This window comes from Microbulbifer maximicatervae (SeqCode) (assembly GCF_052467615.1).
Genome location: NZ_CP174319.1, coordinates 5,125,918 through 5,182,500, shown reverse-complemented (window position 1 = coordinate 5,182,500; position 56,583 = coordinate 5,125,918). Strand labels below are relative to the sequence as shown.

The window sequence follows — 56,583 nt, the reverse complement described above, 5'->3', positions numbered from 1 at the left end:
CACTATTTTCCCCACAATCGAAATTGATAAATTGGGAAACCTGGCTTTTCAGCTTGTCTACCCAACCCGCAACAATATCGGGGGTATTCAAACTGCGCTCCTGAGCCTTAAAAGAGGGGTCACCAATCAGCCCCGTGGCACCGCCAACCAGTGCAATTGGTTTATGCCCTGCCGCCTGAAACCTCTTCAAGGTCAGCAACGGTACTAGACTGCCTATATGAAGGGAGTCTGCGGTGGGATCAAAACCGCAATACAGGGTTCGACTCTCCGACAAATGCTGCGTCAGTTCGCCGTCACCAGTCGCTTGATTGATTAATCCGCGACGGTCCAAGTCTTCAAGCAGTGTCATGTCGACCCCAGCCATGCTTTCCCCTCATATTCAGGCTTGAAATTAGCGCCACCAAACGGCGGCAAAATGCGCTGCAACATTACCGAAGTTTGCGGCAAATACAAGCGTGCGGCAGCCTAGTATCCGCACTAAAAACAAAATTCATGAGGAACCAAACCGTGCAAAGACGTGTCAATTATCTCGTGAACCAAGGCGGCTTTTTTGCTATAAAGTCCCTTCAATGCCTGTTTTTTAGACACTCAGTTTTTCAAGCGCAAATAACAACGACTGCCAGTACCATCCGCTAACCTCATGCAAAACCATCGTAAATCGAGTACAGGCCTCCGTATTGGCGGCTTACCTAAGCATTTTCCCCGCGTTCATGCGCTGACCGCTGGTATCGCAGCCTTTGTCCTTATGTTGGCCGTTCTGATTCCTTCACCGGAGATTTCCTCTAAGCGCACATCCCTACCCGTCAAACTTTCAGAGATCACAAGCGGCGACAGCACTGAAGCCAAACCTGCACTCACTTATACGCCGGCGGAGACCCCACTACTTAACGTCAGTGTTGAGGCGGTCAAGTCGTTAAGCCTTGAAGTACGTAACGGGGATACTCTGTCAGATCTATTTCAACGTGCAAAAATCAGTGCCAAAGAGATGTACCAGCTTCTGGGTAGCGGCAAAGAGGCAAAACAGCTTGCACGTCTAACTCCAGGTGAAGAGCTGACCTTTCAAACAAATAATGATGGCCAGCTGCAGTCCCTGAAATTACAGCGGGACCGACTCAATCAAATTGAGTTTACTCGCACAAATGCAGATAAGTTTGAACACGCACTGATAACTCGCGAGCCCGACAGCCACCCGGCTTACCGACAGGCCCAGATCGATAGCTCCCTATTCCTGGCCGGTAGCGATGCTGGGTTGAGTGACAGCCTGATAATGGAGATGGCGGATGTATTCAGCTCCGATATCGACTTTGCCCTAGATATTCGCAAGGGCGACAATTTTAGTGTGATGTTCGAAGAGTTGTTCCTGGATGGGGAGAAAATTGGCAACGGTCCTATCCTTGCGGTCAGTTTTACCAACCAGGGAAGAACTTTTAGCGCTGTACGCTATGTGGATAACAGTGGTGATGCCAATTACTACACGCCTGAAGGCAAAAGTATGCGCAAGGCATTTATCCGCACACCGCTGGACATAGTCCGCATCAGCTCTCACTTCAACCCAAGCCGCCTGCACCCAGTATTTAAGTCACGCCGACCTCATAATGGCACCGACTATGCCGCTCCAAGAGGCACCCCCGTTTACTCTACTGGCGATGGTCGGGTTATCGCGTCCGGCTATAGCAAACCCAACGGCAACTACGTATTTATCCAGCACGGCGAACGGTATGTAACCCGCTATCTCCACCTGACCAAGCGCAAAGTCAAAAAGGGCCAGCGCGTTAAGCAGCGCCAGGTTATTGGCACTGTGGGGTCTACCGGTTATGCCACTGGCCCGCACTTGCACTACGAATTCCTGGTGGATGGCAGACATCGCAACCCCGCCACCATTGTGCGCAAATTGCCCAAGGCAAAGTCGGTACCGACTTCTGAGATGATCCGTTTTAAAAACCAGACCCAGCCACTTCTGGCGAAACTAGAAAACTTCCAGGGGCCGGCTCTGGCTCAACTGGATGAAGAAAGCCCCTAACAAGCGCCAACGAATATGCCCGATCTGTTTATCGGCCTGATGTCCGGCACCAGCGTTGACTCCATTGACGCGGTGCTGGTCGATTTTGGCGATGAAGAAAAAATTAACACCCGTATCCTGGCTGCGCTAGCCCACCCGATTCACAGCGGCCTGCGCGAAGCTATCCTCAGCCTCTGCGCCCCCGGCCCTTCAGAGCTGGATCGCGCCGGACAGTTAGACCGGCAACTGGGACAGGTTTTTGCCGAGGCCACCAATACCCTGCTAGCCCGAGCCGGTGTTGAGGGTCAGTCTGTTACCGCCATTGGCAGTCACGGCCAAACCGTACGCCACCGCCCCCCAGGCACAGTGACGTCTCCCTTTACTTTGCAACTCGGTGACCCCAACACCATCTCAGCACTGACGGGCATCTGCACCGTTGCGGATTTCCGTCGCCGGGATATCGCTCTCGGTGGTCAAGGAGCGCCTTTAATGCCGGCGTTTCACCAGGCTGCCTTCAAAACTGATGGAAGCCGTGCTGTGGTCAATATCGGAGGGATGGCCAATATCACTGAGCTGACGGCAGATGGCCAGGTTTACGGCTATGACACAGGTCCGGGTAATGCATTGCTCGACTACTGGGTGAACCTACACAAAAACCAGCCCTACGATAGAAATGGAGACTGGGCCGCGAGCGGTCGCGCCAATGCTGAACTTCTCAACCGTCTGCTTTCAGATCCCTATTTCTCCGCCGAACCACCCAAGAGCACTGGCCGTGAAACTTTTAACCCCAGCTGGCTCGAACAGGCCTGCGCCGGTTTGGAAGTGGCACCGGTAGATGTGCAGGCGACCCTGTCTGAAGTGACCGCAGCCAGTATCGCAGATGCCGTGCATAATTTTGCCGAAGGCGGCGAGCTGCTCACTTGCGGGGGCGGGGCAAAAAATAAGGACTTGGTTGCGCGATTACAGCGCCGCTTGCCCACCTGGTCTATTACTGACACGGGCAGTTACGGTATTGACGCAGACTGGCTCGAAGCCGTTGGATTTGCCTGGTTAGCCCGCCAGACATTGAGAGGACTACCCGGTAATTGCCCGGGAGTGACTGGCGCGCAGAAAGAGGCGGTGCTAGGGGCTATTTACCCGCCCTGATCAATAGGGCGGGTTAGGATTTCTCAAATAGAGAAAGAGGAGCCGCAGCCACAGGTAGCGGACGCATTGGGATTTTGTACTACGAAGCGCGACCCCGAAAGGCCTTCTTCGTAATCAACATTGGCGCCAACCAGGTAGGGGTAGCTCATCGCATCCACCAAGACCTGAATGCCATCCTTTTCTATGATGGCATCATCTTCGGCAACCAATTCATCAAAGGTAAAACCGTATTGGAAACCGGAACAGCCGCCTCCGGTCACGAACACCCTGAGTTTCAGCTCCGGGTTGCCCTCCTCTTCCAACAGGCTTTTTACCTTGGCCACAGCCTTGTCTGTGACCACGAGTGGCGCGGGAGAAAAGGATACAGCTTCTGACATAAGTCTCTCTCAACTCATCGGGACATTCACCGCTCGTATAAAAGTTATAACGAGTGCAGCCCCGGGGGCGTCATCTTGCTTAAACCCAGCAATTCAGTCAAGTATTAACCGGCAGGTGGGCCGGTACAACAAAGTACCAGCGCCAGCCAATACTACCCGGACTTAAGAGGCTTCAATGACAGTTTCATCTTCGGAATAGCCGAGCATATGGGGCTCACCCGCGCTACTCAAGTCGGCACTGGATACCAGGGCACCGTTTACCTGGGCACCTTTCAGCATCTCGATCAGCTTATAGTGTACATTGCCTTCTACCATTGCCTTGGAAGCGAGCTCCAGGTGGCGCGCAGCAAACACATCCCCTTTCACATTGCCATTGATCACTACCTGAGGCACACGAATTTCACCCTCAATGATGCCGCCATCCACAATTTGCAGGCGCGCATCACTATCACTGTGAGCTGTAACATTGCCACGCACCTTACCTTCGATGACCAGGTTGCCACGGAAGTGGATATCACCGCTGATCTCAGTCTGACGAGCGATCAAAGTCGTGTGGTTACTACCGGTATTGGCCATAGTTATCTGTTTCTCTTTTTTTCTTAACATAATCCCCAAAACCTCGTGCCTTTGGCACCTATGCTAACTTTCCTGTACTAACCAACCGTAGCGCTGCTCAATATTAAAGCCCTTGCGCCCAGAAGATTTAAGTGACAACTCCACACCTTCGGGCACAAATCCCTCCGGCAAGCGCAGCTCTCCCTCGATATTCTGAAAATATTTAAAACGCAGCTGAATCGACTCACTATCCACCTGCTCCGACAGTTCCTTCAGAGGGTAACTCTTCGGTTCCCCATCCTGACGGCCCACTACGGTAAATGTGGCCGTGCCTTTTACAACATCCCGACGCGCTGCGGACTGTTTGATCTGTAACTTGTACTGGTAACTTTTTGGATCGCCGGTCTGCGAGAGGATAAAGCGTCCAATGGACACCCCCTCACCCCCATCTTCAGGGGCCATGACGCCGCGATAGAAAGAAATTTCCTGCTTTAGCTCTGCGATCTGGCTCTCTTTCTGCACCAGTTCCGCACGTACCGACTCACTCGCCTGCTCACCGATAGTCAGCGACTGCTCTGCAGTGGCAACCCTCATTCGCAGGGATTCATTCTCACTCTGGAGCGCGGTAACACGATCGAGTACTTGAGTATGCTCCAGTGTCTTGCGATCGAGGCTCTGACGCAGCTGATACTGTCCGGCAAAATAGGACCCTGCCGAGGTCACTAATACCAAAAAAACGACCCCCACTACGGCAATGACACCAGAGAAGGGTTTATGAGGCACCACTTTCATGCGGTACTGCTTGCTGCCTTTAACTTTGAGCACCATGAAATCTGCTAAGTCTTATCCGGGATTTATCGATTGTCGGGAAACACCCGATTCTAAGGCAGCAGTGCCGGGCTATCCAGGCCCAACGTCTCAGTTAAGCCAAACATAATATTCATATTCTGGATTGCCTGGGCGGACGCGCCTTTGGCCAGGTTATCAATGGCCGACAATACCAGTACCGTATCCCGCTCCTGGGGTTGCAATACCGAGATGCGGCACATATTGGTCCCTCTTACCGTACGAGTCTGAGGGTGGCTGCCCGCCGGCATCACATCTACAAAAGGCTCATTTTTATAGCGGTTTTCAAAGATCTGCTGAAGCTCATCGGCATCAACCTTCCCCGCTGACCGGGCAAATAAAGTAGCGTGGATACCGCGAATCATGGGAAGTAAATGCGGTACAAAAGTCACCTGCGCGGGAGAGGATTCAGTGGCCTGCACTCGACGAAGCCCCTGTTCAATCTCGGGTAAATGACGGTGCCCGGCGGCAGAATATGCGCGGAAGTTGTCGCTATTCTCAGCCATAATCAAGTCGGTCTTACCCTGTCGCCCCGCACCACTGATACCACTGGCCGCACTGGCGATCAGCTCACCAGGTTCTACCAGGCCCTTTTCCAAAAGCGGTATCCATCCCAATTGAATCGCGGTGGGATAACAGCCCGGGCAGGCTATCAACTGCGCATTGGCAATCTGTTCCCGATTAACTTCTGGCAAACCATAAACAGCGCTTTGAGCTAATTCCGGAGCGGCGTGGGCCTGACCGTACCACTGCTCCCAGGTAGGTATATCTTTCAAGCGGAAATCGGCGGACAAATCGATCACTCGAACTCCGCGCTCAATAAGTGCCGGTACCTGGGCCTGGGCAACGCCATGAGGTGTAGCGAAGAATACAACGTCACAATCCGCCAGCTGTTCGAGATCGGGGCTACAGAAAGACAGCTGCGAGTGCCCTCTCAGGCTAGGGAAAAGCTCGGCAACCGGGGTACCATTCAACGAACGGGAGGTGATTGCGGTAACTTCCGCTTGTGGATGTGTTGAGAGAAGCCGAAGTAATTCCACCCCTGTATAGCCGGTGCCCCCGACAATCGCTACTTTTATCACCTTGCTAAAATCTCCGGTATATCCGCCAACTGAGACGATAATCGTAAAACCAGACAGGCACTCTACCACAAGCCCCAGCATTTTAAGGATGTGCGGTGTCACAGCCCCCAAGGAACTCGCTAAAAAAGTCGTTTTCGCGTTATTTAGTTAGGCCTGGCAGCCTCGAAAATATACGCTTACAGCTTTCCTCCAAAGACGCGCTGGCGCCTTTGCTGGGGATGGCCCTGATCACCGGCATCCTGGCCGGAGGGGTAACTGTACTTTTTCGGCTGGCAATGGAGTGGCCGACCACGCTGTTTTTATCAATCCCACAAAATTACGAATCCCTTCCTCCTTTCTGGCGCTTCGCATTGCCAGTCATCGGCTCTCTGGTAGTGGGATGTATCTATTTATTTCTAAATCCCAGACGCCGCCAGGTGGGAGTGGTCCATGTCCTGGACCGGCTCTACAATCACCAGGGGCAAATGCCAATGCAAAATGCCCTGCTACAGTTTTTTGCCGGCGCAATAATTTTAATAAGCGGCCACTCGGTGGGGCGGGAAGGCCCAGCTGTACACCTGGGAGCAGCCAGTGGCAGCTGGTTAGCTAGGGCGCTGAAGCTCCCCAATAATTCCGGTCGCAACCTACTGGGGTGTGGTGTAGCCGCAGCAATTGCGGCCTCCTTTAATACCCCGCTGGCGGGCGTGGTATTCGCGATGGAAGTCGTGATGCTGGAATATACTGTGGCAGGTTTTTTACCGATAATTCTCGCGGCTGTTGCCGGTAGCGCCATTACCCAGCTGACTTTCGGTAGCCAGCCTGACTTTAATGTACCCGCGATTCAACTCAATTCCCTTGCCGAGCTGCCGCTACTTTTCGTTTGCGCACTGGTTATTGGGGTTCTCGCCGGATTATTTATCCGCTCCCAGCGTATTTTGATTCCCCAGCAGCGTTATTCCCCACTTCTTCGATTTCTCTTGGTTGGCCTTGTTACTGGCACCTTGGGTATCTGGGTACCGGAAATCCTGGGCGGTGGATATGACACTTTGCAGATGGCAATGCTGGGGGAGTTGGGGGTAGCGACACTCATTGCTATTGTCGCCGCGAAATTAGTCGCAACCGCTTTGGGGGCAGGGCTCGGAATTCCCGGTGGGGTAATAGGCCCCAGCCTGATTATCGGTGCCTGTATCGGTGGTATTGCCGGTGGCCTGGCTAACTTGTGGCTGGGTGAGCACACCGCGAGCCCCGGCTTTTATGCCATGGTGGGTATGGCGGCAATGATGGCTGCCATGCTCAATGCGCCTCTAGCTGCGCTACTCGCTATCTTGGAACTTACCTATAACCCACATATTTTATTCCCTGGAATGATGATGATCGTGGTGGCCACATTAGTAAGCCGCCAACTCTTTTCCACTATCGGTCTCTATCACGAAACGCTGCGAGCCCTGAATAAAGCGGGAATGCCGAGTTGGCGACAGCAAATGCTGAGCAGTGTCGGAGTTGCCAGCGAAATGAATCAGAGCTTTGTTGTGACTCCTAGGGAAATTACCCGCGCTGCGGCAACAGAATTAATTAATCAACATCCCGAGTGGATTCTTATCGACTTACCCAAGGAGCCGGCACCGCAACTACTGCGCGCAGCAGACTTGGCAACTTTTCTTCGCGGTGGTGCGAAAGAGGCGGCCGAGAGTGAAAAACAAGTTTCCTCCGCATCAGATAAATTACTAGACCCGGGAGAAATGATCGATTTATTGAGACTACCCGGCGAACGCAAACAGCTGGCGTCCCTAAGCTGGCGAGCGACAATGCTGGAGGCCTCGCAAAAGCTGGAGAGAAGTGGCGCGGATGGCCTATATGTCTGCCGTCATAAAAGCGGTTCGCTGGACAATCGCACGGCGGGCATTATTCTGCCGCTACAAATTAACAACTTTTACCGGAAGTAATTTTTCTTCCCGTTTCTTTTAAGGGGACTTTCAATGCTGTGGATCAAGGCTTTTCACATTATTGCGATGGTGTGCTGGTTTGCCGCACTTTTTTATCTGCCACGACTGTTTGTCTACCATGTCGATGCCACTGATGCCGTTAGTCGCGACCGCTTCTGTATTATGGAACGCCGCCTTTATCGCGGTATTGCCATTCCTTCCATGCTGGCCACCGTTGCCTTGGGCATTTGGCTCTACAGTTTGAACCCGGCCTACTACACCTCCGCCGGCTGGATGCACGCAAAACTGACTTTTGTTGTTCTCCTCCTGGGCTATCACCATATCTGTGGCGCCTATGTTCGCAAGTTTGCCCGGGGAACCGTTACCCGCAGCCGCCGCTACTTCCTAATATTTAATGAGTTCCCAGCAGTTGCACTTGTCGCCATCGTCATTTTGGTTGTCGTAAAGCCATTTTAATTTGGCGCGTATTCATTCCTTGTCAAAGGCGCTCAGCAACTAGAATTAGGCGCACAGCTAATGGCCGTCATGTAGAGCACTTATGGATACACCTCAGCCCGTTATTCTGACCGTTACTCACCACGACCCCAGCGGCAGCGCCGGAATTGCCGCAGATACTGAGACAGCGGTCAGTCTCGGCTGCCATGCGGCCTCGGCAGTTACCGCCATCAGCGTGTGTAACACCGGTGAATTGCTGGGTGTCGCCCCAGTCGACGACAGCCTGCTAATTGAACAAACCCGGGCCGTTCTGGAAGACATGCCGATCGCCGCGATCAAGGTCGGCTACCTGGGCTCTGTGGAGAATGTGCGCGCGCTTCACAGCGTACTCCACGACTACCCGGATATTCCCGTCGTTATCGACCCCGATGCCACACTGGCCGACAAAGATAGCGTACTCGCCCCGCCTCTGTGGGAGGCTATGGTGTCGCTGTTGTTGCCCAAGGCGACCATGGTGTGTCCCAACCGCAGGGAAGCGCGCGCCATGGCTGTGGAGGCCGATGTCCTCGATGCCATGGCCCAGGAAATCCTCGAATCCGGCTGTCGCTACCTGTTGCTGACTGGCGTGCCCCACGAGCAACAATTGCAGAACCGGCTCTACGATGAGCGCGGCCTGATGCGGGAGTTCAAGTGGGAGCGCTTGCAGCCAGCGGCCTATGGCGTCTGCGGCACCCTCGCTACTGCCATTGCCTGCCATATCGCCCACGGGCTGACCATTATCGAAGCCGTTACCCGCAGTCAGCAATACGCTTGGAGTGCGATCAAAGACAGCCGGCGCCTGGGCATGGGAAGGCCGATTCCCAACCGGCTGTTCTGGTGCGAACGCTAAACCTGGAGCTGCTGACACAAATTTCGCCCCTGCCCCGATCAGTCTCACCGTCCCCATGACGGTGAGATCTTCTGTCTACACAGTCTGTGACCGGTCGTCGCCAATCTACACATTGTCCTCAGGCGCCACCCCCGCGATAATGCTCCCCAGGCCCTTTATGCAGAACCTGAATATAAGTTTATGAGTAAATCCGAGCAGCTCTTCGCAGAAGCACAGCAGTACATTCCCGGCGGCGTTAACTCTCCGGTACGGGCTTTTCGCGCAGTCGGCGGTACCCCGGTGTTTATCCGCCGTGCCGAGGGCGCCTACCTCTACGATGCAGACGAGAAACGCTACATCGACTACGTACAGTCCTGGGGCCCCATGGTGCTGGGCCACGCACACCCGGAAGTTATTGAAGCCGTGGTAGAACAGGCCCAATCGGGACTGAGCTTCGGTGCGCCAACCGAATTGGAAACCGAACTGGCCGAAGAACTCTGCCGCCTGTGGCCGAATATGGACCTGGTGCGCTTCGTCAATTCCGGTACCGAAGCCACCATGAGCGCGATTCGCCTGGCCCGTGGATTTACCGGGCGCGACAAGATTGTGAAGTTCGAGGGCTGCTACCACGGCCACTCCGACTCCCTGCTGGTTAAGGCCGGCTCCGGGGCCCTGACCATGGGTGTACCCTCCTCTCCCGGCGTTCCCGCCGCCCTGGCAGATCACACCATCACCTTGAGCTACAACGATGCTGATAGTGTGCGCAGCTGCTTCGAAGAGCTGGGCGATCAAATCGCCTGTATCATCGTCGAGCCTGTTGCCGGCAATATGAACTGCATTCCGCCGGTACCCGGCTTCCTGGAAACCCTGCGCGAAGTTTGCGACCAGCACGGTGCCCTGTTGATTCTCGATGAGGTGATGACCGGCTTCCGGGTGAGCTTGACCGGGGCCCAGGGCTTCTACGGTATCGAGGCGGATATCACCACCCTCGGCAAAGTCATCGGCGGCGGTATGCCCGTTGGCGCCTTTGGCGGTAAACGCGAGATCATGGAACAAATCGCCCCTCTGGGTCCGGTTTACCAGGCGGGCACCCTGTCCGGTAACCCTGTGGCTATGGTCGCGGGCTTGGAAACCCTGCGTTTGGTGGAAGAACCCGCCTTCTACGAGCCTTTAATTGCCAAAACCGACCGTTTGGTGGAGGGCATCCTGACGGCCGGTAAAGCCGCAGGTATCCCAATTACTGCCAACAAGGCCGGCACCATGTTCGGCTTCTTCTTCACCGAAGAACCTAAAGTAACTAACTATCAACAGGTAATGGCCTGCGATAACGAGCGCTTTAACCGTTTCTTCCACGGCATGCTGGAAGAAGGTGTCTACCTGGCACCGGCCTCCTATGAGGCAGGGTTTATGTCCGCAGCTCATACCGATGAGGATATTGAGGCCACAATCACTGCCGCTGAACGCGTCTTCGCCCGCCTCGGCTAATTGCCCGCCCCTCTCCAGCACCCGCAGCCTGCGGGTGCTGCTTCTATACCCGTTTTACTTTACCCCCCTCCAATAAAGCCCCAGTCGCTTCACCGCAAAGTTATTGCGCTCAAAAAAACTAACAGCTAAAAATGTATACAAAATATAAAAGGTATACATTTTGAAAAACTCACCGTTTTCAGATACCAGCTTGTCCGCCATCAGCGCAGGCTTTGTCGCCGTGCTGGTGGGAGTAGCCAGTTCCGCCGCCATAGTCTTTGAAGCCGCGCGTGCAGCTGGCGCAAGTGAAGCAATGATCGCCTCCTGGATTGGCGCCCTGGGCCTGGGGATGGGCATTACCTGTATTGCCTTCTCTTGGTATTACCGCGCCCCGGTAATCACTGCCTGGTCGACTCCAGGTGCTGCACTTTTGGCCACCAGTTTAAGTGGCATCCCCATTGCTGAGGCGATTGGTGCTTTTGCGTTTAGCGCCCTGTTAACACTCCTCGTGGGCTTGTCCGGAGCCTTTGAGCGGGTAGCGCGAATGGTGCCGGCACCGATTGCCAGCGCTATGCTCGCAGGCATACTGCTGCAATTTGGTCTCTCAGTATTTACTTCTCTGCAGGCACAACCGCTATTGGTCGGCATCATGTTACTGACCTATCTAGTCGGGCGCCGTTGGGCGCCTCGCTATGCCATTATTTTGGTACTAGCGGCTGGAGTGGTGACTTGCTGGAAGTTGCAACTCATTGCATCGGCCCAGATCGGCTGGCAAGCGGCACACCCTGTTTGGGTAACGCCAGAATTCCGCCTCTCCACTTTAATTGGCATTGGCCTTCCTCTTTTTATCGTCACTATGACCTCTCAGAACCTGCCCGGAGCGGCAACCCTGGCCGCCAGTGGCTACAGTAGAGTGCCTATATCTCCTGTTATTAGTGGCACCGGCCTCACCTCTTTATTGCTGACACCGTTTGGTGGCTTTGCATTTAATCTGGCGGCTATTACCGCTGCTATTTGCACCGGCCCGGAAGCCCATCCCAACCCCGACAAACGCTATACCGCCGGCATTGCCGCCGGTATTTTTTATCTGTTGGTGGGCCTCTGTGGCGCTAGCGTTGTGGCATTATTCAGCGCCTTCCCCCAGTCGCTGATTGCCGGCCTCGCCGGCTTGGCACTGATTGGCGTCATTGGTAGCAGCCTGGCTGGCGCAACAGCCGAGGCCGACAGTCGCGAAGCCGGAATTATCACTTTTCTGATCAGTGCTTCCGGTATCAGCCTCTTCGGCATTAGCTCTGCCTTTTGGGGCCTGCTGGGGGGGCTGATGTGTTACTGGTTTTTCAAGCGCAGGAATTAATAAACATCAATGGGCCTCTACGAAAAAATTAAGTCGGACTTGCAGCATGGGCGCTTCGCCGCCGGCCAGGTGCTAAAGCAAGCCGAACTGGCAGAGCTTTACGCCGTGAGCCGTATTCCGGTTAGGGACGCTCTACAAAGATTGAAAAATGAGGGCTGGTTAACCGGACACGGAAAACGCGGCGTCGCAGTGCCGCAGTTTGACCCTATTGAAGTGGAAGACCTCTACCTGATGCGCATGCGCCTGGAGCCGCTGCTGCAATCCCTGGCACTGGAAAACCTTAATAGAGAGATTCTGGGGCGGGCCAGAGATATTCTGGAATCCATGCAAGCCAAACCTGAACTCTCCGCCGAGCAGATCGGAAAAATGAATTGGGAGTTCCATGCCTGTATTTACCGGGCAGCTGCAAGACCCACGCTATTTAGTACCGTCGAGCAACTGCACCGGCAATGTGAGCGTTATATCGGTTACCAATCCCACGGTCTGAATTACCAGGACAACAGTCAGGACGAGCACTTTGCAATACTCAATGCACTCCAAGAGGGAAACGGGGACCAAGCCGCCGCACTGCTGGCAAAGCATATAGAAGCCGCCGGCAAACTATTGGTAAGGCACTTACATCAGCCCCATTTTTAAACCGCTTTCCCTCAGCAATCGAAAATCACCCACTGCGGCAATTTGATATGATGGCTGCCAATTGCGGCTGCGGGGTTTCTGCGGCCCTATGGATAGCCGGAGTAATTTCCCGATGAGCCAAAGATTCGGCCGTGGTGCCTACCCCAACACTCGCCTGCGTCGCCTGCGTGCAAAGGATTTTTCCCGTCGACTGGTGCGGGAAACCCAGTTGAGCAGTGACGACTTGATCCTGCCACTGTTTGTTATTGAGGGGCGTAACGAAACCCAAAAAGTCGCCTCAATGCCGGGTGTTGAACGCCTGAGCGTAGACCTGTTGGCCAAGAAAGCGAAGACAGTTCAAGAGTTGGGAATCCCCGCAATAGCCCTGTTTCCGGTAGTCGACCCGTCGGCAAAGTCCGATTGCGCCAGTGCCGCCCACGACGCCGATGGCTTGGCACAAAGGGCTGTTCGCGAGCTGAAAAATGCGGTACCGGAATTGGGAGTTATCACCGATGTAGCCCTGGACCCCTTTACCAGCCACGGCCAGGACGGGCTGATGGACCACAGCGGTTATATCGTCAACGACGAAACCGTTGAGGTATTGGTACAGCAGGCCCTGTCACACGCTGCAGCCGGTGCCGATATGGTGGCCCCCTCGGATATGATGGATGGCCGTATCGGAGCCATTCGCGATGCTCTCGAAGGCGCGGGCCACAGCAATACCCTGATTATGTCCTACGCCGCTAAATATGCCTCCGCTTACTACGGCCCCTTCCGCGATGCAGTGGGCTCTGCCGGGAACTTGAAAGGTGGCAATAAAGCAAGCTACCAAATGGACCCCGCCAATACCGATGAGGCATTGCACGAGTGCGCCCTGGATCTGCAAGAGGGCGCAGATATGGTGATGGTGAAACCCGGTATGCCCTACCTGGATATAGTGCGTCGGGTAAAAGAAGAATTGCGGGTTCCCACTTTCGCCTATCAGGTGAGCGGGGAGTATGCGATGCACTGCGCCGCCTTTGAAAATGGCTGGTTGAAGCGAGAGGCGGTTATTCTGGAGTCCTTACTGGCCTTTAAGCGCGCCGGTGCCGACGGCATCCTCACCTATTTCGCCGAAGAAGCCGCACAGTTGCTGCAAGACTGATAGCCGGCGATAAAGCGCGCGATTCAATCGCGCGCTACCTTCCCTAGGGCCACTGATCTTCCAGGTCAGGCCCCACCGGCTGGGCTTCCTCTACCGGTACGCTGTGAGCCCTCCCGCCAAAAGTATTATCTCTTGGCAGCTCCAGGGGCTCCTCTTCATAATCGGAGCCATACTCGGGATCTACACCAAACTCTTCCGCATCGTCACCTCGAAGTTGTTCCTGCAATTGTTGGCGGCGCTGATCGCGCATCTGCTGCTCACTGGTATCCACCCCCCAACCGGGACTCATCTCCTCTCTGGGAGCCGCTTCGTCGCGACCATTGCCAAATAGATTGCGGAACCAGCGCCAGCGGTTCTGCCCCCGACATTCCGGCGCCGGTTGCAGCTGGCTCTCGTAGGAGAAAGGAATCTCATAACCACCGCGACAGTAATCCGGGTCCATAAACTGCCCCCGGGAGTTCACTGACTTAAGCTCCACTCCTCGGGGCATCTCTGCCGGTCCATGTTGATGGGGCAGCTTGCGCATAATCTCCGTCCAGATCGGCAGTGCGCCGGTGGAGCCAGTTAGGCGCGTGCGCTCATTGTCGTCGCGCCCGAGCCAGACTACAGCGGTTACTTCCGGCGAGAAGCCCGCAAACCAACTATCGCGGTTATTGTTAGTGGTTCCGGTTTTCCCGGCAAAGGCGATGCTACTTGGCAAGCGCTTGGCAGAGCGGCGTCCGGTACCCTCACGCATGGCCTGCTCCAGCCCCCAGCGCAACAGGTAAGCTGGAACGGGGTCGACACCGCGATTAGCCTTGCGGCGGAAGTGCTGTACACGGCCGCCCTGGGCATCGGAAACCGCCAGCAGTGTGCGCGGCTGTACCGTCTCACCATTGTTCGCGATGGTCTGGTACATACCGGCAACTTCGAACGGGGTCATCTCCACAGCACCAAGCAACATCGCCGGCACTCGGGGGAGCCTGGATTCAACACCCAGGCGGCGAATCGTCTGGCGCACATTCTGCAGGCCGAGATCCAATCCCAAATGGGCCGTCGCCAGGTTATAGGACTTGGCCAGAGCGATATATAGCGGTATCTGTCCGTGAGCGCGCTTATCGAAGTTCTGCGGCATCCATACATCGCCATCCGCCTCTTCAATTCTCACCGGGGCATCATCGATCAGGGTGGCCAGGTTGTACTCTTCCGGTCGCTCTAGAGCAGTGAGAAACACAGCCGGCTTAATCAGGGAGCCCACCTGGCGGCGGGCTTCCAGCGCCCGGTTGAAGCCTGGGTAGTCCGGGTTCCGATCTCCCACCATGGCGAGCACATTGCCGTTGCGATTATCCAACAATACTGTCGCGGCCTGGAGTGAATTGGCTTTGATCCCTCGGTCTTTCTCCAGCTGGCTAACGCCCTGACTGATGGACTCCTCCGCCAACTTCTGCACCGAAGGGGCCAAGGTGGTGTAAACCCGTAAACCCGAAGTGCGCAATTCCTCGTAGGAGTAGTAGGGACGCAATTCAATCAACAGCCGCTCAGTAAAGGCCGGGTAAGGATTCTGCGCACCGACACCACCCTTGACCACCCCCAGAGGCTTGGCGGAATACTTCTGGAACTCCTCCTGAGTAATCAGCCCCTGCTCCAGCATCAATTCCAGCACGGTATTGCGCCTTTGCAGTGCTCTCTCGGGATTGCGCCAGGGGTTGTAGTAAGACGCACCTTTCGCCAGCCCCACCAACAGCGCTACCTGATGGGGTTCCAAGGTGTCCAGGGGCTGCTGGAAATAGAATTCAGAGGCCAACCCAAAGCCATAAATACCTCTGGCACCCTGCTGACCCAACCATACTTCGTTGATGTATTCCTGCAGGATATAGCGCTTGTCGTAGTGCACCTCCATCAGGATGGCCATCAGGGCCTCGTTGAATTTACGCCTCAGGCTGGGCTTATGGTCAAAAAAGATATTTTTGACCAACTGCTGAGTAATTGTGGAGCCACCCTGTACCAATCGTCCGGCTTTTGCGTTGGCCACCATGGCCCGGGCAATACCGCGAGGGGAAACACCAAAGTGATTGAGAAAGTCCTGGTCCTCAACAGCAATCAGGGTATTGGCTACCAAGGGAGGAATATCATCGAAACGCACTGGATTGCGGTCGTCACCTCCCCCTAGTAGAGAGCCGATATTAGCTGCGTCCAGGCGAAACTCTGCCAGGCTTCGGCCATTGTCATCACGCAGGCCGCTGATTTGATCATTGCGCAGACGGAAGGAGACCACCGCAGCAGGCTGGCGGCCATTGGCATGGATAAAGTCCCGGCGCCAGACCTTGTAATTCATTCCGTCCTGAACCCAGGAACCAGGCTCACTCAGAGTGCCCTGCTTGCGGTAATTCAAGGCAGCAAATTCGGACTCCAACTCATCCGGATGCATTGCCATACCCTCGCGCAGCACCAGCGGACGAGCGTAGACTCGGGCGGGGAGTTGGTATTGACGGCTATCCAGTCGCTCGCGCAGCTGCACATCCAGGTAAGCCATATACGCTGCCAGCGCCAGGGAGCCCACCAGGGCTAAAAGCACTAGCAGCTTGAGCCAGCGATATCGTCGTTTGGGCTTTGACGCTCTGACGCGCCGGCGTTTCGTTGATGCCATATGAGGATTCAGTCCCGCTGCCAACTCAGTACATCAAGCGACTCATGAGACCTAACCAGCCCCAATCGAAGAGTCGAAGGCAGGGTACCAGCAGGTGGCAGCTCCGCTGGTATCTTGCTGCCAGTGCCTTTCAGCACTGGCGGGCCCACTCAATTAGCGGGCTAAAATCCAGGCTTGGCAGTATCTATCACCTGGCGGTTTACGTGAAGGTGCTATTTACACCTGTGCGAGGATTGACCGCAGCAACCGCCTATAAGTTCACCAAGATGTAACAAGCGCCTATGTGAGGGTTTGCTGTCGCCAGCCCTCCCCAATGCCTTGCACTTGGCAAAATCACGTCCATAATGCGGCGGAAATGTAGACAATAAGCCCGAATAGGAATGATATGCAGCAATACGATCTCTACGGCATAGGTGCCGCCCTACTCGATACAGAAATCGAAGTGTCGGACCAGGATTTGAGCAGCCTTGGCGTGGAAAAGGGAATCATGACCCTGGTAGATGATGCCCGTCAGCAACAGCTGGTAGACGACCTTCAAAACCATATGGTCACTGCCAAGTTGGCTTGCGGTGGCTCCGGTGCCAATACAGTCATTGCTGCCAGCTATTTCGGTCTCCGCACCTTCTATTCGTGCAAAGTTGCCGCTGACGAGAATGGTGATTTCTACAGAAACAACCTGAACAGCGCCGGGGTCGACTACCCCGAAACACTGAAGCAAGCTGATGAGGGCACTACCGGCAAATGCCTGGTGCTTATCACCCCGGATGCCGAACGCAGTATGAACACCTATCTGGGAATGAGTGAACAGCTCTCAGTCGCTGAACTGGATAGCGATGCACTGTCCGCCTCCAAGTGGGCCTATATCGAAGGCTACCTGGTCTCCTCTGAAACGGGTCGTGCCGCAGCGATCAAGCTTCGCGAAGAAGCTGAAGCCCACGGAGTTAAAACCGCTCTCAGCCTGTCTGACCCGGCTATGGTTCAGTTCTTCGGCGAAGGGCTGCGGGAAATGATTGGCGGCGGTGTGGATATGCTGTTCTGCAACCGGGATGAGGCTCTGGGCTTTACCGGTACTGACTCTGTGGAGGGCGCCGTTGAAGCGTTGCGCGATTACTGCCGCAGTTTCGCGATTACCCTGGGCGCCGATGGCGCACTGCTATGGGACGGCAACGACGTTCACCGCATAGAGAGTCCCGAAGTCCGCGCCATCGATACCAACGGCGCAGGCGATATGTTTGCCGGTGCTTTCCTCTACGGTATCAACCGCGAAATGAGTTTTACCGAAGCCGGCGAACTCGCTTGCCGCGCTGCCGCCCAGGTGGTGAGCCAATACGGCCCGCGACTAGAAGCCGAGCAACACTCCGAATTACTCGCACCGGTTGTTTAATAGCAATTGCCTAATAGCAGTTATCTATAGACACATGATTTCCAGGGGGCCCTAAGGCTTGGGCCCTCTGGAATGGTGGAGCATCCCCGGGTAGCTATCCAGCTCCGGCAGCCCCGTCGCTGCGGAAATACCGAAGCCTTGGGCATAGTCCACCCCCATCTGGCTCAATTTTTCCATTAACTCCGGGCTCTCTACATACTCGGCGATAGTGCTGATACCCATTCTCTTCGCCAAGTGATCAATAGTGCTCACCATTGCGCTATCAATTTCATCCTCGAGCATATTGCGCACAAAGCTTCCGTCGATTTTAAGAAAATCTACCGGCAGCTGGCGCAGATAAGCCAGGGAGGAAACACCGCGACCAAAGTCATCCAGGGCAAAGCTGCAACCAGCGGCTCTCAGCTTGTGGATAAATATCAGGGCTCGTTCGAGATTATTAATGGCGCTGGTTTCTGTAATTTCAAATTGAACCCGCGAAGGCGTTACACCGGCATCGGACAAAGACTGCAGCACAAAATCAGCAAAGGTCTCATCCCCCAGGCTGATACCGGAAATATTGACCGCATAATTAATTCCGCCCATCCCCAGGCGCTGCTCCTGGGCCATATAGTCAAAGACCCGGCGAATTACCCAACGGTCCACTTCCTCGATCAAGCCGTAGCGCTCTGCGGCTGGCAAAAACAGCCCCGGTGAAATCACTCCACCATCACGGCCGCGCATCCGCACCAGGATTTCATAGTGGTGGACATTGCGGTCCCCCTTTAGTGAAACCACTGGCTGTCGGTACAACATGAGGCGATCTTCCCGCAAAGCCGCGTGAATTTCCGCAACCCAGGTAGTCTCGCGACGCTTCTCCAATACCTTACGGGAGTCGCCAAACAGCTTAACGCGATTTCTGCCCTGCTCGCGGGCACTGCAACAGGCATCATTGGCCGACGCCAGTAACTGACTGGCACTGGGGGTAAAGTGATCGACACCAACAACACCGATCGACACCGCGACCCGGTTGTCATTCCCCTCCCAGAAAAAACTGAAGTTCTGCACAGAGTCGCGCAGCCGAGCCACCACACGACCACCTTCTTCCAGGGTGCAGTCGCGCAGTAGTATCGCAAACTCATCACTGCCGACTCGGGCAAATAGATCATCGCTGGAGAGGCAGCGCTTGATTAACTCCACCAACTGAACCAACAACTGGTCCCCGGCAACAAAGCCCAGGGTATCGTTAATAACTTTGAATTGATAAACATCCAGGTAGAGCAATACATGGTGCTGGCGTTTATCGACACAGAGGCTGAGTTGGCTTTGCAGCTCACTCTCAAAGAATTGTCGGTTGGGCAGTCGGGTTAAGGCGTCGTGGCTGCTTTGCCACATAAGGCGAGTGGAAACCCGGCGTGCGGCAGAGGTATCCCGCAGCACCAAAACATAATTTTTAAGCACCCCCATATCCCAAAGAGCCATTACCTGCACGGTCACTTCAAGTGGGACATGCTCTTCCCCTGGGCGCTCAATACAGGCATTAAACTCTCTGGTTCTGGGTACTTCACCCAGGTCACTGGATGCCGGCAATATCGGCTCTATCGCATCGCCCCGGCTATTGCACAGGCGCAAACCTTCACTGAGTGGCTGGCCGGGCAGCAGTCCAACCAGGTCCCCAGTCATTTCGTTGACCAAGGGGTTGGTGTAAACCACCGTGCCCGCAGCATCGGTGACAATGACACCATCGGCAACTTCACCGAGAGCCGCCTCCGCCGCCTGTAAACTGATCTGCTCACAGGGACGCAGCCCCTCTTCCAACTGGGCGAGGGGGCCGAGATAACTTGCCGCCTCTGGATTAAACAGCGTCACGGGAAAACTCACTCAAAACACAACAGAGCAAAGCGCAAACCTTTCCCGGCAGCGGGGAGGTGCCTTGCGACAGGCCATAACCGAAAAAGGTTACCGACATCATCGCCCACGATCGCCGATTTTATTCAATTATCCAGCCTCCCAGCCGAGTTTTTTCTACAAATGTATAAATTGCACATTCACAGATTGCTGCGCAAGAAATTTTTTAATTTCTCGTCTTCAAATACTCGTTGTAGAGTTGTGCTGAGCAGTCCATTCACACGGCTTTGGACTTCTTCACGGCTGGGCTTAACCAGGTTCCGATCTTTGCCGGAAGCGCTGTAAGTGCCGAAATAAGTGCGAGGACCAATTTTCACTTCCAGGTGAATTTCAGCAGAGGTGTCAATCTCGGTGGTATAAACCGTATTTGGACTGTTGTAGGTGAGTTTTACCAATTTTGCGATCATCTGAACTTCCGGCGCGGTATCGGTAATTCGGAATGACCAATTTGAAAAACCCTCACGCAATCCCGCTGCAATAGCCTCACCAGCGTCATTGCCAATACTTACCTGAGCAGTATCCGCATAAACACCACCCAATGATCCCAAGCCGCCAGAGGGCAGTTCATTAACTCCCATCACACTCATACTAAAGCCTTCGCCTATCGCTTCAGGAGCAACCTGGACCTGAGGCTGCAGCCAAATTTGCAGCGGGCTGTGAGCACAAGCGCTGAGTAGCAGTGCACCAGCAAAAACCAATAACTTCTTCATGTTTAATTCCCCCTCACTTCAAAAAAACTGCCAATTCAGCCATGGTGATGGTGGTGGTGCTCACCCTCATCACTCATCCGAACTATTGGCACAAGAATATCTACACTGCTGCCATCGGCAAAAAGCAGTCGCAACGGCAACTCCTCCCCCGCCTGCAAGCGCAGACCTTTAATCATTAAGTGAACTCCACCGGGAGCCATATCTACACTTGCCCCGGCGGCAATCGTCAGCTGATCCAGCGGGCGCATCCGGTTTATTCCATTCTCCGATATTGTGGTATGCAGGTCTGCTGAAGCCTGTTCAACACCCGGCAACTCCACACCCGTGAGTACCTGACTCGAATCACCAGTGTTGTGCAGCGACACAAAGGCAGCGCTCATCGAAGGCCCCGGAGGAGTTTCCCGGGCATACCCCTCCGCCGTAATTCCTATGGAATAGGCGCCTTTAGACACAAGGAGTGCGGTGATTAAAAAGGCAAATGCCAATACTTTTTTCATGGTGCCCCTCCGCTGGGCTTAATCAGAATCAGTTTCGCCGGATTCCCGACTTTGATATCTCCACGCACCCGATACCCGGGTACAGCCTCGCGCAGTTGCTGATAAACCCAACGGCCCTCAGCATCACTGCGCGCTACGATAATGACGCGCAGCTGCTCGCTGCGAATCCTGCCCGCTACTCGCTGCAACTGTTCCACCAGCCCGGCAGACCTTGCTGCAAGTTCACCGGCTGGCAGACCTATCACCTCCCCTTGCGGTAAATCGAGCTGCGCTCTCCCCCGCTCGCGGACCAACTGTGTACGCACTTCAGCCACCAGCGGATTGGCCGGGGCCAACATCTCGGCCCGTTTCAACAGGGTATTCACCTCCCCAAAATCCCTGCGACGCAGGGCGTCCCGCGCCCGCTCAACATAGGTGACCACAATGGTTTGAATACCGGTTTCTGCCTTGCTGTTATCCGGTTGCAGTTGCAATACACGCAGGTAATAGTCGTAGGCACTGGCGCCGGCAGGCTGGGTTAGATGCCCTTTGCGCAGCGCCTGTTCCGCACGACTCAAAAAAAAGGAAATATTGTTGCGCCGAACCTGGTCTTGGGATGGCGTCTTTTTAGGGGCGGGAGGAGGGACAACCGTTTTAGGTGCGGGCTTATTGGATGAGCAGGCCCCCAGGCAAAATGCCAGTAGCAGTAAAACCCCAAGGCTGTGAAGGCGTTCAAATGACGGCAAAACAATCCCCTATTGTTGTTTTTTTGTACCACTGGCGTCGCTATACTGCTGCGGCGACTGAACCCCCGTCTGGTGCAGCAGTCTGAACTATGCGCCCGACTATAATGAATTTTTTCATCTATGGCTGTGATGACCAAAAGTTTCCGAAAAAATTTCCTCGTTCTGCTGACAATCCTGCTGGCCACAACCAGCATTGGAGCTACAGCGCAGAATTCCGATAACCCTTTTGCCTCGCTGAGCAGCGCCCAGGAAAACACTTTTCTGCCGGTTGATGAAGCTTATCAGCAGGATCTGCTCTTTGATGCCAACGGCCTCAGTGCACTCTTCCAGATCGCCCCAGAGTACTACCTCTATCGCGAAAAACTGGCGCTGTACAGGGTCGATAATGGTGAAAAAACTCCCATCCCCCTGAACCTGCCAACCGGTGAAGTCATTTGGGACGACTATTTCGAGAAAGAGACTGAGGTCTACCGAGGCCAGCTCGAATTTGCCCTGGAAATCCCTGAAACCAGCGGTTCTACCCAACTGGAGCTCCACTATCAAGGCTGCGCAGATGCCGGCCTTTGCTATCCACCTCAGACCCGATACTACAGTGTGGATTTTGCCAGTCAGGATATAGAACCGCAGGACAGCGCCTTAATTACAGGCGCGCCCACTCCGCCAGCGAGTGCTGGCGGTGCCGCAGGCAGTAGCAATGTCACCTTATCACTGGCGCTGCTTCTCGCATTTGCCGGTGGCTTGATCCTGAACCTGATGCCCTGTGTCTTCCCAGTACTGTCGATTAAATTACTGGCAGTGAGCCAGGCGGCACAAAATGCAAGCCAAAGGCACCACCACGGCTGGGCTTATACACTGGGCGTAGTTTTGAGCTTTGTGGCTATCGCCGCTGTGATGCTCGCCCTTCGCGCCGGCGGAGAGGCTGTCGGCTGGGGCTTCCAGCTTCAATCCCCCTGGTTGGTGGCAGCACTCGCCTACCTGTTTTTTATCATGGGGTTAAGTCTGTCCGGAATGACCGAACTCGGCAGTAACCTGATGGGTATTGGCGGCAACCTGAATAAACGTCAGGGGTTGTCGGGCTCTGTGGCATCCGGCGCGCTGGCAACCTTGGTGGCCAGTCCCTGTACTGCGCCGCTGATGGGCTCCGCACTGGGGTTTGCTGTTACGCAGCCCGCGCTTATTGCGCTAAGTGTTTTTGCCGCCCTTGGCGCCGGTATGGCGGCCCCCTTCCTGTTGTTGACCTATATCCCCGCTCTGGCGGAAAAGCTGCCCAAACCCGGCCCCTGGATGGATCGCCTGAAGCAGTTGTTGGCATTCCCGATGTATCTCACTGCGGTATGGCTACTGTGGGTTCTGGGCCGACAAGCCGGGGGGGATGGAGTTGCCCTGGTACTGGCTGGTGCTGTAGCCATTGCATTTGCCCTGTGGCTTTGGCCGCGTCCGCAATGGCACTGGCTGCGCGGTTCCCTGGCCCTGGCCTCCCTGGCCTTGGCAGTTTTTCTCCTTCCGCAACTGAAAACCATCAATCAGTCTGAACAATTGTCCAGCAACGATTACTGGGAGCCCTATTCGGCAGAGAGACTGGAGACTGCACGCAGTGAGGGGCGTGCAGTTCTGGCCAATATGACCGCGGCCTGGTGCATCACCTGCCTGATGAATGAGAAAGCTGTGCTGTCGAGCACCGAGGTCAGTGATGCTTTGGAGCGCCTCAACGTGGTCGCGCTGAAAGGCGATTGGACCAACCAGGATCCGCGAATCAGCGAATTATTGGCCAAATACGGGCGTACCAGTGTGCCGCTGTATCTCCTCTATCCCGCCGATGGGGGCGACGCAAAAATACTGCCGCAAATACTTTCTCAAGATGATTTACTACAGGAATTGGAGAACGCTGTGGACTCCCCTTTGAGCACTGGGGTGACTCAGTAAAGTTTTTGACGCCTTTGTAGCCAATAACCCAAGGTAAACAGGCCACAGCCCGGATATTTTGAACTAATTTTTTGCCCAATATCGCCGAACTGCTGCTAACTTCGATAAACTCCGAGTCTGGCATGGACAGGGAGTCACTTTTGCGGCAGACTCGGTTAATGAGTTCGGGCAGCTAGGCCGAAATTTCGAGTTTGCCCGCAAGATAGCCAATTTTAACCCACTTTATATGGGTTTTCGGCAACTTTCTTCAGGGCGAATTATGGCTAAACTTCTTCTCCTTCACGGCCCCAACCTAAATCTTTTAGGCAGTCGCGAACCGCACATCTACGGGTCTACCACCCTGGCGGATATCAATGAAGCCGCCGAGCGCCAGTGCGACGCCGCCGGCCACGAACTGGAAGTCCTGCAGAGCAATAGTGAATCAGCCCTGCTCGAACGAATCCACCTGGCGGCGACCAGTGGGGTCGACTTTATCGTGATCAATCCCGCTGCGTTCACCCATACCAGTGTCGCCTTGCGCGACGCCCTAGCAGCCGTTGCCATCCCGTTTATTGAGCTTCATCTGTCCAATCCCCACGCCAGGGAAGCTTTCCGACACCATTCCTATCTTTCAGATCTGGCCTGCGGCGTAATCTGTGGCTTTGGCGCCAACAGCTACACCCTGGCCTTACAGGCAGCCATCCACCAACTGGATGCCACACCTGCACAACAATGAATCAAACTGCGAGTAAATAACTATGGATATCCGCAAAATTAAAAAATTGATTGAGCTGCTCGAAGAATCGGATATCGGCGAGCTGGAAATCAAAGAAGGCGAAGAGTCCGTGCGCATCAGTCGCGGCGTCAGCAGCGCAGCCCAACCCGTTGCACCGATTTACAGCGCGCCTCCCGCACCGGTTGCCGCCCCCGCTGCTCCGGCGCCCAGCGCTCCTGCTGCCCCAGCTGAAAAAGAGTCCAAGCCGGCTATCAGCGGACACGCGGTAAAATCCCCGATGGTAGGCACCTATTACGCTGCCCCCAGCCCTGGCGCCGAGGCCTTCGTGAAAGTGGGCCAGCAGGTCAAAGTTGGCGATGTTGTGTGCATCGTCGAAGCGATGAAAATGATGAACCAGATCGAAGCCGACAAGGCCGGTACCATTGAGTCGATCCTGCTGGAGGACGGCCAACCGGTTGAGTTTGACCAGCCCCTCGTGACCATCGTCTGAGTGGGGTAAGTCACAATGTTCGACAAAATCCTAATCGCCAATCGCGGCGAAATCGCATTGCGGATTTTGCGCGCCTGTAAAGAGATGGGCATCGCCACTGTGGCGGTGCACTCTTTGGTAGACCGCAATCTCAAGCATGTACGCCTGGCCGACGAATCTGTATGTATCGGCCCCAACCCATCCCCGCAGAGCTACCTAAATGTGCCGGCCCTGATCTCCGCCATGGAAATCACCGACGCAGTAGCCGTGCACCCCGGCTATGGCTTTCTCGCAGAGAACGCGGACTTCGCCGAGCAGGTGCAAAAGAGCGGCTTTACCTTTATTGGCCCTGACCCGGATGTGATCCGCCTGATGGGGGACAAGGTGTCTGCAATTGCCGCCATGAAAAAGGCTGGCGTTCCCACCGTTCCAGGCTCTGACGGCCCGCTGCCCGATAATAGCGAACGCTGCATGGAGATCGGCCGCAGCATCGGTTATCCGGTCATTATTAAAGCTGCCGCCGGTGGCGGTGGTCGCGGCATGCGCGTAGTGGAAAGGGAAGAGGAACTGGTGAACGCGATTGCCGTGACCAAGTCCGAAGCCCAAGCGGCCTTCGGTGACGGCACCGTCTACATGGAAAAATTCCTGCAGAATCCCCGCCATGTTGAGATCCAGGTAATGGCCGATGGCCAGGGCAACGCCATCCATCTGGGCGATCGCGACTGCTCCCTGCAGCGCCGCCATCAAAAAGTTTTGGAAGAAGCCCCAGCTCCGGGCATTCCCGATGAGGTACGCGAGCAGGTACATGAGTCCTGTGTACAAGCCTGTATCGATATCGGCTATCGCGGCGCGGGTACTTTTGAATTCCTGTATGAAAATGAGCGCTTCTACTTTATCGAAATGAACACCCGTATCCAGGTGGAGCACCCCGTTACCGAAATGGTAACCGGTGTCGACCTGATCAAAGAGCAAATTCGGGTTTGTGCCGGTGAGAAGCTATCCCTGAAACAGGAAGATATCGTAATCAAAGGTCACGCCTTTGAGTGCCGTATCAATGCCGAAGATCCGCAGACCTTCTTCCCCAGCCCCGGCAAGGTAAACAACTTCCATATGCCTGGCGGCTTGGGTGTGCGGGTCGACTCCCATCTCTACTCCGGATACTCGGTACCCCCCAACTACGATTCCATGATCGCCAAGCTGATCACCCATGCGGAAGATCGCGAAACCGCGTTGGCGCGTATGCGTGTGGCCCTGTCGGAACTGGTAGTGGACGGCATCAAAACCAATATTCCCCTACAGGAAGAGTTGGTACGAGATGAAAACTTTGCCAAGGGTGGGGTCAATATCCACTACCTGGAGAAGAAGTTAGGTCTTTAAGCGCTCGCCAGCCGGGGCAAAGTTAGCGAGAATTGCGGCAAACATAACGACACTGAACCTTGCCAAGGATGGCGTGGCAACCGTCGTTATCTGAGTGCGGCCCAGCCGCAACAATGCCGTAAACATCGCTACAACATTTCCGGAATAATTATGCCCTGGCTACAACTCCGCGTGGACACCGACCGTGATCACGCGGAAAAAATCGAAGACGCACTGCTTTTTGCCGGTGCCGTATCTGTCACCCTGCAAGACAACGCTGATCAACCGATCCTTGAACCCGGGCTCGGAGAGGTGCCCCTATGGGAGCAAACACGGGTTACCGGGTTGTTCGATGCGGAGGTGGACACCTCAGTTACCGAGGCAAAAGCAGCTTCCTTCCTATGCGAAATACTGCCCAATGCCCGCTGGGAGCAACTTGAGGACAAGGATTGGGAGCGGGAGTGGATGACCCACTACAAACCCATCCAGTGCGGCCCCAATTTGTGGATCTGCCCCAGCTGGTGTGAGCCACCACAGCCGGACGCCGTGAACCTGCTGCTCGATCCGGGCCTAGCCTTCGGCACTGGCACGCACCCAACTACTTTCCTATGTCTGCAATGGTTGGCACAGCAGGAGCTCGCAGGTAAGAGTGCCATCGACTTCGGTTGCGGCTCGGGTATTCTGGGGATTAGCGCACTTCTACTGGGAGCAGAGCGAGTTCTCGGCACCGATATCGATCCCCAGGCATTGCTCGCCAGCCGCGACAATGCCCAGCGCAACGGCATAGACCCCGAGCGCTTCCCGGTCTACCTGCCAGAACAAATGCCGAGCGAAGCCGCCGATGTTATGTTGGCCAATATCCTCGCCGGCCCCCTGGTAGAACTCGCCCCTCAACTGATACGGCTCACTCAATTGGGCGGAAAAATTTGCCTGTCCGGCATCCTAAGTTCCCAGGCAGAGCAGGTGAAAAATGCTTACAGCGAATGGATTGAGTTCGATCCTGACGGCGAACACGAGGGATGGGTCAGACTGACAGGCAAGCGGGTGCGCTAAATGCGCTCCCCAGCACTACGCGGGACCCCTTTGGGCTGATAAACTTGGCTGCTAAATAAACTGCGCTCTAGTCGAATGTCTCAACTGGTAACCCGCTGCCCTCATTGCAGCACATCATTTCATATTAATGACCAGCAACTGCGCGCTGCCCGCGGCGCCGTTCGCTGTGGGTCTTGCCTGCAGGTGTTTCGCGCAGACGAAAATATCGTTTTCTCAGAAAGTGATAGCGAGAGCCGCAATGATTTGGAGGCTTTGCTGGAAGACGATGACTTCCTGATCCACGACGATATCGAGCTCGACGAGGACGAACCCGCCACCCCGCCATCTCCACCAGCTGTAGATCAAACTGCCGGTCGGGAGAGTGCAACCAATGAGGGGGCACCTGACAGCGCGCCCAAATCTGAACCAAAAGAATATAGTGCAGCAGCGCAGGAATTAATTGGTGATGCCTTTGGCGACCACGAGTGGCAGGAGCTGGAAGCATCTCACACCGAAGAGGAAGCGGAACCCGAAGAGGACCTGGATAAAATCCTCAAGCCGGACTGGGAAGAACTTCCTGATTTTGATTCTGACCCTTCGCCCGAGTACAACGGCCAACCTGAAGTACCGGAGTTTGGAACCTCTAGCTCCCTCGCTGAGGAATCGTCTTGGGACAACAATGAGCCTGCTGTATCAACCGAGTCTGTAGATACACCTCCCCCCACAGAGGAAAGCCGCCAAGAGCCTTACTTCGGTGGCGAATCTACCACTGCTGAAGAGCCCCAGCGGGAGCAATTAATCTCAGCTATCCAGCCCGCGCCTGTGGAGATGTCGTGGGGAGTTCCCAAAAAGAAACGCACAACCTCTCCCTGGCTGTGGCGTGCATTGATTCCCCTATCGATCCTCGGCATAGTAATTCAGGTTGCATACTTCCAGTTCGATAGCCTCAGCCGCAAACAGCCCTGGCGGGACTTCTATGCTGCCGCCTGCCCACTATTCGGCTGCACCTTACCCCAGCTAAAAGATACCCGGGCGATCCAGGCCACAAACTTAATGGTGCGCACCCACCCGCAGCTGCAGGGCGCACTGGTAGTGGATGCAGTGCTGCTAAATACCGCCCCCTACGCGCAACCCTTCCCCAACCTGTTGCTGAACTTCAGCGACCTGAAGGACAAGGCTGTGGCCAGTCGCCGGTTTACCCCGGACGAGTACCTACAGGGGGAGTTGGCCGGACGCAAACTAATGCCCCAGGACAGCCCCATTCATATCGCGATTGAGGTGGTTGACCCCGGTGCAGAAGCGGTAAACTACGAGCTGAACATCACTCACTGAGCGCACACAAGCACCCCTGCTGAGTTTTTAGCAAAGGGGATTTGGCGCCATAAACAACCAAACCTGCGCATTCAGCAGGCTAAATGAACAGTGTTCGATCAAATTGCCCGCTTTTTCGCTTTGCCATTAACGGGCCAGCCGCTATCATAGGCGGCTGTTTTGCCGGGGCACAGATTGCCCTTCCTACAGCCCAAATGGAGCTACCGTGTCTACTGCCATTGGCCCCTATATTATCGACAACCCGGTAATTCTGGCGCCCATGGCCGGTGTCACCGACCGCCCCTTCCGCCAGCTGTGCCGAGAACTCGGCGCCGGATTGGTGGTTTCGGAGATGGTGACCTCGGACACTCGCCTGTGGAACAGCCGCAAGTCCCGCTTGCGCCTGGATCACGGTGGCGAAGCGGCGCCCATATCGGTGCAGATCGCCGGCGGTGATCCTGAGATGATGGCGGAAGCCGCTCGGGAGAATGCTCGTCGCGGCGCGCAAATCATCGATATTAATATGGGTTGCCCGGCAAAAAAGGTGTGTAAGAAAGCAGCGGGCTCCGCCCTGCTGCGGGATGAAAAGCTGGTAGCGGATATTCTTCAAGCCGTGGTCCAGTCTGTTTCCGTCCCGGTGACGCTAAAGATCCGCACCGGCTGGTGCCCGGATTCCCGCAATGGCGTCACTGTAGCCAAAATGGCCGAGGATTCCGGGATCGCTGCACTGGCGGTTCACGGTCGCACTCGCGCCTGTGGCTACCACGGACAGGCTGAATTCGATACCATTGCCGAAATTGTATCCAGGGTAAAAATCCCGGTTTTTGCCAATGGCGACATCTGCAGTGCTGAGAGAGCCCGAGAGGTGCTCGATTACACTGGCGCATCGGCGGTCATGATTGGCCGTGCAGCACAGGGACGACCATGGATTTTTCGGGAAATAGCCCACTATCTCGCCACTGGCGAGCGGCTACCCGAACCGACATTGGATGAAGTCAGGAATATTTTGCTCGCCCATTTGGGCGAACTACACCGATTCTACGGTGAAGTGATGGGGGTCCGTATCGCTCGCAAACATGTGGGCTGGTACTTGAAGACGCTCGCGGATAGCGAGTCCTTCCGCAAGACCTTTTTCCAAATAGAGAGTGCAGAAGTACAACATGCCAGCGTTCACGAGTGGTTTGAACGCCGAATAACGAGAGGGGCACAAGCGGCATGAACAACGAAGTATTAATTCCGGATACTGGCAATGAAGAAGTATCCTCCAGGGGACAGACTCAACTGGCACAGCCACAGCAGCAGTCCCTGCGCGATGCCGTCGAGCACGCAATGGAGAACTACTTCCGCCACCTGGATGGCCAGATGGTAACCGATGTCTACGACATGGTGCTGTCGGAGATCGAAGCGCCCATGCTCGAAGTGGTGATGAAATACACCCGTCACAACCAGACCCGCGCCGCGCAATTACTGGGTCTCAACCGTGGCACCCTGCGCAAGAAGCTGAAGCGCTACGGCCTGCTGTAAGCTTCCCACCGAGCGAAATTTTGAAGGGGGATGAGGTAACTCATCCCCCTTCGCTATTTTCCCGGCAGCGTTTTTGTTGCCACAGTGGACAACCGCTAAAACCCTTTAAACATCCTTTTCGAAAACCAGTTGGATCAAGTGCAATGACAGACAAGGTTTCCATCCGCCGCGCTCTAATTAGTGTCTCTGACAAGAGTGGCATTGTAGAGTTCGCTCAACAGCTCTCCGCAATGGGGGTTGAGATTCTTTCCACCGGCGGAACCCACCGCCAGCTCAAGGAAGCGGGTATTCCCGTGGTAGAAGTTTCCGACTACACCGGCTTCCCCGAAATGATGGACGGCCGTGTCAAAACTCTGCACCCGAAAGTACACGGTGGCATTCTGGGGCGCCGCGGTACCGATGATGCCATCATGGGCGAGCACGGTATCACCCCGATCGATATGGTGGTGGTTAACCTCTACCCCTTCGCTCAAACCGTTGCCAAGCCCGACTGTTCCCTCGAAGACGCTATCGAGAACATCGATATCGGCGGCCCTACCATGGTTCGCGCTGCCGCCAAGAACCACAAAGATGTCACTATCGTGGTCAATGCCAGCGATTACCGCAATATCATCAAGGAGATGAAAGCTAACGATGGTGCCCTGAGCCACGCCAGCCGCTTTGATCTGGCGGTAAAAGCCTTCGAACACACTGCGGGCTACGACGGCGCTATTGCCAATTACCTGGGCGCCATTAAAGGCGAAGAAAAGCAGCTGTTCCCGCGCACCTACAACAGCCAATTTATCAAGAAACTGGATCTGCGCTACGGTGAGAACCCGCACCAGAAATCCGCTTTCTATACCGAAGCCAACCCAGCTGAGGCCAGTATTTCCACTGCCACCCAGCTGCAGGGCAAAGAGCTGTCCTACAACAATATCGCCGATACCGATGCCGCACTGGAGTGCGTTAAGTCCTTCGAGCAACCCGCCTGCGTGATCGTTAAACACGCCAACCCCTGTGGTGTGGCGATCGCTGAAGATATTCGCACGGCCTACGACCTGGCTTTCGCTACCGACAGCGAATCCGCCTTTGGCGGTATCATCGCTTTCAACCGGGAACTCGATGGCGCCACTGCCCGCGCTATCGTCGAACGACAGTTTGTTGAAGTCATCATCGCACCGTCAGTCTCCGAAGAGGCCAAACAGGCCGTTGCCGAGAAGAAGAACCTGCGCCTGCTGGTATGCGGCCAGTGGAGCAACGAGCGCACCCCGGCACTGGACTACAAGCGCGTCAATGGCGGCCTGCTGGTTCAGGACCGCGACGACGGCCTGATCACTGCTGCCGACCTGAAAGTGGTCTCCAAGCGCCAGCCCACTGAAGAGGAAATCCGCGATCTGCTGTTTACCTGGAAAGTGGCCAAGTTCGTAAAATCCAATGCCATCGTATACGGCAAAGAGGGTCGCACTGTGGGTGTGGGCGCAGGCCAGATGAGCCGCGTAAACTCCGCACGCATCGCCGCAATCAAGGCCGAGCATGCCGGCTTCGCCGTTGCAGGGTCTGTTATGGCTTCCGATGCCTTCTTCCCCTTCCGCGACGGCATCGATAATGCTGCCGCTGTAGGAATCCAGGCGGTCATCCAGCCCGGCGGCTCCATGCGCGATGAAGAAGTGATCGCCGCAGCGGACGAGCACAATATGGCCATGGTATTTACCGGTATGCGCCACTTCCGCCACTAAGATTGTACGCCCGCAAATGCTTACTGCTGCGGGCTATGATCAACGGGCTGGGAAGTATCGATACTTCCCAGCCCGGACAAATCATTTGAATCCAGGGGCGAGACTCAGGCCCCAGAATCAATTCCACGTTAAACTAGCACACCTATAACCTGTGCAATGGACCGGATCGGTCGACTTAGGGGGATTTAAGAATGAACGTATTGGTTATCGGATCAGGTGGCCGCGAGCACGCCCTGGCGTGGAAAGCAGCGCAAAACCCAAATGTCGGCACCGTCTATGTTGCCCCGGGCAACGCCGGCACTGCCCGCGAACCCAAGCTGGAAAATATCGCGATCGGTGTGGACAACTTCGCCGCCCTGGCAGATTTCGCCGAGGAAAACGGCGTAGAGCTAACGATTGTCGGCCCGGAAGCACCGCTGGTAGAGGGTGTTGTCGATTTCTTTAGTGCCCGTGGCCTCGCCATTTTTGGCCCCAGCAAAGGCGCCTCCCAACTGGAGGGCTCCAAAGCCTTTACCAAGGACTTTCTCGAGCGCCACAAAATCCCCACCGCTGCCTACCGCAATTTCACCGAGGTGGAGCCGGCGGTTGCCTACATTCGCGAGCGCGGCGCGCCCATCGTAGTTAAAGCCGACGGCTTGGCTGCGGGCAAGGGTGTAATCGTTGCCGAAACCGAAGAGCAGGCTGAGCTCGCTGTACGCGATATGCTGTCTGGAAACGCCTTTGGTGAAGCCGGCTGCCGCGTGGTTATCGAGGAGTTCCTCCAGGGTGAGGAAGCGAGCTTTATCGTGATGGTGGATGGTGAAAATATCCTGCCGATGGCCACCAGCCAGGATCACAAGCGCGTTGGCGATGGCGATACCGGCCCCAATACAGGCGGTATGGGTGCCTACTCCCCTGCACCGGTGGTGACTGACACCATTTACCAGCGCATTATGAAAGAAGTAATCGAACCCACCGTTAAAGGCCTGGCCTCTGAGGGTACGCCCTACACCGGTTTCCTTTACGCCGGCCTGATGATCGACAGCGACGGCACCCCGAAGGTTATCGAGTACAACTGCCGCTTTGGCGATCCGGAAACCCAGCCAATTATGATTCGCCTGAAGTCGGACCTGGTCGACCTGTGCATGGCCGCTCTGGACAAGAAGCTGGACACTGTCACTGCTGAGTGGGACCCCCGCCCAGCCCTGGGTGTGGTACTTGCCGCACACGGTTATCCCGGCAGCTACCGCAAGGGCGACGCCATCAGCGGCCTGGACAAAGCAGACAGTGACAACGCCAAGGTCTTCCACGCCGGTACCGCACTGGATGGTGAGCGCGTAGTCACCAATGGTGGCCGGGTGCTGTGCGCTACAGCATTAGGGGATACCGTCGCTGAAGCTCAGGAAAATGCCTATGAATCAGCTCGGGCTATCTACTGGGACGGCGTGTTCTTCCGGAAAGATATCGGCTACCGCGCTGTCAAAAGAGAAAAGGTTTCTGCAGAGCAGCAGGACTAACAGCTGGCATCGGCGGCCGCTCATCAGCGGTCGCCTCCCACAGGGAGCAGAAGACTATGAGTAAACGCAGCCTCAGCGGACTCGATCGCCTGTTAATTCAAGCGGATCGGGCTCTGCGCACCCTGAGTCCCGGCGAACCCTGCCACGGCCGGGCATCCCCGGCGAAGGGTGAAGCCGAGACAGACCTCACCGACAGCGAACGCAAACATGCCGCCGGCCTTATGCGGGTCAACCATAGCGGTGAAGTCTGCGCCCAGGCGCTCTACCAGGGCCAGGCCCTGACCGCCAAGCTGCCCGAGGTGCGGGGGGAAATGGAACGCGCTGCCGATGAGGAGATCGACCATCTGGCCTGGTGTGAACAGCGCTTGAAGGAATTGGACAGCCGCCCTAGCCTACTCAACCCGCTGTGGTATGGCATGTCCTTTGGGCTCGGCGCCGCCGCCGGGAAAATCAGCGACCGAATCAGCCTCGGTTTTGTGGCCGCTACGGAAGACCAGGTGTGTAAACATCTTGAGAGCCACCTCGAAAAGCTTCCCTCCGACGACAAGAGAAGCCGTGCGGTAGTGGAACAGATGTTAATTGACGAAGACGAACACGCCCACGCCGCACTGGCCGCCGGTGGTGCCCGCTTCCCCGCTCCGGTAAAAGGAGTGATGTCTCTGGTATCCAAAGTGATGACCTCGGCCAGTTATAAAATCTGACCGTTACTCTTCACTCATTAAAACGACTTGGATTTTAGGGAGGTTACGCCCAGTATCCTCCCTTTCCTCCCTGCTAATTTCCTTTCAAGCCTCTTCAACGCTGTAGCTGTGCACAATCTCGACGCCCGCATTACGCAACATGATGGAGCCTGAGCAGTATTTCTCTGCGGAGAGTTCCACTGCACGGGCAACATGGGATTCCTTCAATCCGCGACCGCGCACTACAAACTTCATTTCAATTCGCTCAAACGGCGATGGGGTTGTATCCGGGCGCACACCTTCCAGTTCACAATGACAGGAAATAATGTCTTGTCTCGCCTTCTGTAAAATACTCACCACATCGTAAGCCGCGCAGCCACCGACGCCCAGCAAAATCATTTCCATCGGGCGCACACCATTATTTGTGCGGCCGCCTTCCATCACTACCGAATTACCACTGCCGGCTTCACCGACAAAGGTTAAATCATTTACCCAGGTTACTTTCCCCTGCATCACTCCACTCCCATTAAAACTTCAGCGGCGAAGCTTAGCATATTGGCGAAGTCTATCCCGGCACCTGTATGTTTCCGGTATAGTGTCTGGTACGCCTCCGCGCGAAAGCCGAATGACGCATGATCAAATGCTTTTTCTATGAACGCATCGTGGTTTATGAAGTCCAAGCGACCCAGTGCCATAGTGTCACAGGTCACACTGCGGAACTTTGCCGCGGTCAGCCCCTGTTGGGGATTTTGTTTTCGCGCGATAATTCAATAGTGCTCAGCTGCTAAAGCCGGGATAGAGCACAAGACAAAAAATGAGGAATAAATCCGTGACGGTTGCTATCGAAGACCCCATGACTATCGGCAATATTGAAGACTTTCTGGCCCACTGCCACCGGCGTCGCTACCCGGCCAAGAGCACAATTATCTATGCTGGCGACCGCTGTGAATCCCTTTATTTCATTATGCGCGGTTCCGTTACAGTTCTGATTGAGGACGATGAAGGCCGCGAGATGATCGTTGCCTACCTCAACGACGGAGACTTTTTCGGTGAGATGGGCCTGTTCGATCAGGACACCCGCAGTGCCTGGGTCCGCACCAAAACCGAGTGTGAGGTGGCAGAAATCTCCTACACCAAGTTCCAGGAACTCACTCGCCAGCACCCAGAGTTTCTTTTTGCCCTGGCCACCCAAATGGCAGGCCGCCTGCGCAACACCACGCGCAAAGTTGGCGATCTCGCCTTCCTGGATGTCACCGGACGTGTCGCTCGCACCCTGCTCGACCTATGCAATGAGCCGGATGCAATGACTCACCCCGAGGGCATGCAAATTAAAATCACCCGCCAGGAAATTGGCCGTATCGTCGGCTGCTCCCGGGAAATGGTGGGCCGCGTATTAAAAACCCTGGAAGAACAGGGCCTGGTTTCCGTTAAAGGTAAAACCATGGTGGTGTACGGTACCCGCTAGTAACCGAATAAATACACCACATAAAAAAAGGGCGATTTTTACATCGCCCTTTTTTATTTCTACTACTGGAGTAAGCGGTCAGTTAAACATTTCCATCAGTTTCCTGCCCGGCTCCTCCTCCCGCATAAAGGCCTCTCCAACCAGGAAAGCATTGACGTTATGACCGCGCATCGCCGCAACATCATCTGTGGTATGAATACCACTTTCCGTGACCACAAGACGGTCTTCAGGGATCAAGTCCAGTAACTTAAAGGTATTTTCCAGCTGCACATCGAAAGTGTGCAGATTGCGATTATTGATGCCGATTAAGCGGTTAGGTAATGCCAGAGCCCTCTCCAACTCCTTGTGGTTATGCACTTCCACCAAGACATCCAAACCCAACTCCAAAGCGAGCCCGTTGAGATCCGCCATCTGTGGATCTTCCAGGCAGGCTGCAATCAGCAAAATACAGTCGGCTCCAATCGCGCGAGCTTCATAGATTTGGTAGGGATCAACGGTAAAGTCCTTGCGCAGCACCGGTAGGCGTACGGCATCCCGGGCCTGCTGCAAGTAATTATCTGCGCCCTGAAAAAAGTCCACATCGGTTAGTACTGACAGACAAGCCGCGCCACCTTTTTCATAGCTGGTAGCAATTTCTGCAGGAAGGAAATCCTCGCGAATCACGCCTTTACTGGGAGAGGCTTTTTTAATTTCGGCAATTACTGCAGCCTCACCAGTGGAAATCTTGCGATCCACTGCATCGACGAAGCCTCTCGCCGGCTCCTGATCCCTAGCGCGAAGACGAACTTCGTCGGTGGAGCACTCTGCCTTGCGCTCAGCAACCTCTTGCCACTTGCGCTCGACAATTGTTTTTAAAATGGTCGGTGTACTCACGATTGAATTTCCTCTGGGCGAAACGCACTGGTAAACGCGGCAAGATCGTTAATTTTCTCTCCGGCGAGACCGCTGTCGATAGCATCTTGTGCCATAGCGACACCTTGCTCTGCAGAGTGCGCAACGCCGCTGACATAAATTGCCAGGCCTGCGTTAAGCGCAATAATATCCGCGGCTTTTTGCCCCGCCTCAGTATTGCGCTTACCCAGCGCATCGCGAATCAGGGCCAGGGAGTCCTCGGAACCAGAAACACTAAGATCAGAGAGGTCACGGCGCTGCAAGCCAAAGTCTTCAGGCTTGAGGGTATATTCCTGCAAGGCACCATCCTTTAATTCCACAGCAAAGGTATCCGCAGCAATACTGGCTTCATCGAGCCCGTCATCACTATGTAAAACCAGTACATGCTCTGAACCGAGCTTTTGCAAAACTTCAGCCAATAAGCGGCAGTAGCGCTTGTCATAAACACCGATTACTTTGCGCTTTACTCCCGCCGGATTTGTCATCGGCCCGAGTAAATTGAAGATGGTTCGCAGTCCCAGCGCCTTGCGCGATGGGCCAACGTGGCGCATCGCATTGTGAAAGCTGGGCGCAAACATAAAGCCAATACCGATAGTCTCTACGCAACGCGCCATCTGCGAGGGACTCAACTCCAAAAATACGCCGGCGTGCTCAAGCAGGTCCGCAGAACCACTACTGGACGACACCGAGCGATTGCCATGCTTGGCTACTTTGGCACCCGCAGCCGCAGCCACAAAGCTGCTCGCACTGGACACGTTAAACAGATTGGCGCCATCACCTCCGGTGCCGACAATATCAACCGTGTTTTCCAGATCGAGCTCAACCTTTACCGCCAGCTCACGCATGGTTTCCACAGCGCCGACAATTTCATCGACTGTTTCCCCGCGAATGCGCAGTGCGATAAGGAGTGCGCCTATCTGAGACTCCAGCGCTTCGCCACACATAATCTGGCCCACGGTTTCGCGCATTTCTTCACGAGTAAGGTGTTCGCCATCCACCAGTTTGGCAATGGCCTGTTGAATATTCATTTTTCCCCCTTTGCCCCGCTCTGGTTATTGATTCTGGCGGGGCCTGCCCGCCGCGCACTTGTTCTTCCGGCCCTCAAGACTCGATAAAGTTTCTCAACATATCGTGACCGTGCATGGTGAGAATTGACTCAGGATGAAATTGCACCCCTTCTACTGCTAATTCCCGGTGCTTCACGCCCATGATCTCGTCAATTTCACCATCCTCTGTCTCAGTCCAGGCAGTGATCTCCAGGCATTCCGGTAAACTGCTTTTCTCCACTACCAGTGAGTGATAGCGAGTCGCCTCAAATGGGTTGGACAAACCGTGGAACACCCCCAAGTTGTTGTGCACTATAGGGGATGTTTTGCCGTGCATAACCTGCCGGGCACGAACTACCCTGCCACCGAAGACCTGGCCAATACTCTGGTGCCCCAGACAAATACCCAAAATAGGGATACTGCCGGCAAAACGGCGAATGGTATCGAGAGAAATACCCGCCTCATTGGGGGTACAGGGACCCGGCGAAATCACGATTTTCTCTGGCGCCATTGCCTCGACTTCATCCAGGGTAATTTCGTCGTTGCGTTTCACCACCACTTTTGCACCCAGCTCTTCCAGGTACTGCACTACATTCCAGGTAAAGGAGTCGTAGTTATCGATCATTAAAATCATTGTGCGGCCCCCTTAGCCTCTGGTTGATAAGTGGATTCTTCCATTCTTTTTTGCAGGCGTGCGAGAGAGGCCTGGGTCGCGCGGAGTTCGCGCAGGATTTCGGTCTGGCTTGGAGGCAGACACATTTCATCCATACGTCGCAATTTGGCCTCTTCCAGGTTATTCAAGACTACACCGATAAAGAGGTTAATCATTACGAACGCCCCCATGACCACAAAGCTGACGAAGTAAAGCCAGGCCCAAGGCATCGAATCCATCGCTGTATACATAATATCCGTCCAGTCCTCAAAGGTGACTATGCGGAATAAACTCAAAAATGCGATGGGTAAAGTGCGCCAGTGAGTTGGATCAATATCGTGAAATAGGAAATAACCCGCTACACCATAGATATAGAAAATGATGCTCATCAACAAAGCAATGTGCATCATGCTTGGCAAACTGCGCAAAAGCGTGTCCACCAGTGTGCGGAGTTCCGGGAATGCAGACACCAGCCGCAAAACCCTTAATACCCGCACCAAACGCGCCAGGGTAGCTAGCGGCCCTGTAGCAGGAATCAAACTCAGTGCAATAATAGTAAAATCAAAGCAATTCCAACCACTGGCAAAGTAACGCCAGGGACGGGCCCCATGGGCAAAAATTTTAACCAGCGCCTCAATAACAAATGAGGCAAGAATCAGTTGATTAATAGCGCCCAGCAGCGTACCAAAGCGCTCCGTCACCCAAGTGGAAGTCTCCAACCCAACAGCGACGGCATTGAGCAGAATCATTCCGATAATGATTTGGTTAAATAACGGTGCTGAGACAACTCGCTCGCAGCGTTCAGCCAGGGTCAACTTTTGAGAAATACTAACTTCGCTCATCTTGCTCGATCTTTACAGGGTCACTACTCTTGGCCAGCGCCATACCGGCAGCGCGGAAAAGCGCTCGGGCCTTATTCATTGTTTCATTCCACTCTGACTGCGGATCTGAGTCGGCTACCAGGCCAGCCCCCGCCTGCACATATAGTCGGCCATCCTTGATAACTGCAGTACGAATGGCGATAGCGGTATCCATATTTCCATTCCAAGCCAGGTAGCCGACCGCCCCACCGTAAATGCCACGCTTTTCTGGCTCCAATTCATCGATAATTTCCATAGCGCGAATCTTGGGGGCGCCCGACAGGGTACCGGCCGGCAGTGCCGCGCGCAGAGCATCCATTGCGGTGAGGCCCGGCTTTAACCGGCCGACAACATTGGAGGTGATATGCATCACATGGGAATAGCGCTCGACAAACATTTGGTCGGTGACTTTAACACTGCCAGTATCAGCCACCCTGCCAATATCATTGCGCCCCAGGTCAATCAGCATCAGATGTTCAGCGAGCTCTTTGGGATCTGCCAGCAGCTCTTCCTCCAGGGCAAGATCCTCCTCCTCAGTGGCTCCCCGATGGCGGGTTCCCGCCAAAGGTCGCACAGTCATCTCTCCCTCTTCTAAATGCACCAAAATTTCTGGGCTGGAGCCCACCACATGGTGGTCACCCAGATCGAGGAAATACATATACGGCGAAGGGTTCAAACTGCGTAAAGCACGGTAAAAATTGAGTGGCGGCGCCTCGAAAGGCGCAGACAGGCGCTGGGAGGGCACCACCTGCATCACATCGCCGGCAAGCACATACTCTTTAACCCGGTCTACTGCGCGCTTAAAGTTGTCCTCGCCAAAGTGGGATTGGAATTCGCTCTCATCAATGCCGCGCCCATGCAAATCGAGGGGCACAGTATCCGGCAGCGGTTGCGCCAACTGGCCAACCAATTGGTCCAGGCGCTGCTGGGCTTTTTCATAGGCCGCTTCTTCAGCGGTATTTGCGTGGACAATCAGAATTACCGCACCGGCAAGATTGTCAAAAACCACCAATTCATCGCTGACCATCAACAGGATATCCGGGTTACCCAGGGTATCCGGCGGAGTACTGGCGGCCAGACGCGGTTCGATATAGCGCACGCAGTCATAGCCAAAATAGCCCACCAGCCCGCCGTTAAAACGGGGCAGATCCGCTAATTCAGGCACCTGATAGCGCTGCTGAAACTGTTCAACAAACTCCAGAGGGTCGGCGGCGCTGTGGCTCTCTACAACCTCACCATCAGTTTCCACGGTGATGTCAGTGCCCTTAACCCTGAGCAGAGTCCGCGCAGGTAAACCAATAATGGAATAGCGCCCCCATTTCTCCCCGCCCTGAACCGATTCCAGCAAATAGCTGTAACGACCTCCGGCCAGTTTCAAATAGGTGGACAGTGGCGTTTCAATATCCGCCAGTACGCGCCTTACCAGGGGGATACGGTTATAACCCTCAGACGCAAGTTGAGCGTATTCAGTAGGGGTCATGGAGACTCCGATCAATTTTTCATTCTTTATGATTGGCGCCAGAGTATAAGCAGCGCCCACGGGAAAGGTGCCTCAATCGCCAAACTCGATTGGGCCTCAGCAGGTCAGTGGCGCCATCGCCAACTGTTTGTCAGGGAGAAAGAGTGGTTCACGGAAATTCCCTCAGTGCAGGCGCACAAGTTAACAAATCCCGTCTATGGCGGGCAAGAGATTGCCCGCCAGTTTTGTAAATTAAGCCAAACTCTTACGCATGGCTGCAATCACTTCAGCGTAGTCCGGGGTATTGAATATGGCAGACCCAGCGACAAAGGTATCTGCTCCAGCTGCAGCAATTTCGGCAATATTGTCGCGATTCACACCGCCGTCGATCTCAAGGCGAATATCAAACCCAGACTCATCAATCAACTTGCGGGCTTCTTTTAACTTGGTCAGGGTATTGGGGATAAACTTCTGCCCACCAAAGCCCGGGTTCACCGACATCAGCAGGATCATATCCAGCTTATCCATTACATACTTGGCCGCATCGAGGCCACTGGCTGGATTGAACACCAGCCCGGCTTTACAGCCGAGACTGCGGATCAATTGAAGGGAGCGGTCCGGGTGACGAGAGGCTTCTGGGTGGAACGTAATATAGGTAGCTCCGGCATCGGCGAACATGCGAATCATTTCATCCACCGGCTCCACCATCAGGTGCACATCAATCGGAGCCTCAACACCGTGTTTGCGCAGGGCCTGGCATACCATAGGGCCAATCGTGAGATTTGGCACATAGTGATTGTCCATCACATCAAAATGCACCCAGTCCGCTCCGGCTGCCAACACATTGTCCACTTCCTCACCCAAACGTGCGAAATCTGCGGAGAGAATAGAGGGGGCGATCTTGTAATCTGACATCAAAATATCCTTTGGTAACTCAACTTTCGCCAGTCAGTCGGCGATCTAAATTTTCCAGGCGCTCGGGGGTTCCCACATCGCACCAGTCCCCCTCATAGAGTTCAGCTTGTAGCTTATCCTCATTAAAGGTGAACACTTCCCCAAGCCCAAAGCATTCGCGACGCTTAGGGTATTCAGTGAGGGTTTCAGCTCGCAGCCAGCTAATACCCGCAAAGGTATAGCGGGGCTTGGCTGTACCCGACAGCAAGCCACCTTCTATGCCAAAATCTCCATCGGGGTTATGGGGAGGATTAGGGACCATCAAAAGACGCCCAGGACAAGACTCCGGCAGCGGCCTCTCGATCCATTGCGACAGGTCATAGTCACACCAGACATCACCATTAACCACTAGAAACGATGAATCGCCGATCAGTGGCAGCGCCTTGAGAATCCCACCGGCAGTTTCCAGTGGCTCCTCCTCATGTTCGACGGAGTAGTGAATATCCACCCCCCAGCGGGAACCAAAACCGAGCTGTTGACGAATTTTGGGTCCCAAGTAGCCCAGGTTAATCACGACCTTTTGCACACCAATAGCTGCCAAGCGCTCAATTGCAAATTCAATCAGGGGCTTGCCGGCAATCGGCAGCAGAGGCTTTGGAGTTTGGTCCGTCAGTGGGCGCATACGGCGCCCAAAACCTGCTGCCAATACCATGGCAGTCAAAGGGGAATTCTCTTTGGGTTTGCTCATTAAATTAATCTGTACAGTTTTCGTACGGCCTACTTCAGCTGGTCACCGGCACAGCGGTAATCGCTGTACCAGGGCAAAGGCTCTATCTGCGGCAGTAGGGTGCCGCTGAACCAATCAGTAAACGGCTCCAGCTCTGGGTAGCGCTCAGCGGTTTCCAAAACATAGCGAATCACCAGCGGCAGGTGCTGCAAGTATCCCTGCTTTCCATCACGCAGACTGAGGCGCGGGAACAGACCCAGCACTTTAATATGACGCTGTAGCCCCATCCAGTCGAACCAACGAAGATAAAGTTGTGGGTCCACAGGCTGCATAACACCCGCCGCTTCAGCGGTCGCGATGTAAGCCAGCACCCAGCGCTCTACCCGCTCGCGGGGCCAACGGATATAGCAATCTTTGAGCAGAGACACCAGATCGTAGGTGGCGGGCCCCCACACTGCGTCTTGAAAATCGACAATCCCCGGCCTTTCCCCGTCGCGGATCATCAGGTTGCGACTGTGGTAATCCCGGTGAACAATAGTGTGAGGCTGTTCCTCCGCACTGTTAAGCAACAATTCAAAGGTTTGCTCCAGCAGCTTTTCTTCCCGCTCCGAAAGCTGGTAGCCAAGTAGCTCTCGCACCAGCCACTCAGGCATAACCTGCATTTCCTTAAGAAGCAGTTCCCGGCTATAAGCTGGGAATAATTGTTCCTCAAAAGGGATTTGCTGCAGGCATAAAAGTTCACTCATTACCTCTGCGTAGAGTCCCTCAACACTGTCGCTGTTGAGCACGCTATATAATTGGGTATCCCCCAAATCTTCCAGCAGCAGGTACCCCTCTGCGGTGTCTGCAGCAACCACCATCGGCGTATGGATACCGTTGCGGCGCAAGTAATCAGCCAAAGCCACAAAGCGGGCGGGGTTAGTCAATTGGGGAGGAGTATCTACCGCTATCAGTGACGGCTCGGTTAGAGTGCGAAAATAACGGCGAAATCCAGCATCTCCTGCCAGGCTCGATAAATCAGCCGAGGCCTCCATACCCAGGGCCACGCCAACCCACTCACTCAAAGCATTGCGCCTGGGATCGGAGTCGATCTCGCACCCTTGCTCAACTTCACTGCTCGATCTTAGGCTCATCTTATATTCCAACTGTTTCTAGCTGCATTTTAACCCCGAGCCTCTCTGCGTCCAGAGACGGCACCACTATTTATTGGACCCCTACTTTGCCTCAGCTAAAAACAGAACACGAGTTCCAGGTAATTTGCGTTTCGAAGCTGAGCCTCTAGCTGTAACATTACGACTTCAGTACGGCTATTAACCACATCTACATTCAAGTAGAATCGGACGATGATTTTGCGCGCCCCGGCTCGAAAGCTGTCGCACGTATCTATCGATAAAGAAACACTAAAAGATAGCTGGAACATATCGTTTGATGCTTGAAGTCTCCCGGTGGCGTCGCCTCGCTCTGGCGATTGCTAAAAACTCCCAAGCCCGCTCCATCGCTCTCGGCCTGATCGCTGCTCAGCCTCTGTGGGCGCAAGCCAATCAGGGCGAACCGTATCCTGATCCCGACTACAACCCCTATTTGTACTTGGACTGGTTGCCCCGCTCTGAGCTAACCCCGGAGGAGCTAGCCAATTTACCTGCGGTGTGCTCTGGCGCCTTTGTGGCCCCTCCGCGCAACTATCCCGGTTCTGACCTGCCCCCTGGGGAGGCCCCGCTCAGAGCCACTGCTGAGAAATCCCAGTGGCTGGAAGATGGTTCAGCCGAACTGAGCGGGAATGTGCATATTACCCAGGGTTACCGACAGCTCTTCGCCGACCAGGTCAAACTGAATCGCCCGGAAAATATCGCCACTTTAGATGGTGCGATTGAGCTTCGGGAGCCCGGTTTACTGATCCGTGGTTCCTCCGCCGAAGTTCACACCGAAAGCGAAGCGGCTTCTGTTGAGGATGCCACTTATGTGGTACACGATGCTTTTATCCATGGCGGAGCGGAACTGGTGGCGCGTCAAACCAGTGGTGAGTTAACCCTGACCGAAGGGACATATACCCGCTGTGAGCCCGGTCGTGAGTTCTGGCAACTCACGGGCCGCGAGATCAATATCGATGAAGTAGAGAGCCAGGGTACTGCACGGGATGTGCGCCTGAAGATTCTGGACGTACCTGTCTTATACCTGCCGTATTTCCGCTTTCCTGTGGGCGATGCACGCATGTCCGGCTTCCTGTTTCCCACACTCAGCAACAGCGATAAGAATGGCTGGGACCTCGCCATTCCTTACTACTGGAATATTGCCCCACAGATGGACGCCACCATTTCCCCGCGTTACATCCAATATCGCGGAGCCGGGTTAGAGGTTGAGTTCAGGCACCTGGCAGAAATGTTTAGTACTGAAATCCGTCTAGCTGATCTGCCCGACGACGATGGAGGCAATATTGACCTTGCTCAGGAGCTGATTGACGAGGGCTTTCCAGAAGACCTAGTTTTACCCAACAAAGGGGAAGATCGTTGGTTAGTCAGTATGGAACAGCAAGGCGGATACAGCGGCAGTATCTGGCGCACTGACATCGACTACACCAAGGTTAGTGACCCGGACTACTTTCGCGACCTAAGTCCCGCCAGCCTAGATATCAACGCGGAAACTCAAGTCAGCCAGAAATTCCAAGGACTTCTGCGTAGCGAGCACTGGCAGGCAACACTGCGTACTCAGGACTATCAGGTACTAGAAAACGATAAGTTCGATAGATTTGCCCAGTATCCCCGCTTTGATGTGGATGGTGATTACCGTTGGGATGATTGGCTACTAACTATGCAGAATGAAGTCACCAGCTGGGATCACAGCGACACGCAAACGATTCGCTTCATTGAAGATACCGATGATCCCGATAGTGTCACGAGTGAGACAAGAAACTTTATTACTGCAGATCGTCTGCGGCTCGACTATGAACTCTACTGGGATAAAGAGTGGCTTTGGGGATATTTTAAACCCGGGATAGCAGGCCGCTATCTCGGATATAGTGTCAGCGATCAGTTTCTACCCGAAGATGCCGACGATACGCCAGACGCTAGTGCTGCCCAATTTACCCTGGATACAGGCCTTTATTTTGAGCGGGACAGTTATATCTTCAACCGCAATTTCACCCAGACTTTGGAACCACGACTATTCACCCTGATTAGCAGTAACGCCGATCAAAGTGACTTCTTTAACATCAGTGATGATGCTGTAGATATAGACAAGAAAAGCAACAACCTAATTTACGATACATCGCTATATACTTTCAGCTATGACCAGTTGTTCCGCGACAGTCGATTTGCAGGTAATGACAGAATAGACGATGCCGATCGACTCGCCTTGGGGCTTACCACTCGCTACATCGACCCTGTCAGTGGCCGCGACCTTTTCTCCGCCAGCGTGGGACAAGCTTATTATTCCAGCGACCGGCAACTCGGTCGCTTCGAGTATATCGAAGACACCCCCCGTTCTGAACTGGCCGCACGGATTGAGACTCGCCCTTTCCAGTCTCTACGCTTGGGTACTGAGCTGGTCTACGAGGATAGTGAGCACAATATCAACCGAGGCAACCTGAGCCTGCGCTACTTTGATGAAGATTTCCGCATCTTTAACTTAAGCTATTACTACGAGCGCCCAGACACGGCGGATGAAGAGGATGAGGACGAAGATGAGGATGAGACCGTAAGCCAGCTGAACGCCTCAACCGTTCTCCCAATTAGTACCCACACCTCAATCATGGCACGGGCGAGCTATGATCTTACTTTAAATCGGGAACTGGAATACCTTGCAGGTATCGAATATGACGACTGCTGCTACCGTACTCGATTGGTGTGGAGACGCACACTGGACAACTATCTGGCAGGGGTTGTAAATGCTGAAGACCTTGAGTACGACGAAGGTATCTATCTTGAAGTCGAACTCAAAGGATTAGCAGGCTTTGGTTCAACCGTGACAGAAATGCTGACCCAGGGGATTGCCAACTTTGATCAGAGAGAAGAGCTGAAACAGTGATGAGAATAATTAAGAAGTTCGTACCGAAACTAGGCCTGGCCCCCTTACTGGCGGCTGGCGCTCTGATCGCCGCCACTGCCACCGCACAAGTCAGAAACCTTGACCGGGTAGTTGCTGTTGTTGACGACGATGTCGTGATGGCCAGTGAACTGAACCAGCGTATGAATACCATTGCAAGCCAAATCCAAGCACAACAGGTGCAGGCCCCTCCCGTGGACGTTTTGCGCCGTCAGGTCCTCGAACAACTGATTATCGAGCGTTTGCAACTGCAAATGGCCTCTCGCGCAGGTGTCACCGTCTCCGAATCTGAACTAGACCAAGCTATCGCCCGCGTCCAGCAAAATGCCGGAGTCAGCCCCGAAGAATTCCGCCAGCGCCTGCTCGCTGACGGTATGAGCATGAAGAGCTTTCGTCAGCAAATTCGCCAGGAACTGATGATTCGCCGCGTCGAGCAAGGCAGCGTTAACCGTCGGATCCAGATTACCGACCAGGATATCGATAACTTTCTGCGCTCCAAAGAGGGGGAGTTTTGGAAGTCCCCTCAATTTGAGCTGGGTCATATCCTGATCCCCGTAAGTTCCAGCGCTCCCAGCAGCGAAGTTACCCAGGCACGGGAGAAGGCTGAAGACCTAGCTAAACAGGCCAAAGAAGGCGCTGACTTCCGCCGCCTGGCAATCGCTAACTCTGCCGGCCAGAATGCCCTCTCCGGTGGTGACCTGGGTTGGCGCAAGACCGTCGAGCTTCCAACTCTTTTTGCCGATGCCCTCACCGACTTAAAAGCCGGCGATGTTACCGAGCCTTTCCGCAGTGATGCAGGCTTTCACCTGTTAAAGATTCACGCTCAGAAAGGTGCAAGTGAGCAGTTGGTAGAACAGACAAAAGTTCGCCATATCCTGCTTAAGCCATCCGCTATTCTTACCGATGACCAAGCTTACAATAAGCTGATTGAGCTGCGTGAAGAGGCCATGGCCAGCGATAACTTTAGCGAGCTCGCGCGCGAGAACTCAGAGGATATAGGTTCTATGCTATCCGGTGGCGATCTTGGCTGGTCTATGCCCGGACAGTTTGTACCGGAGTTTACCCAGGCTATGGATGCAACTGAGATTGGCAGCATTAGCCTGCCTTTCCGCAGCCAGTTCGGCTGGCATATCCTGCAGGTTGAAGATCGGCGCAAACAGGATATGACCGACAAATATATCCGCAATCAGGCAGCCAATTTGCTGCGCAACCGCCGCTATGAAGAAGAACTGCAAAACTGGCGCCGCGAGATTCGCGACCAGGCATACGTTGAGATCAAATTGCCGGACTCTGAGACCACCGAGGACTCAGGAAACCAATAGTAAGCCGCTTTTTCAGCGGGAAAGACCGGGCCCTGTGCCCGGTTTTTTTTTGTAGCTACAGGAAAGTTATATAGCAATGGCTCCTAAAATTGCCTTCACCCCCGGAGAACCTGCAGGTATTGGCCCTGAGCTGGCTGTGAAGATTGCACAAGAGAGTTCTCCAGCACAGATTGTCGCAATTGCTGATCCCCTGCTACTGACAGAGACCGCTGCGGCATTGGGGTTGCCTCTTCAGCTCCTTCCTCTGTCCACAGCAGGCACAGAGGGGACACCTGCCGGTGCTCTCTACATACTACCGGTCTCCATAGCCGAGCCTGCTAAACCCGGCTTGCTGAATGCAGTCAATGCACCCTATGTATTGGAAACTCTTACAGTTGCGGCAGAGGGGTGCCTGGCCGGCCAGTTTGATGCCGTGGTTACAGGGCCCGTACACAAAGGCATTATCAATGATGCCGGTACTCCATTTAGCGGCCATACAGAGTTCTTTGCTGAAAAAGCCGGTGTTGAGCGTGTCGTTATGATGCTAGCAGCAGAGGACCTTCGAGTTGCTCTAGTGACAACTCACCTGCCCCTCAAAGAGGTGAGCGCTGCTATCACCCCCCCGCTTCTAGAGCAGATTATTACCATCCTCGACGCCAGTTTGCGGGAACATTTCTGCATCTCCAATCCTCGTATTAGCGTTTGCGGCCTCAACCCCCATGCTGGAGAGGGGGGACACTTAGGCCATGAGGAAATAGAAATAATTGAACCCACACTCGAACACTTGCGCCACCAAGGTATATCACTGAAAGGTCCACTTCCCGCAGACACTCTTTTTACCCCGCCGCATTTGTCGGAATGTGACGCCGTTTTAGCTATGTATCACGATCAGGGGCTTCCAGTGTTAAAATTCAAGGGTTTTGGCCACGCCGTCAATATCACTCTGGGGCTACCCTTTATCCGCACTTCAGTAGACCACGGCACAGCTCTCAATATCGCGGGCACAGGCATTGCAGACTGCGGCAGCCTCAAAGCCGCACTGTCTCAGGCTGTGGCGATAGCTAAATTGCGCAGTTCCTAACCAGTGCCTAAAACTTGCTTGAAGAAAGTGTAAACCATGCCCTCACCACGTGAGCGCAGTGAAAGGCCCTAAAGGGTATCCAACTGAAATGCTCACTAGCACCCCAAGGCTTAACCGCAAAATTAATCATCCAGGTTACAGATATATCAATGGATAACTTCTTTCAACACAAAGCCCGCAAACGCTTTGGACAAAACTTTCTCGTCGATGAAAATATTATCGAGCGCATTGTTCGTGCGGTAGGCCCTAAAGAGTCAGATACGCTAGTGGAAATTGGCCCGGGCCAAGGGGCAATTACAGAATTACTACTAAAACGGTGCCCATCTCTAACCGCTGTCGAACTGGATCGCGACCTGATTCCGATGCTGGAATTTAAATTCAGGGAATACCCGGAATTTAGCATCATTGAAAAGGACGCATTAAAATTTGACTTTGGCACCTTTGCTGGAGATAAGCAGCTACGCATTGTCGGTAACCTTCCATATAACATATCCACACCATTACTGTTCCATCTGCTCAGTTTTCGCGGGCAAGTCCAGGATATGCATTTTATGCTTCAGAAAGAGGTGGTAGATCGGCTCAGCGCTACGCCTTCGACTAAATCTTATGGGCGACTTAGCGTGATGGTTCAATATTACTGTCGCGTACAGGGCCTATTCCCTGTCCCTCCGCAGTCCTTCCGGCCCGCCCCCAAAGTGGATTCTGCCATCGTGAGATTGGTTCCCCACAGCACTCTGCCATTTACCGCAAGAGATGAAGGATTATTGGAAAGAATCGTCAATATAGCCTTCCAGCAGCGCCGTAAGACCCTGCGCAATGCTTTAAAACCCCTATTCCCGGATCTCGACCCCGAGCTGCTACCCATTGATGCCGGCCGCAGAGCAGAAACCTTAAGCGTCGAGGACTTTGTTAAGCTGGCCGACTACTGTACAAACTTGCAACAACAATAATTATTTTTCACATTATTGGGGGGAACCTTGGCAACTTACGCCATCGGAGATATTCAAGGATGCTTTGCAGCTTTTCAAAGCCTTCTCAAGAAAATCAATTTTAGTGCTGACCGTGACAAACTCTGGCTTGCCGGAGACTTGGTTCACCGGGGTGAGGATAGCCTGAGCACCCTTCGCTATCTCTATGAGCACCGCCAGCAGGTTACAGCAGTGTTGGGCAACCATGATCTCCACTTACTGGCGATCGCCCATGGCGCTAAATCTCTGTCTGAAAAAGAGCACGACCTTGCCAAGGTTTTAAAAGCAAAAGATTCTGATAAGTTACTGGAGTGGCTACAAAGCCTACCCCTTCTAGTACATAAGAAGGGGTACACCATGGTGCATGCGGGTATCCCCCCCATTTGGAGCGTTACTAAAGCGCAAAAGCTCGCCACTGAAGTGCATAAGGCCCTCGCCGACGAAGCTATGGCAAAGGCATTTTTTTATGGCATGTACGGTAATGAGCCACACTGTTGGGATGATCATTTGATCGGCATCGAACGCCTGCGGTCCATTACCAATTACTTCACAAGAATGCGATTTTGTAAGGCTGATGGCACGCTGGATCTAATCAATAAAAAGGGGGTCCAGGCCTCTCACGGTGAATACCAGCCATGGTTTAGCTTTCCCAATCGAAAAACCAGAAATGACAAGATTATTTTTGGGCATTGGGCTGCCCTGGAAGGCCGTGCAGATACTGAGAATATCTATGCCCTAGACACAGGTTGCGTTTGGGGAGGATACCTGACTGCAATGCGATTAAGTGATGAAGAATTTTTTTGTACAGACTGTAGCTTATAAAAATCACTTCGCCCTGAAGCCTAAAAGAAGAATTTAAACCGACCGAATCTAAAAAAATAAACTGACAGTTATCACCTGGGAGTGTAACTGTCAGTTTACCTAGCTTGAATAACCTTATAAGCCATAAGTTAATTGATCCAAAGCAACTCCTACACTCGACGGTTTCCCATCAAGTAAAAGCTCAATAGAGTTAACAAGTTCCGCTGCTCCTTCCCTCTGGCTGAGAAGCACCAAGAAAGTATCAGCGCCTTTTTCTCCGCCGCCCTCGACCTCTTGACGAAAACTGCTCCACATTGAAAAAATATTTGACGGATCAGTATTTTCACCTTGCAGAAACAGGTCAATTGCTCGATGTATGAGCAGACCACAGCTATAATTCAGATCAAACCTGCCCCTGTTAGCAGCCTCAACCAAAGGAATCTCTTTTACACCTTTTGTGCAACTTTCCTTAAAAGCCTTAATTTTATTAGAGACATATTTTGATGACTCGGGATACAAATCTAATAAAGCCAGCGCGGCTAACCAATCCGCATTCCCCTCATGTAACCACGATTCATTTGCATCACCATACAATCCTGTTTCGCTACCCTGCTGGTATAAATGTGCGACCTCATGAGCAAAAAACCAAATGGTTTCATTAATAAAGTTAGGGTCGGAAAATTTCCCATCAAGTTCATTCATATTCCAATGCATAAAAACCTGATGTGGTAAGGTCCCCCCCTGCCAAGAGTTATCATCGACATTCGCATAGGATGCATACAAAGCAGGCTTTGTTCCACTTAGTGCCCCAAGCCTTTGCTCAAAATAACTCATTAACCTGGGAATATCTGATTCTAAAGACAATCTCAATTTTTCTGGCAAACCGTTATCAATAACAGCTACAACACTAGCTGTATTTATAGGTTCTTGAGTTCCAACATAGACATTCATTCCATTATCACGATCAATCCAGCTGGCGGTCCCAACATTTATCTTCCCGTTAATGATCATATGCTCACCTGGGGGAACTTGCATAGTTATTCGCCAGGCTTTTACTTTATCATCACAGTTGTCAATACAAGCAAAAAAGCGGCCTGTGTATATCAGGCTTCCACCATCTGAATAGGGAGAGAAAGGTGCATAGTCTTTGGGAAGAGATATATAGCTAGGCGTCAAATAAATTTCAATGTGTTCGAATGAACTTCTATCTTTTCTAACCAGAAACTCTTCACCATCCATAGAAACCAATTCAAATTCTGGTGACACAGACTTCCAGCGTTTTATACGAGAGGCATCCGGGTTACGTACAAAGCTAATCCGGCTTGCCGGCCTATCCATTTGATAAGTAAGCTTCCAGAGCTTATCGCCCTGCTTCTCAATCGCGATATCCACCCCAGATATATCTTCAGCTAAAGCTGAAAAACCAGTTAAAACTAACAGTAAAAACTGAATATATTTCAATCTTAACTCCTTTTAGATTGAGAAAAATAAATAAAAATTGAAGTAATAAATGCTTCCATATATTGATAACTATCAATACAGAGTTATACATACAACCAGACAGACAAATAATTCTTATTCTTCGTTAATCAGAAACGTTCAAGTCAATCAACAGGATTGTATCTATCAGTAGCTTAATGACCCCTTAACGCAGGCACTGTTGATATAATTTTATTTAGAACATGAAAGAAACTCATTGCCTGCAATATCCGCATGGAGCTGCGCAAGCAATGAGCATTATCAGGTTGATAGAAAAACCTAATCCTCTGTGAGGCAAAAATAGGATCAAATTTCCTTAACTTAATTTTGCCTAATCTGCACTGTACCCTTTAGGATTTTTATACTGCCAACGCCAGGTATCTTTCACCATACGCACTAAATCATACTCAGCTTTCCACCCCAGCTCTGTTTCAGCCAGCTCTGGATCTGCGTAACACTCTGCAATATCTCCGGGTCTCCGCGGAGCAATGTTATAGGGAATTTCCTTCCCGCTGACACTCTCGAAAGCACGAACGACTTGTAAAACAGAACTGCCCTGTCCCGTCCCCAGATTATGGGTATAACAACCCTCAGAAATTTCTTCTTTACATATTAAGTTTAGCGCCGCCAAGTGTCCGCGAGCCAGATCAACTACATGTATATAATCTCGAACCCCAGTACCATCGACGGTATCATAATCACCACCAAAAACCTGTAGCTGCTCCAATCTACCTACTGCCACTTGGGAAACATAGGGTAGTAAGTTATTGGGGGTACCACTGGGATCTTCACCAATAGTCCCACTTTCATGGGCCCCAATCGGATTGAAATAACGCAACAAGCTCACTTTCCACTGGCTGTTCGGCGCAGCACAAAGATCTCGCAACATGTTTTCCACAATCAACTTACTTGAGCCATAGGGGTTGGTTGCGCCAGTAGGAAAATCTTCTTTAATTGGTACTGTTTCAGGATCACCATAGACCGTTGCCGACGAACTGAAGATCAGGCGGTGAACTCCAAACTCCTCCATCACCTCACATAAAGTTAAGGTCCCAGCTACATTATTCTGGTAATAGCGCAGAGGCTGCGCAACAGATTCACCAACTGCTTTCAACCCCGCGAAGTGAATTACGGCGTCAATCTTATGATCAGAGAATACTTTGCGTAAACCTTCCTTATCACTAATATCCAGATGGTGAAAAGGGATATTTTTGCCAGCAATTAACTCGACCCTCCGTAGGGCTTCCTCACTGCTATTCGATAGGTTATCCACAACTACAGGCTCAAAGCCGGCAGCAAGCAACTCGATACAGGTATGACTGCCAATATATCCGGCACCTCCAGTCACCAAAATCGCCATTTATGTTCCTCAATATTTCTCTAATACCCAATATGGGCTGTAGTAAAGCGTAAAACAGCCGCCCAATTCAACCTATATAAGTGACATTCCACTGTCTCATTCAAAGGGAAAGCTATGCTGGAAAAGCTGGAGAGCATTCAACACTTACTCCAGCAAAGAACAAGGTTCACAACGGCAATAACGATAGTGCTTCACGCCAAGCGTATCCCAAACACGATCTGGACTTTACAGCTCATACATCGCTCGTCCCATTTGGGCAAGAGAAGCCAAGGGCGTACGACATCCTAACCAAAGCAGGAAACTGAGCTAATTCCAGTAGGCTACAGGGAGGTAGACACCATGACAATTTTCAATCACTACTTGGAAAGATACGAATCTATCCAGGACGAGGAACTCAGTATTCAGGAATACCTGGAGCTGTGTAAGACAGACCGCAGTGCCTATGCGTCACCAGCTGAGAGGATGCTGATGGCCATTGGCGAGGCCGAACTGGTAGACACCTCACGGGACCCGCGCCTGTCACGTATTTTTTGTAATAAGGTTATTAAGCGATACAAGGCCTTCAGTGAATTCTATGGTATGGAGGAAGCCATAGAGCAAATTGTCTCTTTCTTCCGACATGCCGCACAGGGTCTGGAAGAGAAGAAGCAAATCCTGTACTTGCTAGGTCCTGTTGGTGGCGGAAAGTCATCCCTTGCAGAGCGGCTAAAAGCCTTGATGGAGCAGGTGCCCATCTATGCAATTAAGGGATCTCCAGTATTTGAATCTCCCTTGAGCCTTTTCTCTCCTACTGAGGATGGCCGCATCCTTGAAGAGGACTACGGCATTGCACGTCGATACGTCAACACTATTATGTCTCCCTGGTCTGTTAAGCGATTGCATGAATTTAAAGGGGACATCAGTAAATTCCGTGTCGTAAAAATTCGTCCTTCTATTCTCGATCAAGTTGCCATCTCAAAAACAGAGCCCGGTGATGAAAATAACCAGGATATTTCATCACTGGTTGGCAAGATCGACATTCGTAAGCTTGAGGATTTCCCCCAGAATGACCCTGATGCCTATAGCTTTTCTGGTAGTTTATGTAGGGCCAACCAGGGACTGATGGAGTTTGTCGAGATGTTCAAAGCGCCTATCAAGGTGCTTCACCCCCTACTAACTGCAACACAAGAAGGAAATTACAACAGTACAGAGGGATTGGGGTCAATTCCGTTCAACGGTACAATCCTCGCTCATTCCAATGAATCGGAATGGCAATCCTTCCGCAATAATCGCAACAATGAGGCTTTCCTGGATCGTATTTATATCGTCAAGGTGCCCTACTGTGTAAGAGTGCAGGAAGAAATACGAATCTATCAGAAACTGCTAGAAAATAGCTCCTTGTCAAAAGCGCCCTGTGCACCAGACACCCTGCGGATGTTGGCGCAATTCTCTGTATTGTCGAGAGTTAAAAACCCTGAGAACTCCAGCCTTTATTCAAAGATGCGTATCTATGACGGTGAAAACCTGAAGGATACCGACCCCAAAGCAAAAACCATTCAGGAATACAGAGATAATGCAGGGGTAGATGAAGGCATGAACGGACTATCCACCCGTTTCTCCTTTAAGATCCTCTCAAAAGTTTTCAATTTCGATGCTACTGAGGTGGCGGCAAACCCAGTCCACCTGCTCTATGTTCTGGAACAGCAAATAGAGCAGGAGCAATTTCCACCGGAAGTGCAAGAGACTTACCTTGGGTTTATCAAAGAATATTTAGCTCCAAGATACGTAGAATTTATCGGCAAGGAAATTCAGACAGCTTACCTGGAATCCTACGCTGAATACGGCCAAAACTTGTTTGATCGCTATGTCACTTACGCCGACTTTTGGATACAGGACCAGGAGTATCGCGACCCAGAAACCGGTGAAATACTGGATCGCGGCGCCCTTAATGAAGAGCTTGAAAAGACAGAAAAACCTGCAGGAATTTCCAATCCGAAAGATTTCCGCAATGAAATAGTCAATTTTGTACTCCGCGCCAGGGCTAACAATCAAGGAAAAAACCCCGACTGGAGATCTTACGAAAAATTACGTGCCGTTATCGAGAAAAAAATGTTCTCCAATACGGAAGATCTTCTGCCAGTTATATCCTTTAATACCAAGGCGTCAGCAGATGATAAACGCAAGCATGCAGACTTCGTTGCGCGTATGGTTGAACGCGGCTATACCGAGAAGCAGGTTAGACTGTTATCCGAATGGTATCTACGCGTGAGAAAATCTCAATAGTAAGGTTTTCCTCCATTAAGGTCACTGGAAAAACACGAGGAAGCCAAACCCGGATACTGATTAGATCATTAACTTTTAGTGAGCACTTGAGTGATTTCACCGCATCTCATCGGGACCCTCAATGGCTCGCTATAGTGAAGATACCAATAATTGTGTTTGGTGGATTCAGCAGGAAATATTCTGAATAGATTTATGGCGATGAATGCCTGTGAGCTTTATTCAGAACAAAGGCAGAAATATGAGCTATATCATCGACCGCCGCTTGAATGGAAAGAAAAAGAGTACCGTTAATCGGCAGCGATTCTTAAGGCGCTATAAGGCTCACATTAAGAAAGCTGTCGGCGACGCCATGAATAGCCGCTCTATTATGGACATGGATAAGGGAGAGCAAATCAGTATCCCTACTCGGGATATCAGCGAACCCTTATTTTCTCACGGTAGCGGTGGGCACGTAGAGCGAGTTTTACCCGGAAACAAGCAGTTTACTGCTGGTGATCGTATCCCTCGTCAAGGTCAGCGAGGCGGTGATGGAAATGGTGGTGGTGCCAGTGATAGCGGGGAAGGGGTTGATGAATTTGTCTTCCAGATATCACAAGAAGAGTTTCTGGACTTTATGTTTGAGGGGCTCCAGCTGCCCAATATGATCAAGCAACGCCTGGCCGGCAACGAGTCTTTTCAAATAGTACGTGCCGGAATTAGTAATGAAGGAACTCCAGGTCGTCTCAATGTGATCCGCTCACTCAGGGCTGCCCATGCAAGACGCATAGCCTTGACCAGTAATAAGCGAAGAAACCTGCGCAATTTAGAGGAAGACCTATCCCAAGAAGAAAACAAAGATACTGCTCTGCGAGACCAGCGCAAAATTGAGGCTCTTAAAAACCAAATCGCCGAACTTCGCAGCCGTATCAATCGAGTCCCTTTCCTCGATGATTTCGACCTGAAATATAACCTGCTGATTCGACAACCAAAACCTCGATCTAGGGCGGTGATGTTTTGCCTGATGGATGTATCCGGCTCGATGAACCAAGCCACAAAGGATATGGCCAAACGCTTCTTCTTACTTTTATATTTGTTCCTACAGCGCAGTTATGAATATACAGAAGTCGTTTTTATTCGACACCACACTAGCGCCAAAGAAGTTGATGAAGAGGAGTTTTTCTATTCACGGGAAACTGGTGGCACCATTGTCTCAAGCGCGCTCAAATTAATGCGACGCATTATAAGAGATCGCTACCCCGCCAGCGAATGGAATATCTATGGAGCCCAGGCCTCAGATGGTGATAACTGGAACGACGACTCCAGTACCTGCCACCGAATCCTTATCGACGATATTATGCCCCATGTGCAGTATTACTCTTATGTGGAAATTACTCCCAGAGATCACCAGGCCCTGTGGGAAGAGTATGAAAGTGTCCGCACTTTATTCCCCGATCACTTTGCTATGG

Annotated in this window: 50 protein-coding genes (2 of these 50 cut by a window edge); 29 read left to right on the top strand and 21 right to left on the bottom strand. The window is 53.2% G+C overall.

The window, feature by feature from the left end; all coding sequences use genetic code 11:
• Positions 1-364 carry the 5' end (the start) of a tyrosine--tRNA ligase gene (gene tyrS / locus ACJJIM_RS22805; protein WP_444912061.1) on the bottom strand. Its footprint begins 941 nt before the window's first position, so the window shows 364 of its 1,305 coding nt (coding positions 1-364); it begins with the start codon at positions 362-364; its stop codon lies off the left edge, out of view.
• Between the two features lie 276 nt (positions 365-640).
• Here tyrS and ACJJIM_RS22800 point away from each other — a divergent pair, with 276 nt between their 5' ends.
• Both ACJJIM_RS22800 and ACJJIM_RS22795 read left to right on the top strand, forming a co-directional pair.
• Complete coding sequence (locus tag ACJJIM_RS22800) at positions 641-2,020, top strand: OapA family protein (RefSeq protein ID WP_444912060.1); 1,380 nt, start codon at positions 641-643, stop codon at positions 2,018-2,020.
• Between the two features lie 15 nt (positions 2,021-2,035).
• Positions 2,036-3,145, top strand: coding sequence for an anhydro-N-acetylmuramic acid kinase (locus ACJJIM_RS22795; protein ID WP_282934416.1), 1,110 nt, complete (start codon positions 2,036-2,038; stop codon positions 3,143-3,145).
• Positions 3,146-3,168: 23 nt separating this feature from the next.
• On the opposite strand, the gene erpA is transcribed toward ACJJIM_RS22795, so the two are convergent.
• The 4 genes from erpA to argC form a co-directional block, all read right to left on the bottom strand.
• Entirely contained in the window at positions 3,169-3,522 is a 354-nt protein-coding gene (gene erpA, locus ACJJIM_RS22790; protein WP_108731633.1) for an iron-sulfur cluster insertion protein ErpA, read from the bottom strand.
• A 162-nt stretch (positions 3,523-3,684) separates the two neighbouring features.
• Positions 3,685-4,128: a bactofilin family protein gene (locus tag ACJJIM_RS22785; RefSeq protein ID WP_282934417.1), complete on the bottom strand. Its 444-nt coding sequence runs from the start codon at positions 4,126-4,128 to the stop codon at positions 3,685-3,687.
• A 33-nt stretch (positions 4,129-4,161) separates the two neighbouring features.
• The gene (locus tag ACJJIM_RS22780) at positions 4,162-4,905 is read right to left on the bottom strand and encodes a DUF6776 family protein (protein ID WP_413664271.1); all 744 of its coding nucleotides are present in this window, start codon (positions 4,903-4,905) and stop codon (positions 4,162-4,164) included.
• Positions 4,906-4,958: 53 nt separating this feature from the next.
• A complete protein-coding gene (gene argC / locus ACJJIM_RS22775) occupies positions 4,959-6,005 on the bottom strand; it encodes an N-acetyl-gamma-glutamyl-phosphate reductase (RefSeq protein WP_444913416.1) in 1,047 nt (348 codons plus the stop codon).
• A 95-nt stretch (positions 6,006-6,100) separates the two neighbouring features.
• Here argC and ACJJIM_RS22770 point away from each other — a divergent pair, with 95 nt between their 5' ends.
• The 7 genes from ACJJIM_RS22770 (at position 6,101) to hemB (ending at position 13,807) form a co-directional block, all read left to right on the top strand.
• Complete coding sequence (locus ACJJIM_RS22770; protein ID WP_444912059.1) at positions 6,101-7,927, top strand: chloride channel protein; 1,827 nt, start codon at positions 6,101-6,103, stop codon at positions 7,925-7,927.
• A gap of 33 nt (positions 7,928-7,960) precedes the next feature.
• On the top strand, positions 7,961-8,383 hold the full coding sequence (hemJ, locus tag ACJJIM_RS22765) for a protoporphyrinogen oxidase HemJ (protein ID WP_282934420.1): 423 nt from the start codon (positions 7,961-7,963) through the stop codon (positions 8,381-8,383).
• A gap of 82 nt (positions 8,384-8,465) precedes the next feature.
• On the top strand, positions 8,466-9,251 hold the full coding sequence (thiD, locus tag ACJJIM_RS22760) for a bifunctional hydroxymethylpyrimidine kinase/phosphomethylpyrimidine kinase (protein ID WP_413664269.1): 786 nt from the start codon (positions 8,466-8,468) through the stop codon (positions 9,249-9,251).
• A gap of 180 nt (positions 9,252-9,431) precedes the next feature.
• A complete protein-coding gene (gene hemL / locus ACJJIM_RS22755; protein ID WP_444895296.1) occupies positions 9,432-10,715 on the top strand; it encodes a glutamate-1-semialdehyde 2,1-aminomutase in 1,284 nt (427 codons plus the stop codon).
• 160 nt (positions 10,716-10,875) lie between these two features.
• A complete protein-coding gene (locus tag ACJJIM_RS22750; protein WP_444912058.1) occupies positions 10,876-12,048 on the top strand; it encodes a benzoate/H(+) symporter BenE family transporter in 1,173 nt (390 codons plus the stop codon).
• 9 nt (positions 12,049-12,057) lie between these two features.
• Entirely contained in the window at positions 12,058-12,684 is a 627-nt protein-coding gene (locus ACJJIM_RS22745; RefSeq protein WP_444895298.1) for a GntR family transcriptional regulator, read from the top strand.
• Positions 12,685-12,796: 112 nt separating this feature from the next.
• Positions 12,797-13,807 (top strand): porphobilinogen synthase, encoded by a 1,011-nt coding sequence (hemB, locus tag ACJJIM_RS22740; protein ID WP_444912057.1) that lies wholly within the window; start codon positions 12,797-12,799, stop codon positions 13,805-13,807.
• 43 nt (positions 13,808-13,850) lie between these two features.
• Here the strand turns inward: hemB and mrcB are convergent, their stop codons facing one another.
• Complete coding sequence (gene mrcB / locus ACJJIM_RS22735; protein ID WP_444912056.1) at positions 13,851-16,433, bottom strand: penicillin-binding protein 1B; 2,583 nt, start codon at positions 16,431-16,433, stop codon at positions 13,851-13,853.
• A gap of 385 nt (positions 16,434-16,818) precedes the next feature.
• Here mrcB and ACJJIM_RS22730 point away from each other — a divergent pair, with 385 nt between their 5' ends.
• Entirely contained in the window at positions 16,819-17,817 is a 999-nt protein-coding gene (locus tag ACJJIM_RS22730; protein ID WP_413664263.1) for an adenosine kinase, read from the top strand.
• Between the two features lie 51 nt (positions 17,818-17,868).
• Here the strand turns inward: ACJJIM_RS22730 and ACJJIM_RS22725 are convergent, their stop codons facing one another.
• The 4 genes from ACJJIM_RS22725 to ACJJIM_RS22710 form a co-directional block, all read right to left on the bottom strand.
• The gene (locus ACJJIM_RS22725; protein WP_282934428.1) at positions 17,869-19,662 is read right to left on the bottom strand and encodes a putative bifunctional diguanylate cyclase/phosphodiesterase; all 1,794 of its coding nucleotides are present in this window, start codon (positions 19,660-19,662) and stop codon (positions 17,869-17,871) included.
• A gap of 179 nt (positions 19,663-19,841) precedes the next feature.
• On the bottom strand, positions 19,842-20,411 hold the full coding sequence (locus ACJJIM_RS22720; RefSeq protein ID WP_413664262.1) for a YajG family lipoprotein: 570 nt from the start codon (positions 20,409-20,411) through the stop codon (positions 19,842-19,844).
• A 35-nt stretch (positions 20,412-20,446) separates the two neighbouring features.
• Positions 20,447-20,908: a copper chaperone PCu(A)C gene (locus ACJJIM_RS22715; RefSeq protein ID WP_413664261.1), complete on the bottom strand. Its 462-nt coding sequence runs from the start codon at positions 20,906-20,908 to the stop codon at positions 20,447-20,449.
• A complete protein-coding gene (locus ACJJIM_RS22710; RefSeq protein WP_413664260.1) occupies positions 20,905-21,633 on the bottom strand; it encodes an N-acetylglucosaminyltransferase in 729 nt (242 codons plus the stop codon). Before ACJJIM_RS22710 ends, ACJJIM_RS22715 begins: the two co-directional genes overlap by 4 nt.
• A gap of 120 nt (positions 21,634-21,753) precedes the next feature.
• Here ACJJIM_RS22710 and ACJJIM_RS22705 point away from each other — a divergent pair, with 120 nt between their 5' ends.
• The 11 genes from ACJJIM_RS22705 (at position 21,754) to coq7 (ending at position 33,875) form a co-directional block, all read left to right on the top strand.
• Positions 21,754-23,556 carry a protein-disulfide reductase DsbD family protein gene (locus ACJJIM_RS22705; RefSeq protein WP_444912055.1) on the top strand — a complete coding sequence of 601 codons (1,803 nt, stop codon included), beginning with the start codon at positions 21,754-21,756 and terminating at the stop codon, positions 23,554-23,556.
• 259 nt (positions 23,557-23,815) lie between these two features.
• Positions 23,816-24,271 (top strand): type II 3-dehydroquinate dehydratase, encoded by a 456-nt coding sequence (gene aroQ / locus ACJJIM_RS22700; protein ID WP_282934435.1) that lies wholly within the window; start codon positions 23,816-23,818, stop codon positions 24,269-24,271.
• Between the two features lie 22 nt (positions 24,272-24,293).
• Positions 24,294-24,761, top strand: a complete 468-nt coding sequence (gene accB, locus ACJJIM_RS22695) for an acetyl-CoA carboxylase biotin carboxyl carrier protein (protein WP_282934436.1) — start codon at positions 24,294-24,296, stop codon at positions 24,759-24,761.
• A gap of 15 nt (positions 24,762-24,776) precedes the next feature.
• Positions 24,777-26,117 carry an acetyl-CoA carboxylase biotin carboxylase subunit gene (gene accC / locus ACJJIM_RS22690; RefSeq protein ID WP_444912054.1) on the top strand — a complete coding sequence of 447 codons (1,341 nt, stop codon included), beginning with the start codon at positions 24,777-24,779 and terminating at the stop codon, positions 26,115-26,117.
• 150 nt (positions 26,118-26,267) lie between these two features.
• The gene (prmA, locus tag ACJJIM_RS22685; protein ID WP_444912053.1) at positions 26,268-27,149 is read left to right on the top strand and encodes a 50S ribosomal protein L11 methyltransferase; all 882 of its coding nucleotides are present in this window, start codon (positions 26,268-26,270) and stop codon (positions 27,147-27,149) included.
• 75 nt (positions 27,150-27,224) lie between these two features.
• On the top strand, positions 27,225-28,460 hold the full coding sequence (locus ACJJIM_RS22680) for a DUF3426 domain-containing protein (RefSeq protein WP_444912052.1): 1,236 nt from the start codon (positions 27,225-27,227) through the stop codon (positions 28,458-28,460).
• A gap of 205 nt (positions 28,461-28,665) precedes the next feature.
• A complete protein-coding gene (gene dusB / locus ACJJIM_RS22675; protein ID WP_444892695.1) occupies positions 28,666-29,658 on the top strand; it encodes a tRNA dihydrouridine synthase DusB in 993 nt (330 codons plus the stop codon).
• Positions 29,655-29,963 (top strand): DNA-binding transcriptional regulator Fis, encoded by a 309-nt coding sequence (fis, locus tag ACJJIM_RS22670; RefSeq protein ID WP_020411495.1) that lies wholly within the window; start codon positions 29,655-29,657, stop codon positions 29,961-29,963. The genes dusB and fis overlap by 4 nt, the downstream gene beginning before the upstream one ends.
• Before the next feature lie 143 nt (positions 29,964-30,106).
• Positions 30,107-31,678 (top strand): bifunctional phosphoribosylaminoimidazolecarboxamide formyltransferase/IMP cyclohydrolase, encoded by a 1,572-nt coding sequence (purH, locus tag ACJJIM_RS22665; RefSeq protein ID WP_444912051.1) that lies wholly within the window; start codon positions 30,107-30,109, stop codon positions 31,676-31,678.
• Positions 31,679-31,869: 191 nt separating this feature from the next.
• The gene (purD, locus tag ACJJIM_RS22660; protein WP_444912050.1) at positions 31,870-33,174 is read left to right on the top strand and encodes a phosphoribosylamine--glycine ligase; all 1,305 of its coding nucleotides are present in this window, start codon (positions 31,870-31,872) and stop codon (positions 33,172-33,174) included.
• Positions 33,175-33,230: 56 nt separating this feature from the next.
• Positions 33,231-33,875, top strand: a complete 645-nt coding sequence (gene coq7 / locus ACJJIM_RS22655; RefSeq protein WP_444912049.1) for a 2-polyprenyl-3-methyl-6-methoxy-1,4-benzoquinone monooxygenase — start codon at positions 33,231-33,233, stop codon at positions 33,873-33,875.
• 84 nt (positions 33,876-33,959) lie between these two features.
• On the opposite strand, the gene ACJJIM_RS22650 is transcribed toward coq7, so the two are convergent.
• Positions 33,960-34,367 (bottom strand): OsmC family protein, encoded by a 408-nt coding sequence (locus tag ACJJIM_RS22650; RefSeq protein WP_282934442.1) that lies wholly within the window; start codon positions 34,365-34,367, stop codon positions 33,960-33,962.
• Between the two features lie 301 nt (positions 34,368-34,668).
• On the opposite strand from ACJJIM_RS22650, the gene crp reads away from it, so the two are divergent.
• Complete coding sequence (crp, locus tag ACJJIM_RS22645; RefSeq protein WP_051089460.1) at positions 34,669-35,319, top strand: cAMP-activated global transcriptional regulator CRP; 651 nt, start codon at positions 34,669-34,671, stop codon at positions 35,317-35,319.
• A 78-nt stretch (positions 35,320-35,397) separates the two neighbouring features.
• Here crp and trpC read toward each other — a convergent pair whose 3' ends face one another.
• The 8 genes from trpC to ACJJIM_RS22605 all read right to left on the bottom strand — a co-directional run bounded on the left by trpC (position 35,398) and on the right by ACJJIM_RS22605 (position 42,981).
• Positions 35,398-36,195, bottom strand: coding sequence for an indole-3-glycerol phosphate synthase TrpC (gene trpC / locus ACJJIM_RS22640; RefSeq protein ID WP_413665837.1), 798 nt, complete (start codon positions 36,193-36,195; stop codon positions 35,398-35,400).
• A complete protein-coding gene (gene trpD / locus ACJJIM_RS22635; protein WP_413664251.1) occupies positions 36,189-37,238 on the bottom strand; it encodes an anthranilate phosphoribosyltransferase in 1,050 nt (349 codons plus the stop codon). The genes trpC and trpD overlap by 7 nt, the downstream gene beginning before the upstream one ends.
• A gap of 73 nt (positions 37,239-37,311) precedes the next feature.
• Positions 37,312-37,890, bottom strand: coding sequence for an anthranilate synthase component II (locus ACJJIM_RS22630; protein WP_444912048.1), 579 nt, complete (start codon positions 37,888-37,890; stop codon positions 37,312-37,314).
• Positions 37,887-38,750: an ion transporter gene (locus ACJJIM_RS22625; protein ID WP_444912047.1), complete on the bottom strand. Its 864-nt coding sequence runs from the start codon at positions 38,748-38,750 to the stop codon at positions 37,887-37,889. Before ACJJIM_RS22625 ends, ACJJIM_RS22630 begins: the two co-directional genes overlap by 4 nt.
• On the bottom strand, positions 38,737-40,248 hold the full coding sequence (gene trpE / locus ACJJIM_RS22620) for an anthranilate synthase component I (RefSeq protein WP_444912046.1): 1,512 nt from the start codon (positions 40,246-40,248) through the stop codon (positions 38,737-38,739). The genes ACJJIM_RS22625 and trpE overlap by 14 nt, the downstream gene beginning before the upstream one ends.
• 231 nt (positions 40,249-40,479) lie before the next feature.
• Positions 40,480-41,142: a ribulose-phosphate 3-epimerase gene (rpe, locus tag ACJJIM_RS22615; RefSeq protein WP_444892691.1), complete on the bottom strand. Its 663-nt coding sequence runs from the start codon at positions 41,140-41,142 to the stop codon at positions 40,480-40,482.
• A gap of 19 nt (positions 41,143-41,161) precedes the next feature.
• On the bottom strand, positions 41,162-41,869 hold the full coding sequence (locus ACJJIM_RS22610; protein WP_444912045.1) for a nucleotidyltransferase family protein: 708 nt from the start codon (positions 41,867-41,869) through the stop codon (positions 41,162-41,164).
• Positions 41,870-41,898: 29 nt separating this feature from the next.
• A complete protein-coding gene (locus ACJJIM_RS22605) occupies positions 41,899-42,981 on the bottom strand; it encodes an aminoglycoside phosphotransferase family protein (RefSeq protein ID WP_444912044.1) in 1,083 nt (360 codons plus the stop codon).
• 295 nt (positions 42,982-43,276) lie between these two features.
• Here ACJJIM_RS22605 and ACJJIM_RS22600 point away from each other — a divergent pair, with 295 nt between their 5' ends.
• From ACJJIM_RS22600 to ACJJIM_RS22580, 5 genes are all read left to right on the top strand, one after another.
• Complete coding sequence (locus ACJJIM_RS22600; protein WP_444912043.1) at positions 43,277-45,868, top strand: LPS-assembly protein LptD; 2,592 nt, start codon at positions 43,277-43,279, stop codon at positions 45,866-45,868.
• Positions 45,868-47,208 (top strand): peptidylprolyl isomerase, encoded by a 1,341-nt coding sequence (locus tag ACJJIM_RS22595; protein WP_444913415.1) that lies wholly within the window; start codon positions 45,868-45,870, stop codon positions 47,206-47,208. Before ACJJIM_RS22600 ends, ACJJIM_RS22595 begins: the two co-directional genes overlap by 1 nt.
• Before the next feature lie 76 nt (positions 47,209-47,284).
• Entirely contained in the window at positions 47,285-48,268 is a 984-nt protein-coding gene (pdxA, locus tag ACJJIM_RS22590; RefSeq protein WP_413664243.1) for a 4-hydroxythreonine-4-phosphate dehydrogenase PdxA, read from the top strand.
• A 149-nt stretch (positions 48,269-48,417) separates the two neighbouring features.
• On the top strand, positions 48,418-49,218 hold the full coding sequence (gene rsmA / locus ACJJIM_RS22585; RefSeq protein WP_413664242.1) for a 16S rRNA (adenine(1518)-N(6)/adenine(1519)-N(6))-dimethyltransferase RsmA: 801 nt from the start codon (positions 48,418-48,420) through the stop codon (positions 49,216-49,218).
• 27 nt (positions 49,219-49,245) lie between these two features.
• Positions 49,246-50,058: a symmetrical bis(5'-nucleosyl)-tetraphosphatase gene (locus tag ACJJIM_RS22580; RefSeq protein ID WP_413664241.1), complete on the top strand. Its 813-nt coding sequence runs from the start codon at positions 49,246-49,248 to the stop codon at positions 50,056-50,058.
• Positions 50,059-50,172: 114 nt separating this feature from the next.
• Here the strand turns inward: ACJJIM_RS22580 and ACJJIM_RS22575 are convergent, their stop codons facing one another.
• Both ACJJIM_RS22575 and galE read right to left on the bottom strand, forming a co-directional pair.
• Complete coding sequence (locus ACJJIM_RS22575; RefSeq protein WP_444912042.1) at positions 50,173-51,498, bottom strand: hypothetical protein; 1,326 nt, start codon at positions 51,496-51,498, stop codon at positions 50,173-50,175.
• Between the two features lie 349 nt (positions 51,499-51,847).
• Positions 51,848-52,876 (bottom strand): UDP-glucose 4-epimerase GalE, encoded by a 1,029-nt coding sequence (gene galE / locus ACJJIM_RS22570; protein WP_413664239.1) that lies wholly within the window; start codon positions 52,874-52,876, stop codon positions 51,848-51,850.
• A 339-nt stretch (positions 52,877-53,215) separates the two neighbouring features.
• Here galE and ACJJIM_RS22565 point away from each other — a divergent pair, with 339 nt between their 5' ends.
• Positions 53,216-55,138 (top strand): PrkA family serine protein kinase, encoded by a 1,923-nt coding sequence (locus tag ACJJIM_RS22565; RefSeq protein ID WP_413664238.1) that lies wholly within the window; start codon positions 53,216-53,218, stop codon positions 55,136-55,138.
• Between the two features lie 238 nt (positions 55,139-55,376).
• A protein-coding gene (locus ACJJIM_RS22560) for a YeaH/YhbH family protein (RefSeq protein ID WP_413664237.1) crosses the window boundary here: on the top strand, positions 55,377-56,583 show its 5' portion. 71 nt of this gene lie beyond the right edge of the window; the window shows 1,207 of its 1,278 coding nt (coding positions 1-1,207); its start codon is at positions 55,377-55,379; its stop codon lies off the right edge, out of view.

Coding starts and splice junctions, on each gene's coding strand:
- thiD (WP_413664269.1), top strand. CDS start 8,466: ATGGATACACCTCAGCCCGTTATTCTGACCGTTACTCACCACGACCCC.
- ACJJIM_RS22705 (WP_444912055.1), top strand. CDS start 21,754: ATGGCTGTGATGACCAAAAGTTTCCGAAAAAATTTCCTCGTTCTGCTG.
- prmA (WP_444912053.1), top strand. CDS start 26,268: ATGCCCTGGCTACAACTCCGCGTGGACACCGACCGTGATCACGCGGAA.
- ACJJIM_RS22565 (WP_413664238.1), top strand. CDS start 53,216: ATGACAATTTTCAATCACTACTTGGAAAGATACGAATCTATCCAGGAC.
- ACJJIM_RS22720 (WP_413664262.1), bottom strand. CDS start 20,411: ATGAAGAAGTTATTGGTTTTTGCTGGTGCACTGCTACTCAGCGCTTGT.
- ACJJIM_RS22625 (WP_444912047.1), bottom strand. CDS start 38,750: ATGAGCGAAGTTAGTATTTCTCAAAAGTTGACCCTGGCTGAACGCTGC.
- galE (WP_413664239.1), bottom strand. CDS start 52,876: ATGGCGATTTTGGTGACTGGAGGTGCCGGATATATTGGCAGTCATACC.
- ACJJIM_RS22795 (WP_282934416.1), top strand. CDS start 2,036: ATGCCCGATCTGTTTATCGGCCTGATGTCCGGCACCAGCGTTGACTCC.
- ACJJIM_RS22595 (WP_444913415.1), top strand. CDS start 45,868: ATGAGAATAATTAAGAAGTTCGTACCGAAACTAGGCCTGGCCCCCTTA.
- ACJJIM_RS22730 (WP_413664263.1), top strand. CDS start 16,819: ATGCAGCAATACGATCTCTACGGCATAGGTGCCGCCCTACTCGATACA.
- ACJJIM_RS22785 (WP_282934417.1), bottom strand. CDS start 4,128: ATGTTAAGAAAAAAAGAGAAACAGATAACTATGGCCAATACCGGTAGT.
- purD (WP_444912050.1), top strand. CDS start 31,870: ATGAACGTATTGGTTATCGGATCAGGTGGCCGCGAGCACGCCCTGGCG.
- coq7 (WP_444912049.1), top strand. CDS start 33,231: ATGAGTAAACGCAGCCTCAGCGGACTCGATCGCCTGTTAATTCAAGCG.
- ACJJIM_RS22630 (WP_444912048.1), bottom strand. CDS start 37,890: ATGATTTTAATGATCGATAACTACGACTCCTTTACCTGGAATGTAGTG.
- trpE (WP_444912046.1), bottom strand. CDS start 40,248: ATGACCCCTACTGAATACGCTCAACTTGCGTCTGAGGGTTATAACCGT.
- hemJ (WP_282934420.1), top strand. CDS start 7,961: ATGCTGTGGATCAAGGCTTTTCACATTATTGCGATGGTGTGCTGGTTT.
- hemL (WP_444895296.1), top strand. CDS start 9,432: ATGAGTAAATCCGAGCAGCTCTTCGCAGAAGCACAGCAGTACATTCCC.
- accC (WP_444912054.1), top strand. CDS start 24,777: ATGTTCGACAAAATCCTAATCGCCAATCGCGGCGAAATCGCATTGCGG.
- ACJJIM_RS22605 (WP_444912044.1), bottom strand. CDS start 42,981: ATGAGCCTAAGATCGAGCAGTGAAGTTGAGCAAGGGTGCGAGATCGAC.
- ACJJIM_RS22800 (WP_444912060.1), top strand. CDS start 641: ATGCAAAACCATCGTAAATCGAGTACAGGCCTCCGTATTGGCGGCTTA.
- accB (WP_282934436.1), top strand. CDS start 24,294: ATGGATATCCGCAAAATTAAAAAATTGATTGAGCTGCTCGAAGAATCG.
- fis (WP_020411495.1), top strand. CDS start 29,655: ATGAACAACGAAGTATTAATTCCGGATACTGGCAATGAAGAAGTATCC.
- rsmA (WP_413664242.1), top strand. CDS start 48,418: ATGGATAACTTCTTTCAACACAAAGCCCGCAAACGCTTTGGACAAAAC.
- mrcB (WP_444912056.1), bottom strand. CDS start 16,433: ATGGCATCAACGAAACGCCGGCGCGTCAGAGCGTCAAAGCCCAAACGA.
- ACJJIM_RS22600 (WP_444912043.1), top strand. CDS start 43,277: ATGCTTGAAGTCTCCCGGTGGCGTCGCCTCGCTCTGGCGATTGCTAAA.
- purH (WP_444912051.1), top strand. CDS start 30,107: ATGACAGACAAGGTTTCCATCCGCCGCGCTCTAATTAGTGTCTCTGAC.
- ACJJIM_RS22715 (WP_413664261.1), bottom strand. CDS start 20,908: ATGAAAAAAGTATTGGCATTTGCCTTTTTAATCACCGCACTCCTTGTG.
- aroQ (WP_282934435.1), top strand. CDS start 23,816: ATGGCTAAACTTCTTCTCCTTCACGGCCCCAACCTAAATCTTTTAGGC.
- hemB (WP_444912057.1), top strand. CDS start 12,797: ATGAGCCAAAGATTCGGCCGTGGTGCCTACCCCAACACTCGCCTGCGT.
- rpe (WP_444892691.1), bottom strand. CDS start 41,142: ATGTCAGATTACAAGATCGCCCCCTCTATTCTCTCCGCAGATTTCGCA.
- trpD (WP_413664251.1), bottom strand. CDS start 37,238: ATGAATATTCAACAGGCCATTGCCAAACTGGTGGATGGCGAACACCTT.
- ACJJIM_RS22650 (WP_282934442.1), bottom strand. CDS start 34,367: ATGCAGGGGAAAGTAACCTGGGTAAATGATTTAACCTTTGTCGGTGAA.
- ACJJIM_RS22780 (WP_413664271.1), bottom strand. CDS start 4,905: ATGGTGCTCAAAGTTAAAGGCAGCAAGCAGTACCGCATGAAAGTGGTG.
- pdxA (WP_413664243.1), top strand. CDS start 47,285: ATGGCTCCTAAAATTGCCTTCACCCCCGGAGAACCTGCAGGTATTGGC.
- ACJJIM_RS22680 (WP_444912052.1), top strand. CDS start 27,225: ATGTCTCAACTGGTAACCCGCTGCCCTCATTGCAGCACATCATTTCAT.
- crp (WP_051089460.1), top strand. CDS start 34,669: ATGAGGAATAAATCCGTGACGGTTGCTATCGAAGACCCCATGACTATC.
- ACJJIM_RS22610 (WP_444912045.1), bottom strand. CDS start 41,869: ATGAGCAAACCCAAAGAGAATTCCCCTTTGACTGCCATGGTATTGGCA.
- erpA (WP_108731633.1), bottom strand. CDS start 3,522: ATGTCAGAAGCTGTATCCTTTTCTCCCGCGCCACTCGTGGTCACAGAC.
- ACJJIM_RS22745 (WP_444895298.1), top strand. CDS start 12,058: ATGGGCCTCTACGAAAAAATTAAGTCGGACTTGCAGCATGGGCGCTTC.